Raw genomic sequence first — 57,671 nt, forward strand, 5'->3', positions numbered from 1 at the left:
AGCATCTAAGTGCGAAACTAGCCACGAGATGAGACTTCCTTATAGGGTCGTAGAAGATGACTACGTTGATAGGCCATAGGTGTAAAGGTTGAGAGACCAAAGCCAAGTGGTACTAATAGCCCGAAGCTTTCTCAAGCAGATAACACTGTTGTCTTCCTCTTTAATTTTTAGAAACAAAAAAGAAACGAAACTCTTTCAATATCTATGTCAGTTGGCCTGATGCTCCTAAAAGGAAGCAGACCAATAAAGATTTTTAGGTGCCTATATCGGCGGTGTCTACCTCTTCCCATTCCGAACAGAGCAGTCAAGCCCGCCAGAGCCGATGGTATTGCCGTAACAGGTGGGAGAGTAGGTCGGTGCCTTTTTTTACACGGAAGCCCTTGCTGGAAACAGTCAAGGGCTTCTTTCGTTTAGGTAACCCCCGTACTTCCCTGTACAATGCTATTGCATATCTTCCGTACCCCCGACCGGCCCTGCCCCACAGTGGTATGGTGCACCACTATTAGCCATCCCTCCAGTTTTATGTGGCATTTATCATCATGGTCATTTCATAAGCCACATGAAAGTAAACATTCGATATTTGGTGAATAGCCTACAATAGCTCGGTTAGCCTGCAACATTATTATTGGACAATCGTTTGCATTCCTGAAACTCTTTTTTACTTCAATTTACTATTGTATTATTGTTAAGTTAATTTAATGCATTATAAATCATACGCATGAAGGTATCTTTTTGGAGCACAAAAGCACAAGTCAGTTTACTGATGGGATTGGCTTCTCCTTTTATTTTTCAACCCACTCGAGTTGAGGCTAAAGTAAGTACGATCAATTATTACAATACAATAGGTCGCGATCAAGTTAATCGTATTATCGCGATTCAAAAAATTAATCCGACTACAGTTGAGATTGTATACGATAATGGCCAACGTCTGACTTTAGATTTCTACGGTAATCATATTTTTAGGATGTTTCAGGATGTTCATGGTGGTATTATTCGTGACCCCGAAGCTAAACCCGATGCAAAAATATTGGTAGAGCAACCTCGGAAAACTGTCGCTGAGCTCGAAGTAAAGGATGAGGGTAATAAGGTCAGCATCTCCACCAACGATATTCTTTTTTCAATGGATAAACAGACTTCACAGTTTAGTATCCTTAATCGTAAAACCAATAAGATTGTAGTTGAAAGCTTAAAGCCGGTCGTTTTTGAGGACAAACAAGTAAGCCTTGAATTAAAGGAAAATGCGGATGAGTACTTTTTTGGTGGTGGCGTTCAAAATGGGCGTTTTTCACATAAGGGAAAAGTAATTGCTATCGAAAATCAGAACAGCTGGACCGATGGCGGTGTTGCCTCTCCAACCCCTTATTACTGGTCAACCAAAGGGTATGGTTTTATGTGGCATACTTTTAAGAAGGGAAGTTACGCCTTTGGAGCCAAAACCGCTGGCACAGTCAAATTGGCCCACGATACGGATTATCTGGATGTCTTTTTTATGGTTGGTGACGGTATTGTGCCTTTGCTCAACGATTTCTACCAATTGACGGGTAACCCAATTCTTCTACCAAAATTTGGTTTGTACGAAGGACATCTTAATGCTTATAACCGCGATTTTTGGAAAGAAGATGAAAAGGGAATTCTTTTTGAAGATGGCAAACGCTATAAAGAAAGCCAAAAGGACAATGGCGGAATCAAAGAATCGCTGAATGGCGAGAAAAACAATTATCAATTTTCGGCTCGCGCAGTCATAGACCGTTATAAAGCCCATGACATGCCTTTGGGTTGGATTCTTCCCAATGATGGTTACGGTGCTGGATATGGTCAAACGGCATCTTTAGATGGAAATATCCAAAACCTGAAAGAGTTTGGCGATTATGCGCGTAAGAATGGTGTGGAAATCGGTTTATGGACACAGTCTGATCTCCATCCCAAAGACAGCATCAGTGCATTACTGCAACGTGATATAGTAAAAGAGGTACGGGATGCAGGTGTGAGAGTCCTAAAGACGGATGTGGCCTGGGTGGGCCCAGGATACTCCTTTGGTCTCAACGGGGTAGCTGATGTAGGGCATACCATGCCTTACTATGGCAACGACGCTCGTCCATTTATTATTTCATTGGATGGTTGGGCAGGTACGCAGCGCTATGCGGGTATCTGGTCGGGTGACCAAACTGGAGGTGTATGGGAGTATATTCGATTCCACATACCAACATATATCGGCTCGGGACTTTCGGGTCAGCCCAATATTACCTCTGATATGGACGGGATCTTTGGTGGTAAAAACTTCAAGGTCAATATCCGTGATTTTCAATGGAAGACTTGGACACCCATGGAACTCAATATGGATGGCTGGGGCTCGAACGAGAAATACCCACATGCTTTGGGCGAGCCGGCTACTTCGATCAATCGTCTATATTTGAAATTGAAATCTCAATTGGTTCCCTATAGCTATAGTGTGGCAAAACAAGCGGTAGATGGACTGCCCATCATTCGCGCGATGTTTTTAGAGCAAGCAAATGCTTATACGCTTGGAAAGGCAACGCAATACCAGTACCTATATGGTCCAAATTTCCTGGTGGCACCGATTTATCAGGAAACACATGTGGATGAGAAGGGAAATGATATTCGCAATGGTATTTACCTGCCGGATGGTGAATGGATTGATTATTTTACGGGTGAAAAATACCAGGGTGGCCGTATCATCAATAACTTTGATGTGCCTATTTGGAAGCTGCCTGTTTTCGTGAAAAATGGAGCCATTATTCCAGTGACAAACCCGAATAATAATGTGCTGGAAATCAAAAAGGATCAACGTATTTATGAGGTGTATCCTTATGGGAATTCCAATTTCCTGGAATATGATGATGATGGAAAAACCGAGGCTTATCGGTATGGTAAGGGAGTAACTACATCCCTAACTTCGCAGTTAAACAATAATAAAGTTGTTTTTACGATTGCTCCAACACAGGGCGAATTTGACGGATTTGAAAAAATGAAGTCTACCGAAATTCGTTTCAACGTTAGCAAAGCACCTAAGAAATTGACTGTAAAGGTCAATGGAAAAAATAATAAACTTAAAGAAGTGAACAGCTTAGACGCGTTCAATACTTCTGAAAACGTATATTTCTACGATGCACAGCCAAACCTGAATCAGTTTGCAACCAAGGGATCTGAATTTGAAAAAGTACCTTTGGTGAAAAATCCGATGTTGCTGGTACGACTAGCGAAACAGGATGTCTCATCGACTGCAATAGAAGTACAATTGGAGGGTTTCGAATATGCTCCTGTTGACAACTATCTGGCTCAGACCGGTGCTTTGACTTCGCCCAAAGCTGTTATCACAGATCAACATACACAAGCATATACCTTAACCCCAACCTGGGAAAAGGTTGCAAATGCTGATTATTATGAAATTGAATTCAATCATCTGATCTATTCGACCATCAAAGACAGTCAATTGCTATTCGAAGGATTGGCCGCGGAAACTGATTACCAGTTTAAAATTAGAGCTGTCAATAAATCTGGTGTTTCAGATTGGAGTACATTTGCAGCAAAGACAAAGGCAAATCCATTGGAATTTGCCATCGAAGGAATCAAAGCAGAGACTTCTGTGGATAACCAAGGCGGAAATGGTATCAATAAATTGTTCAATTATGATGAGGGGGATATGTGGCATACAAAATGGGGACAGGCAGCTGTTCCGTTTGATATGACCTTAGATCTAAAATCTGTTAATCAATTGGATAAGTTTGAGTATCTTCCAAGAACCGATGGCGGAAACGGCATCATTTTAAAAGGAAAAGTATTCTATAGCAACGATAAGGATACCTGGACGGAAGCTGGTAGTTTTGATTGGAAACGTGATGGCGAAATGAAACGTTTTGATTTTGGAACCCATCCGGTGGCCCGATTTATCAAAATTTCAGTTTCTGAAGCTGTTGGAGGTTTTGGTTCAGGAAGAGAATTATATGTGTTTAAAGTGCCAGGATCGTCAAGCTACCTACCAGGCGATATTAATAATGACCGATTGATCGATCATAATGATTTGACATCTTATATTAACTATACGGGATTGCGATTGGGTGATGGAGATTTTGAAGGTTATGTCAGCAATGGTGATGTCAATAAGAATAATTTGATTGACGCTTATGATATTTCCAATGTCGCTGTTGTTATCGAAGGTGGTGCAAAACCAGCAAAGGAAGAAAAAGTAGCTGGTAAACTAAAATTGGTTCCCTCAAAAACAAGCTTGAAGTCGGGAGACACCGTAGAGATCAGTATTAGCGGGGAGAATCTTAAAGCTGTCAATGCGCTTAGTTTTGCTCTTCCGTACAATCAGGGCGATTTTGAATATGTCGGTATTGAACCTGTACACCTGAAAGAGATGAACAATTATAGTAACGATCGTCTTCACACCAATGGAAGTAAAGCGCTGTATGCTACTTTTGTTAATCTTGGCAATAAAGAGACCTTGAATGGGTCTGAAGTTTTATTTAAGATTAAATTGAAAGCAAAACGCAATGTCAACTTCAATCTGAAAGCGATAGATGGTATTTTGGTTGATAAAAAGCTGAATTCCGTTACTTTCTAAAAATAATAAATAGCCTTAACAAAAAGGGGAGCCTCATAGGCTCCCCTTTTTGTTAATTGACGTCTAAGTGTATAAAATTAGTCCAATATCATACTGAGGTCCATCAGTAGGATTTCAGTATCTGCTGAGGTGACTTTCAGGTTAATTTCAGCGACATCCCAGATTCCAAAACCATCCCTGCTCTCCAATTCTTGTCCTTCGACGGTAACACTGCCTTTTATTACAAAAACATATACACCGTTTCCGGCCTTTTTGATCTGGTATTTTGTCTGGACGTCCTTGTCAAAATGCCCCATAGAAAACCAGGCATCCTGATGGATCCATACCCCCTCGTCTTCTGGATTGGGCGAAAGAATTTGTTGGAATTTATTCTGTCTTTGTGCGATATCTAATGTAATTTGATCGTAGCGCGGGCTCACATTCCGTTGATTAGGGTACACCCAAATCTGAAGAAACTTCACCACCTGATCGGTGTTTTTATTATATTCACTGTGTATGATGCCCGTTCCGGCACTCATGACCTGAATATCTCCTTTCCGGATAATGGCTTTGTTACCCATGCTGTCTTCGTGTTGCAAATCACCTTCCAAAGGAATACTGATGATTTCCATATTATCGTGCGGGTGTTTGCCAAAACCTCTTCCTTCAGCCACCATATCATCATTTAGTACCCGCAATACACCAAAGTGCATGCGTTCCGGGTCGTGATAATTGGCGAAGCTAAACGTATGATTGCTTTCTAACCAGCCATGATTTGCATGACCGCGTGTAGCTGCTTTATGGAGGACGCTATGGTTTTCCAATTTGTCTGAATTATAATTTACATCTTCGGCATCCAGCGTTTCAAGCGGTTCTATCTCGTCAATATCATTCTTCAAGATATCAGCTGAAGATACTGTTGATGCAAATATTCCGGAACCCAAAAGGCCTTTTTTTATAAAGTTCTGTTTGTTCATGATCTTATTATTTAGTATCCAAAATTAGCCTATTAGCCACCAATTTCTATTGATCTAGTTCAATAAAGAAAGGGTTTTAGCGGATTTTAGTTGTTTCTCTAAGAAGCTGTTGCTTGTGGTCTAGGCATTATTAAACGGAACGTAAGTCTGGAAAAAGACTGTAGACTTCATTTTTTAGAAGTCCACTTCCACCGCCATAATGTTTGATCAGACCAATCGGATAAGTGAGCCGTGAAAGGTGATCTGTTATTTCATGCTCTTCCTGAGGAGAGAGTCCCGAACTCAATAATAAAACATCTACAGGATTGTCTATCAGATGTTTCTTACAAGTACCCAAATCCTGTTGTATCGTTGCATTCCAGCTGGGTGTGCTTTCAATGATTCTCTTGAGCGTGAGGAGAATTTCTTCATTTTTACCCAATAGGAGAAAGTTTATGGTTTTCATGATGAATGCTATTTTTAAGTGTATGATTAGTATAATGATACACAAATTCGTTACACGCTAATGTTGATGAGTTGAAGCGCAACTTTTGTTTATCATTCGCTATCGTGATGCTTCCTTCTTAAGGATTTGCACGAATTACTGTATTAACAATGGCATTACCCTTTAAAATTTTTGAAATGGGGCATTCTTCGGCAATTTGTTGAAGTCGTTCTCGGGTATCCTCCGCTAAGATTTGTCCAAAAGCGATCTCGCGATCAAAATACGTAACCACCTGTCCTTTTTCAATCTTGAGATACATATTTGAACTGACAGAAATTTCTGGAATATCAAGTCCTTTTTTATCGATGTACATGCGTAGCGTAGCTAATGTACAAGATACAAGCGATGAAATCAGAAGGGTGTAGGGGTCAGGCCCAAGATCTCTTCCGCCAAGTTTTTCAGGTTCATCCGTAATAAATTCACCATTCCTCCAGTGGATGCTGGTCTTATATTTCTGCTCGGCAATATGACCGATGACAGGGTTTTCCAATATATATTTCATACGGATCATTCTTTTGTTTGTAATACAACAAAAATAAGCCTGAATTGATTCATTTTCATTGATGTAGTTCAATAAATATAGTCATTCTGTCTTATGATGTTTTTTTTTATAGCCGATCAAGCGGATGGATTTCAGCTGATGAATAAACATTGCCGTTTCAGAAAAAATAAGGATTGGAGTAAGTTGAATCACATAAATTTTCTTACTTTTAACAATCGAACACGCTCATTTTTTTAAGGATTTTAATTTAATATTTCGGTTATGATGAAGAGATTTTTACTTGTCGGACTTTTTGCTGGTATAACCCATTTTATGGCTTTCTCGCAATCGCACGAACTACGAGTGGGTATTACTTCCGGTGTGTCCAACTTTACGGGATCGGGAGCCGAAGCGAAGAGTATGTTGAATGGATCTACGCAGCAGGACTATTATACCAATAATCCTTATGGAAAAAAATATGGAATCAATATCGGTGGTGCTTTAAACTACCGGTATGTTTTTGCCAACAACCTGATATTAGGTTTGGAGGGCGCCTATGAACGATTGCAGACAAAGATTGATTTGGAAGGCAACGAGTTTATGAATGGAAGCCGTGGTCAAACCCGTCTCAATCAACAATTTATCAATTTTAATCCTTTTGTTGGCTATCGTGTCTTTTTTGAACCGATGACAATGGATATACAGCTGGGTATGGATATTGCCAAAACGTTAAGCATTAAAGAAAATGGTAGCATTGAAGATAAGCAGGGTAATAAAACAAGTTTTGATCGTGACCGCGGCAAGATTATAGATTTGGATCTACGCCCTCGATTGCAGTTTAATGTAAATTATGATCGTTATACCGTATTTGCTGGATATTCATGGGGACTGAAGGATTACAACAGCGGGATGCTTGGCGCTGATCCCGGTACCGCACGATTAAATGTATTCCGCTTGGGTTTACAATATCAGTTATTAACCCCACTATTTAAAAATGACTAAGGGTCGAATAGAAGCATTCAGTGATGGCGTTCTAGCCATCATTATAACGATTATGGTACTTGAATTAAAAGTACCTGAAGGGGTTACTTTTGCAAGCCTCAAGCCTTTATTGCCCAAAATCATCTCTTATATCGTAAGTTTTATGTATGTGGGACTCTATTGGAACAACCACCATCACCTCTTTCAAATCGTTCGCAAAGTAAACGGCAAAGTACTTTGGAGCAATCTCCATTTATTGTTTTGGCTATCCTTAATGCCGGTTACCACCAATTGGATAGGTGAATCCCATTTTGGTCGAGATCCGATTATTGCTTACGGTGTTGTGTTGATTATGTGTTCTATTGCCTACCATATCGTGGAGTATTTTGTGATCCAGATTGAGGGCGAAGATTCTGCATTGAAAAAAGCGGTCAAATCGAAAACAAAAGAAAATATTTCTACCGCACTGTATTTTCTGGGAATAGGTCTGTCTTTTATCAATCCGTATATCAGTTTAGTGCTATACGGAACGGTTGCTATCATGTGGATTATTCCCGACCGCCGTATTGAGAAAGAAATGCGGAATCAATAGTTTTGCTGATCCAGGACTTTCAGAATGAACTGCGCGCGATCAAATACGGTTGTTTTTGGAACCTCAATAGTTTCATAACCCAGTTTTGTATAGGTCTCTTTCATTATCTTGAAGGTATTTTCGGCCTCTTGCCAAGTTTGTTTCCGCTCGTTGTCATTCGCATAGATCTCTGCCCAAGGTGGTAAGATGAATACCTTTTTATGATAACGTTTCAATCTTGCTTGTCGCAGGCAATCTTCCCCGATTGCAAGACTTTCCATGGCAATATATGCTAATGTATCTGGAATCCCGCGGTCAAAAAACACATAGCGGGTTTGATCTTTACGCAACTGTTCCGAATAACCGCTGCAAGACGCCGCTAGCATGAGCTCGGCATAATGACGCTTATTCTTCCAGGGGAGGCCGTCGCCATTCATTTCCATTTGTTCTCGGATAATCCGCCGGGCATCCTCCGGTACAACACTAAATCCCAGTTGTTGTAATTCCTTTAATAGCGTTGTTTTACCGACACCAGGTCCTCCTGTCAGGACAATAAATTGAGCTGTTTGATCCATAATGTTTAAAAGGTAATAAGTTAGCAGATCATAAGTCCCAAGTTAGTCCAAACTTGGTTTCTCTGCCGAAAAAGGGCATTGCTGTTTTCAGAAAAGATCAGCTGTATTGCTTGGCAATTTTTTTTTCGGGTTCCACGTAGCACATATACAGGAAAAAAAGAAAAAAATATTCAAGGGGTTTCATCAGGACATAGGTCATATTTGATGCCCTAACAGAATTTATTTTGATCGAGATATTAAACCCATATTTATCATAGCAATATCTAACATAGCGGTGTAATACTGGCGATAGATCGCTTAATATTTCTTCGAATGCATTGGCAATTTGGAGTTGTCTATTGACGATAATGGTGTTACCATGTCTTTTGCCTAATCTCAATGGTTTTACAAGGGCGGGATCTCCTTTGGCTGCAACTGTACAGAGGTAATGTCCCTGATGATCCAAGATGGGAGGGTGCATTTTTTGTGAAAAAGCCCAAGTGGTTGTTTCTGTGAAAACTTTCACCATTGAATCCCGATCCTGCCCCAATAGGATGAGGATAATTGTTAGTAAAAGAAAGACCGGAACAAGTAAAATAAGCGCCCATGTGGGGTAATTTAGCTTTGCCGAAAGTAGGTTATTGATCTTGTTGAGCGTGGCGTTGGCATAGCTTCTTGTCGAGGCGTAACCCCGTTCTTCAACGATGATTTTACGGATTAATCCTACACCCATGATCAAGCAGCATATTGGTGTGAAAATAAAGTATAGGGTTCCCTCGTTGCCAACATACATATCCAATGTGGACGTATCGTGGTGACTGACCTGAACGAGTACAAACACACTGATCATACTGCCTATCATTAACATAATCAGCATTAGAACAAGAGGAATAGGGGGGATTTTCCGTCCTTTGAGCCAAATCGCTATTGCTGAAATATTAAATGTTAGGAAATAAAACAGAAGCGATAAAATGTGTTTTCCACCGAAGGGAATATAGCAATCACCATCTACAGGATCTACGGCTTGATTATATTGACTTGAGTGGAATAATAGCCCTACTCCGGTTATCATTAACGAAATCAGGTAACCGATGATGATCGCATACTCAACAATTGTTATTTTCCGCTGTTGTTTTTTGACAACAGAACGAAGCAGATATAAAATTCCGAAAAGCGTAAGAATAATAAGAAGAAAAATGAAGATCATAATGGGATGAGCAGTTATAATTCTAAGACGAATATCGTCAAATCATTTTGTTTAATTCAGATGCAAAGCAGTCTTTTTTTTGCAGTCTATGTGTATAGTGGCTTGAAACCAATATTATTGAAGTGTTTAATAGGTTGGAATTCAAGATTTCTTCAACAGTATATCGTTATAGGGCCGAATGTCTAGCAATTATCAGTGTTTAACCTTTGCCGAATAACCGGCTCCAAAAGCTCTTTTTTTTACTGCTTTGCGAACTATCTGTTGTGTCAAAATGTTTAGGGTCGGCATGGATTGTTTCTGTTTTGACATTTGGTAAGATCTCATTTTCAGGAATTCCATGACGATGTTCTATTTCCTGGATCTGTTTTAATGCCGTTGTCTGATATAAAAGTGGGCCTTCTTTGTCGCAGTTAAAGAGGTTGGAGTAACTTTTTGATTCATTCAGATCAAAAGGTTGTGGTTCGACAACTTCTGTTGCTTCCAAAAGACCAAGGTTACGATCTTTGGCATATTGCAGAGCATTGAGGAAAACAGCAATACGGTTATCAGAAAATAGCGTATCTAGTTCAGCCTTGATCGTTGGATTATTATGGTAGTCTACCAACAATTGCGCAACTTTTTCTGCTGGGATAAAGACACCCGAACAATAGTTTTCTACAAGCCTGTTTTCGATATTATTGGTCAGAAATTCATGTTGTACAAATTCATTCCACTGTTTGTAATAGCCGGATAAATGGTCATTTTTGGAGAAGGATAGGGCTCCACCGCGCACATAAAAGTATTTTTCGAAAAAACCTTGGACAACAGCAATGAAAAATCCATGGGTTTTGTCAAAATAATCATTTTTGTCGGTTTCCCGACCCGCATTTAAGGTGTCTTGGTACTTGGTTTTATAGAAGTCTTCTAGTTGGTGAACTGCAGAAACTTCCTCAATCTTTTCAGGATTTTTGAGCAAGTCAAAATACCAAGTTTCTATCTGCTGTTCTGAGATGGGGTGGTAACTAATATCATAACCCATAATGACTGTTTTTAATCGCTTATGTTGTAATTGCTAATATATTAAAAATTAACATTTTGTGCAATATGAATTGCTCGGCTATCGTGCTTTTTTCGCCTAAACAGACAGGTTGATGACAATTTTATACAGCGATATGGTGGGACAACATGTTTGCCTATTTCATGATAATTAATTACTTTGGTCACAAACAGAATTTATATATGAAGCACTTACTAGTTATTATTTTTATGTCGGCGAGCTTATTTTTTACAGCCTGTCAATCCCCAAGTCCAGAGACTTTTTTCGGAAAAGTTGTTTTAAACACAAATCTTGTAGCAGATTTTGCCCCTGAACGCTACGGCAAACAGCTCGAGCAGGAGACCGTAGAATTTGCAGATATGCCCTCCAGTAAGAAAGTAGGCGACGAAGCTCAAAAATCTGTCGGAATAAAAATTCAGGTGGTCGAAAAGGCTTTAAAGGATATTAAAGAACTGAATGTTTCTGATGCCGATGCAAAAGCATTGAAAGAGCAGTCTATTGCATTATTTGAAAAAGTGTTGCCTGTTTATAAAAACGAATATACCGCTTATGCAAAGTTATGTGACGGTAAAGGTTCGGCTGAAGAAAAGCAGGCTTTACTCCAGAAGATCGAAAAAAACGATATGCCTTCCATTAACAGTGTGTTTGACAACGTATATGCTTTAGGAAAAGCTTATGCCGAAAAACATAACTTGAACGTTAACTGGGGGAACTAAGCCGATGGAGGAAACAAGCTTATATAGAAATAAACGGAAAACAATTCAGCTGTTGTCAATTTCGGGAGCTCTATGTTTGTTGCTTTTGGTCGTTTTATTGTTCAGTATCGGTTTATTTGATGGAGTATTTAAGGCAAAGCCGACAGTTTTCTCTGCCGGAGCACTGCTGGTACTCTTAATTTTATTGTTTTCCAGCCTACTGAGTCTTCGGGATAAAACGGCGCAAATTGTTTTGAACGATCGCTATTTTCTTGGAAAGACAACACCAGTATCAAAAGCTTTTGGCCGAGGCGACTGGCAGGATGTTAAAAGCATTGATTTACAAAAAGTCGGTGGTGATACCCTGGTCGTTGTAACACTGGGTCATCCTTCTAAATATAAAGAGCGGCTTTCGTCGCTGTTATGGAAAATGGCTTATCAAGAATCCACCCAAGAATTGTGTATTATGTATTCGTCCTCAACGGTTGATTTGGAACCCTCCGAGCTGTATCAGCTTTTTGTTTCTTATTGGAAAAGGGTGAAAGTAATCGATGTCTAGCAAACAAATTAGGTCATTGCAGACTTTATAGCATCAATCTTCTGTTGAATAATCTCTTTTTCCAATGTTATTTTGGCGAGGTTTTTTGCTTTATTGAAGTTTGCGATGGCTTTGTTTTTATCTAGATCCTGATAAAGTTCCCCGAGGAGGACAAAATAAAAGTGGTTGTCTTCTAGTTGTAAGGTTTTTACTTCGGCCAATGCAGCTTTAGCGCCTTTTACTTTATATAGGGCAAATATTCTATTTAATGCAGCTGCGGGGGAATAATTGACGACTAATAAACGGTCATACCACTGCAGGATTTCGGTCCATTTTTCTGGACTGTCTTCCTTTATACAATGGCATTGCGCAATTTTCGCCTCCAGATGATAAGATGTGAGTTCGTCGCCCGATGCCGCATTCTTCAGAAAATAAAGCCCCTGATGGATGAGTTCTTGATTCCAGCGTTCCTCATCCTGTTGCTCATACAAAATGAAATCACCTTCATTGGTCAGCCTTGCCTCGAAGCGGGAAGAATGGAAACAAATCAGCGCAATGAGCGCATTGGTCTTGGGTGTATTGGTTTTTTCATAAGATGAAAGCATAAGCGCAAGGCGTAACGCTTCAATACAGAGCTCCTTTCGTAAAATTTGATTTTGGGTTTTAGAATAATACCCTTCATTAAATAAGAGGTAAATAATATGGAGTACATTATCGAGGCGTTTGATAATTTCTGTTTCGGAAGGCAGTTCGAGTTCGATTTTTTCTGAACGTAGTTTTTCCTTTGCTCTGAATAGGCGCTTATTGATGGTTTCTTTGTTGGAAAGAAATGCTTCGGCAATTTCTTCTATACCAAAACCACAGAGGATTCTAAGGGCAAGACCAATTTGTGCCTCACTGGCAATTGCTGGCGTGCAGATGGCAAACAGCATTTTTAATTGGCTGTCTTTAATATTTTCCTGCGAGAAACTAAACTCGTCAAAGCTCTCCGCTTCTGGCTCCCGCTGCCGTACTGCAGGGATGATTTTATCTGTAAATATTTTATTTCTTCTAAACTGGGCCAAGGTCTTTTGTTTTGCAACCGTGTACAGCCAAGCCGTAGGATTTGCAGGAACGCCTTTGGTCTGCCAGGATTCCGTGGCAACTAAGAACGTTTCGCTGACGATATCTTCCGCTATTTCGATGTACTGGAGGCCAAAACTCTTGCTGATGACAGCGACTATTTTGGTAAATTCTTGCTGGAAAAGCTGTTTTAGAAAATCTGGATCCATAAGTTTAAAATAGGATCGGCTATGTCAGTGTACAGCCGATCCTGTATATGATTAGTTGAGTAGTGCACGTATCTCTACACTTCCGTTAAATTCGAGAATAGGACAGCCATGGGCCAAGGTTGTGGCTTCGTCAAGATCCTCTGCTGCGACGACAATAAAACCGCCGAGTCTCTCCCGAATTTCCACAAAAGGTCCATCCGTAACGATACCGCCCGGCTTTAATACCTTTCCGGCAGGCTCAAGACGGGAGCCATGATCCTTCAGTTTACCTTGCGTATCGATGTCATGGATCCAGTCGAACCACCTTTTGTTCACAGCTTTTGCTTCTTCTTCTGTCAGTTGACTTTGCTCATTGGCCCCCTGACGAAATAATAAGATGAAATCTTTCATTTTTATGGTTTAATTTATCGTATAAATATACGTTTCGTTATTTATGAGGTTGGCTGTACTTTGTGCTGCCCAACTTTGTAGCTTCCTGCTTGTGTGCGGAAGGAAATATTGATCCTATTGTAGGAATTGATTGCTGTAATGGCCAAGGTCAGGTCAATAAGTTCTTCTTCCGAAAATATTGCAGTTGCTTTAGCATAAACCTCGTCCGATACATCGCCATGTGTAATTTTCGTCACGGCTTCGGCCCATTCCAGTGCAGCACGTTCACGTTCGCTATACAGCGGGGCTTCCCGCCAGGCATCCAATAAGAACAATCGTTGTGGTTGATCTCCGGTGGCCAGTAGATCTTTTGAATGCATATCCAGACAATAAGCACAGCCATTGATTTGTGATACACGGAAATAAATAAGATGCAAAAGCTCTTGTTCTATCGAGCACTTGCTCAGATATGCACCTATTCCAAACATCGATTTCATGGCGTTTTGCCCTTTTGCGAAAAAATTAATTCGTTGTTCCATTTTTTTATTGTTTTTAGTGTAACTGATTTACACCACAACAATGCTTGAAGTTAAAGAAATTGGACAGCTTGATCTGTAAATTTTATATTTAAATTGTAAGTGTCTGTATTATAGTTTTTTAATTTAAGTATTTCTCTAATAAAATTCTAATAATTTTCTAAAAGATCTCTAACGAATCATGGTAGCAGGAATGTGGACCTTTGCAGGCAAAGGAGGATAAAGAGATGAGTGTTTTTGAATTTACCATACGATTATTTGCTGCATTGCTTTTGGGCGCTGCCGTGGGCGTGGAGCGCCAATGGCGCCAGAAAAATGCGGGACTTCGGACGAATACCTTAGTTTCGTTGGGAGCAGCAGCTTTTGTGTTACTTTCCATAGAAATTGGCGGTGATGCTACCGGACGGATCGCTTCTTATGTGGTCAGTGGAATTGGTTTTCTTGGCGCTGGTGTAATTATGAAGGACGGTTTGAATGTGCATGGCCTGAACACGGCAGCGACAATTTGGTGTTCGGCGGCAGTAGGCGCACTCTCCGGGCTAGGTTTGTATGCCCAAGCATCTGTCGTTGCGCTGGCTATTATTTTTACACACCTGATCTTTCGTCCAATCGGACAAAAAATGGCCTTCTTGACTTTTAATAAATCGGCAGCATCCCAGACCGAATATCTACTGACCATAGGCTGTGGGATAGACATCGAAAATCATATTCGTGTTTTATTGATGCAGATGCTCAGCAGTAACGAAAAGCTATTGTTGTCTTCCCTTTCGAGTGACGATACCCTGACTACTAACACTGTTGTCATTAGGGCTATTGTTAGAGCCATCGGTCAGCAAGACAGTCTTATCGAACGGATGGCTAGCCGATTGACCATTGAAGAAAGAGTAACAAAAATAAGCTGGGAAATTATTGGTACCGAGTCGGATTTGTAATACAAGTCGGATTTGTAATACGAATTGGATCGGTAATAAGAATGGGGTTTACGGAAATTAACATGAAACGGGCTATAGGGTTATGATTAAAATGAACAATAAAACAACAAGGAATCCATTGCACAATATGATCAGTTCCAATGGAATGAATGTAGGGACTGTGACCAAATTGCAGGGGGTGGCCAGTCAGGATGAAAAACTTGCCTGCGCGATGTTAGAAACGAGCAGAGAAGGGATTACAGATGAAATGGCTGCGGAGCGTCAACAGAAATTTGGTTTAAATGAGGTGAAACATCAAAAGGCCCCAAAGTGGTATGTGCAGCTATTGAAATCTTTTGCTAACCCCTTTATATATATTCTGTTATTGATTGCCACTGTTTCCTTTATTATCGATGTTGGGCTTCCGGAGGTCGGAGAACGGGATTATAAAACAGTTGTTGTGGTGTCCATTATGATTTTGGTCAGTGCACTGCTTCGTTTTGTACAGGAGTATCGAAGTAATGCCGCCGCAGAAAAATTAAAAAGTATGGTGAAAACCACGGCGACAGTATTGCGGAAATTTAAAGGCAAAAGAGAGATTCCTATTGTTGAGCTGGTGCCGGGAGATGTTGTATACCTTTCCGCAGGGGATATGATTCCTGCAGATTGCCGTATTATTCAGAGTAAGGATCTTTTTGTGAGTGAAAGTATGCTGACCGGAGAGGCGCTTCCTGTAGAGAAGAATTATTTGCCGATCCGGGATGCAGGGAATAAATCACCTATTGAACTTTGTAATATTTGTTTTATGGGGACCAATGTCGTTAGTGGATCGGCGACAGCCCTGATTGTAACGACAGGAAGCTACACCTATTTTGGAAGTATCAGCAAATCGATTACGGGCGAACGTCCCGAAACAAGTTTTGATAAGGGGATAAATAAGGTGAGTTTCTTATTGATCCGTTTTATGCTGGTCATGGTTCCGCTGATCTTCTTGATCAATGGGTTGATGAAAGGGAACTGGACGGAAGCACTACTGTTTGCCATTGCTGTTGCTGTAGGTTTAACCCCCGAAATGCTGCCCATGATTGTCACCGCTAACCTGGCAAAGGGTGCTGTCAATATGAGCAAACGTAAAGTCATCGTCAAGCGGCTAAATTCCATCCAAAATATAGGTGCCATGGATATTCTGTGCACGGATAAAACAGGAACATTGACATTGGACAAGATCGTCATGGAAAAACATCTGAACGTCTACGGTGTCGAAGATGACGAGGTACTCAAATGGGCCTATCTCAATAGTTTTCATCAGACTGGCCTGAAGAATCTGATGGATAAGGCTGTGCTGGAACATGTCGAATTGCACGATTACTTGAAAGTGGAGGATCAATATTTGAAAATTGACGAGATTCCATTTGATTTTCAGCGGCGACGGATGTCTGTGGTCCTCAAACAGCATAATGGCAAACACCTATTGATCTGTAAAGGGGCCGTAGAGGAAATGCTTGAGTTATGTACACATGCTTTTGATCCGGGAGATGACCGTAGCCTGCATGTCGAAAATGACCGTACAGTACCGATGGACGATACGATGCGTAAAATTGTATTGAAAACATCAAGAAAGATGAACGAGGAGGGATTACGTGTTTTATTGGTTGCTATCCGAGAATTTGAAGGTAGTCACCCGTTGACCTATGCTGTTGCGGATGAAGCGAAATTGACGTTGACCGGATTTATTGGCTTTTTGGATCCGGCCAAACCATCGTCACAGCCTGCGATTGAAGCCTTGCAGAAATTGGGGATTGCGATTAAAGTACTGACTGGAGACAATGAGATTATTACACGCAAAATCTGTCTGGATGTCGGCATTCCGGTGGATCGGATCGTCAATGGAAATGAATTAGATAGCATCACGGACAGCGAGCTAAATCAATGTGTTGATCGGGTGTCGGTATTTGCGAAATTAAGTCCGCTCCAAAAAGTTCGTGTTGTGAAGGCATTAAGGGAAAAGGGGCATACGGTTGGGTTTATGGGCGATGGCATCAATGACGCAGCGGCACTTAGGGAGGCTGATGTCGGTATCAGCGTGGATACGGCTGTCGATATCACCAAGGAAAGCGCAGATATCATTCTGTTGGAAAAGGACCTTATGGTGCTGCGAAAAGGGGTTATTTACGGGCGTCGAACTTTTGGCAATATCATTAAATATATCAAGATGACGGCGAGCAGCAATTTCGGCAATATGTTCAGTATGCTTGGTGCTAGCGCTTTTCTTCCATTTCTTCCAATGCTGCCCGTGCATCTGCTTATTCAGAATCTACTCTATGATATATCGCAGGTAGCTATTCCCTGGGACAGTATGGATGAGGAATTTATTGTCGAGCCAAAGAAATGGGACGCTGGCAGTGTCTCTAAGTTTATGTTATTTATTGGTCCCATAAGCTCACTGTTTGATTTTGCCACTTTTGCAGTATTGTTTTTCGTGTTCAAGGCCAATACCGTATCGGATCAAACACTCTTTCAGACTGGTTGGTTTGTGGAGGGATTGCTTTCACAAACATTGATTATCCATATGATAAGGACCAAGAAAATACCCTTTATTCAAAGCTGGGCTGCAGCACCGGTTGTGACGTTGACGAGTTTGATGATGATTATCGGTGTTGTTTTGCCGTTTACACCATTTGCTGCTGCTTTAAAAATGGAGGCACTGCCCCTAACTTATTTTCCATGGCTTATCGGTATTTTGATCTGCTATTGTTTATTGACGCAGTGGGTGAAAAATTGGTTTATTCGGAAATTTCATACCTGGTTATAGTTGTAAATTATTGGAGTAAAATGCTGAAATTCATCAACAATAATGTTAATTTTAGGCAAAATACTCCAATGAAACTTATAACATATACCCTTGCTATCTTTGGATTGGGCCTAATGGCTTCCTGTGGATCGGGAACTCAGGACCGACAATCTACTGTTGATACTGCTGCGAATGAAAAATTTAAATCGTATGAGGACCGCTTTATTCTACAGCTTTGGAAGGAAAATCCGGAATGGGCTACCCAGGTCGGATTCCATCAGTATGATTCCTTGTTGACCATACCTGATGCTGATGCGCAAAAACTACGACTGGAGTTTTCGAAAAGACATTTGGACAGCCTTAAAAATTTTGATCTGAGTACGTTGAATCTTTCTCAGCAAACAGATTATCATCTGATTCAAAACTATCTTGAATCCAATATTTGGGCGATTGAAAAAGAGCGCGCGTATGAGTGGAACCCTTCTTCGTACAATGTTGGCGGGACGATCGCTTTTATGCTTGCCGAGAATTATGCGCCTTTATCGACCAGACTTAAAGCGATATATCATCGGTTGACGAAGATTCCGGCCTACTATGAGGCTGCGAAAGGACAGCTTAAAAATCCGGCCTCGGTCTTGACCGATTTGGCCATTCAGCAGAATTTGGGTGGTTTATCTGTTTTTGAAAACGATTTGCGTGATTCACTTAAAAAATCTGATCTGTCGGCTTCAGAAAAGGAAGCTATTCAGAAGGCCTCACAACAAGCTATTGCGGCGATCAATGGGTATGTTCAATTTTTAAAAGTGGCACCTAACCCTTCGCCACGAAGTTTTAGATTAGGCAAGGAACTTTACGACAAAAAATTTGACTTTGACATCCAATCTGGTTCAACAGCTGAACAGATTTACCAGGCTGCTCTCGCAAGGAAAAGCTACTTGCACGGTGAGATGTATAAAATTAGCAAAGAGCTGTGGCCTAAATATTTTGGAAAATCGTCCTTGCCGTCCGATAGTTTGCTTGTCATTCGAAAAATGATCGACACCCTGTCTGTCAACCATGTTAAAGCAGAAGAGTTTCAATCGGCTATCGAAGCACAGATACCGAAGCTGGTTGCGTTTGTCAAACAAAAAGATTTATTGTACATCGATGATAGCAAGCCGCTCGTGGTGCGTAAAGAGCCTGCTTACATGGCTGGTGTTGCGGGAGCTTCAATCAGTGCACCTGGTCCATATGATAAAGGCGGAAATACCTATTACAATGTGGGCAGTCTGACCGGTTGGACGAAAGAGGCAACGGAAAGTTACCTTCGGGAGTATAACCATTACATTTTACAGATACTCAATATCCACGAGGCTATTCCAGGCCATTATACCCAATTGGTGTATGCCAACCAATCGCCGAGTCTCATCAAGAGTATTTTAGGAAATGGTGCAATGATTGAGGGCTGGGCTGTCTATACCGAACAAATGATGCTCGAAAATGGTTACGGAGACAATGCCCCAGAAATGTGGTTAATGTGGTACAAATGGCATCTGCGTACTGTTTGCAATGCGATACTCGATTATAGCGTCCATGTGAAAAATATGAGTGAAAAAGACGCCATGCATTTGTTGGTTGATGAGGCGTTTCAACAACAGGCTGAAGCAGCCGGAAAATGGAAACGTGTGTCGGTGAGCAGCGTGCAGTTGACATCTTACTTTACGGGATATAAAGAAATTTATGATCTTAGGGAAGCTGTGAAGCAAAAAGAAGGAAAACAGTTTAATTTGAAGGCGTTCAATGAAAAATTCCTGAGCTTTGGCAATTCTCCGGTGAAGTATATCCGGGAAATGATGTTAAAATAAAAGTAAGAAATCCGATCAATGATAAAGCCACTCTCCTGAGTGGCTTTATTGTTTATCAAAGCTTATTGCTCGATGGCGACATCGGCGGTCACCTTGGCAAATTTGTTTCGATAATCTATTGGTGTAAGGCCAGTAATTTTTCGGAAAATATCCCGAAAGGCTTTTGTATCTGTATAACCTACATCATACATGACCTCAGAGACGTTTTTTCGTGATGCTTCGAAGAACTTTTTTGCAGCTTCGATGCGTACGCGTTGCAGGTATTCAACAGGCGTGTTGTTGGTTGCTTCTTTGAATCTCCGTTCAAATGTTCGCCGCCCAATATTGACATGATTGGCCAGTTCTTCGACTGTAATTTTCTCCTCGTACTTCTTCTCGATATAGTCTTGAGCTTGTTGGATATCCAGATCAGCATGATTACGTTGGCCTCTGAATATGGCGAATTGCGATTGATTATCCCGGCTGATATCCAGTGCAAAATATTTGGCTATGAGTACGGCTGTTTCCCTATCGGCATACTTTTCCACTAAATAGAGGATCAGATTCCATAAACTGCTCGCGCCACCACTGCTGTAGATATTTTCATGTTCAGTGATCACAGCACCATCTTCAATTTCAATGTGGGGGTATTTTTCCTTGAACTCTTCGATATGTGCCCAGTGTGTCGAACATTTTTTTCCATCTAAAAGACCAGTCTCAGCGAGCAGGAAAGCACCCACACATAGACTGGCAAGACTAGCCCCTTTGTGGTACAGTTTTGTGAAATAAGGGATCGCTTCGGCATTATCACGTATTCCTTTTTCTATGTTGCCAAAAATAGGCGGTATAATAAGCAGATCTGTTTTCTGAACGTCCTGTAGTAGTCGGTTTGTCTTGATGGTATACTCCCCGCTATTGGCCGGGACGTAAGTCGTTAAACCTACATATTCGACTTCAAAAATAGGCTGTTTTCCAAAGGCCGTTAGAAATTCATTGGCCGTATGAAAGGTTCTGAACGCAGGGGTAATACCTTCGATAGTACCGTATTCGGGAACAAAAACAGAGATTTGCATATCATTTTTGGTTTATGATATAAAGGTACAAATAGTTTTTGTCGTAATCTACCCCTAAAGTTGTCGTCTTTGCAACAGCCGCAATGTTGTGATCCTTTGCATCTTTGTTATATCAATATAAACAATAGAAAAACAATGAAAAGACAGACAAAAATTACAGTTGAAGCCGCGATTAACGCTCCTGTAGAAAAAGTATGGAAACTTTGGAACAATCCTGTGGATATCATGCAATGGAATACGGCAGATCCGAGCTGGCACTGCCCAAGTAGTGAAAATGACCTTCGTGTAGATGGAACTTTTAAAAATAGAATGGAGGCGAAAGACGGAAGCTTTGGGTTTGACTTCGAAGGAACCTACCATACGGTAAATCTATATCGGGAAATTGCTTATACCATGGCTGATGGAAGAACTGTAAATACGCTTTTTTCGGAAGTGGAAGGGAAAACCAGTGTGATTACAGTTTTTGATGCGGAACAGGAAAATGATCCTGAATTGCAAAAATCGGGTTGGCAGGCTATTCTGAATAACTTCGTAAACTACGTAGAATCTGCGAATTAATATTTCCTGACCTCAAGGTGAATCAGAACTGAAATTATACACTTACACAAACGACTTATACAATGAAAAAGAACAAAATTGCTTTTTGGATAGCAACGGTATTTATAGTTCTCTGGGAAGGACTAATGCCACTTGGAACACTATTATTTGCTCCTCAATATATCAATGCGGGCACAAAACCATTGGGATACCCCGACTATTTTGCCTATGCATTAATCGTCTGTAAGGTGTTGGGCGTTATTGCAATTGCTGTACCACAGGTTCCAGGTAAATTAAAAGAATGGGCTTATGCTGGACTGACATTTAACTTAATATTTGCTTTTATCAGTCATGCCTGTGTTGACAAAAATGCTGCATTTATGGCCATGCCTATTGTGATATTGGCAGTACTCGCTGTTTCTTACGTCTATCAGGGTAGAATAGCCCGCTTGAGCAGCAAAGATATGAGCAACACAGGAGCGTATCACCAGACCTCAGTTGTTTAAGACCTTATCAGATTGGATTGTCCTAAAATAATCGCTAATAGAAAAAGTAAAACAAAAAACCAGCAGTATTAATTTATTTATAAACGATATAGCTATGAAAACGAATCATGTTTCTTTACATCGAATTATTCAGGCGAGCCCTGAAAAAGTGTTCCGTGCTTTTGCAGACCCGATAGCACATGCCAGCTGGCTTCCTCCTTATGGTTTTCTGTGTACTGTACAACACATGGAATTTAAAGTCGGGGGAAGTTTCAAAATGACTTTCACCAATTTTAGTACAGGTCATAGTCATTCCTTCGGTGGTGAGTATCTAGAGATTGAACCAAATGGTTTTATCAAGTACGTGGACCGCTTTGATGACCCCAATTTACCAGGTGAAATGACTACGACTGTTTCTTTGCGTAAAGTGATCTGTGGCACTGAACTTCAGATTGAACAGACGGGAATTCCCGAGATTATTCCCGCGGAGATGTGTTATCTTGGGTGGCAAGAATCTTTGGAAAAAATGAAAAAGCTTGTGGAACCTGAAATACCGGACGCTTAATCAATTTAAATTATGCTAGTTGAGCAGATGGAACGCTTGCAAAGCGGAATATTCATTACATTCTCAGGAAACTGTAGGGCAGCACTTACCTTTTACCAGACTTGTTTCGGGGGCACTTTACATTTCGAGATGTTCGAAGAACCCCTTCAAGGCTATGGTGAAACTCCTGTGGTGAGTGCTGCTCTTATTTCCGAACGCATTGTCATCTATGGCTCCGATCTCGTACACAATGAAGGTCGGAAAGTGGGAAACTATGTAGCTGTATTTGTTCCCTGTCAGGACAATGCTGATCGCGAGGAATTAATCGGAAAACTTACATCCCAAAGGATCAAAAATAAATCTGGTGATACAGCACATAAATTTATTGAGGTAACTGATTTGTTCAATGTACGCTGGGTTTTGGGAATTTAGTTTCCTCTTTCAAATAGTTGCTTTTTTTATTAAAAAAAGCAACTTGTACTAAAATCAGTGTTATGATCTTTGTAGAAAATGAGTTTGCGCCATTAGTCCGGAGGTTTATGTGACAGATCCTATTTTTGCCTACTTAGGCGACAAAGTCTCAGCACTGGGTATGCAGGTTGAATACGTTGATTTTCAGGTTAGCCGTAGCTTTGGTGGGTCTTTTCGTTGTAGTACCCAGCCATTATTGCGGAGTTTCCAGTAGACTTCTTCATTCTTTCTGATCCCTATCCAGATTTTTTGGTCCTGCTGGAGACGCACTTTTTCCAATGGATAGTTAACTAGTAAAATACTGTTGCTTTGTCCATAGTCCTGTCTACAAAGAGTCTTTTATTTTCGTTTGTTTTTAACTTTTACTATATTGATGTAACATATCATTGTTTCGGTATACTAACATATTATTAACAGTTAAAATAAATTATGAATTTATCAATAGAGACCCTTAGTAAGACCTATTCTAATGGGGTAAAAGCTTTAGATGGCGTAAACTTAGAAATCAAGCCTGGGATGTTTGGTCTACTGGGGCCAAATGGTGCTGGCAAATCTTCTTTAATGCGGACGATTGCGACACTTCAGAAACCCGACAGTGGGCGTATTACTTTTGGTGATATTGATGTACTCAAAAATCAGCTCGATTTACGAAAAGTTTTGGGTTATTTACCACAGGAATTTGGTGTTTATCCCAATCTGTCGGCATCAGACCTGCTGCAATATTTTGCAAAATTGAAAGGAATTAAATCTAAAGCGGATCGGGATGCCATTATCAATCGTGTTCTTGAGGTAACCAATCTTTGGGACGTGCGCAATAAAAGCGTAAGTGGTTATTCGGGCGGTATGAAGCAACGTTTTGGTATAGCGCAATTGTTGCTGAATGATCCTAAGTTAATCATTGTTGATGAACCGACCGCAGGGCTTGACCCAGCGGAAAGACATCGTTTTTTAAATGTGCTACGCGAGATAGGTACCGATCATACCGTTATTTTTTCCACGCATATCGTGGATGATGTGCGTGAACTCTGCCATGAGTTGGCCATTCTGAATGGAGGAAAGATTCTTTTGAGGGGCACTCCTAAAGAATCCATCGATCAATTGGAAGGTAAAATCTGGGTACGTATCATCAGTCGGGACCAATTGGATGAGTATACACAAAAATATAACGTTATTTCAACCAATTACAATCAGGACAACACGCTCAATATTCGGGTGTACAGCGATGCGCGTCCTGATGAATCATTTGTGAACGCTCAAGGCCAATTGGAGGATGTCTATTTTGTAGCGCTAAAAAATGATCAACGCCATGTTTAGAGCCATTTTTAATTTTGAGTTTGCGCGTTGGTTTAAGAGTTCGGCCGTCTACATCTATATGGCACTCTTCTTTGCGCTTTCGTTGTTCATTATGCTGTCTTCACTCGGTATTTTTGACGGTATAACGGCAACGACTTCGTCCAATACCATGATGAATTCTCCTTGGGCAATTAACGGCATGGTCAACGGTATGTCGACTATTATCTATTTTTTGATACCGTCCATCGTTGGAGCCTGTGTCTACCGGGATTTTCAATATCAGGTGCATACGATACTTTTCAGTTACCCTTTCTCAAAAACAGACTATCTACTCGGTAAGTTCTTTGGATCGGTGGCTGTTGTATTGGTTATTGTATTTGCTTCAACCCTAGGGATTATCGTTGCACAATTTGTGCCGGGCATTAATCAATCTTTATTAGGGCCGATTCAGGTTTGGGCTTATTTACAAACCTATCTTGTGCAGGTTATCCCCAATCTCATTATTTTTAGTGCAATTATCTTTGTGCTGGTAACATTGACACGAAACGTATACGTTGGTTTTGTTGCGGTGCTGATTCTTATTATTCTTCAGGTGCTGGTTCAGAATCTGGCAAACAACATGGACAACCGTTTTGTAGGGGCATTGATCGATCCTTTTGGGGATAGTGCCATCTCGTATTATACACAATACTGGTCTCCTGAAGAGAAGAATATAAACAACCTGCCATTTACTGGAGCTGTTATTTATAACCGGTTAATATGGCTTGCGGTCGCAGCCCTGTTCATTGGCGGGTTTTATGTGTTGTTTTCTTTTTCACAACATTCGATTTCCTTTAAATCGTCGAAAAAAGGAGCCCGTTTAACCAAAAATAACTTTGATAGTGTCTTCAAAATCAATCTACCTAAAGTAAATTATGATTTTTCGACATTTCATTATTTAAGAACAATGTGGATGATGGCACGGTATGACTACCGATATATTGTCAAAAATCCGGTGTTTTTAATATTGACTTTGGTAGGGGTATTGTTCATTATCTTAATGGCAAGTACCATTGGTTCGATATTCGGAACGTCGACCTATCCCGTGACCTGGAAAATGCTGATGATCCCGGGGACTACATTTAAATTTTTCCTGCTGATCCTCACTTTTCTTTTTACGGGACTTCTTGTGCATCGTGGAAGTATTACTCGGATGGGGGGACTACTGGATACCACAGCTGTTCCCAACTGGGCTTTTATGGGATCGAAGGTTATCGCAATTCTTTTGATGCAATTAACCTTGCTGGCCGTTGTGATTGTTACCTGCATGGGCTTCCAGATATACTATCGTTATTATAATTTTGAAATCGGCCAATATGTGATGCACTTGATGGTATATGGTATGCTGTCAAATTTGGTCTGGCTGTTCATTTCACTGTTTGTCCATACACTTTTCAAAAATTACCTGGCTGGTTTTTTTGTGTTATTGACCTTATTTATTGGGTTACCCTTTTTATCCATGGTCGGAGTAGAACAGGAGATCTATCAGTTTAACCAGGGACCGGATCTTGATTACTCGGATATGGATGGATTTGGTTACGTTCTGCCGTTCTTAACGTATCGGGTTTATTGGCTACTTTTTGCGGTGTTCTTTGCTGTTATAGCCCTGCTATTGTGGCGGAGAGGTAGTTTTTCAGGAATTCGCGAGCGTTGGCGTATTTTTAAGGCGAACTTGGGGCCGGTAACCACGGCGATACTCATTTTTGCCTTTGTGGGCTTTATCGGCATCGGTGCTGCAATATATTACGAAAATCATGTTAAAAATCCCTATTATACCAGTTTAGATCATGAAAAACAGGCTGTGGAATGGGAGAAGAAATATAAAAAGTACCAATACAGGCCGCAGCCCCGTGTCGTGGATGTCAAGTTTAATTTAGATATTTTTCCCGATAAGCGTAGTTTTAAAGCGAATGCGGCCTATGTGCTAAAAAACAAGACCAATACGCCTATAGATTCCATTTTCGTCAATTATAATGATTACGATTATACCTTTTCTTTAAGTGTGCCGAATAAATTGATTTCGGCCGACGATAAATATAATTTCAATATTTATAAACTCGAGAAGGCGATGGCTCCGGGCGATTCTATTGTATTGAAATTTAGCACGGCTAGTCCGGCCAACACCTGGATAAATGAAAAGTCTCCTGTGAAGGGCAATGGCACTTTTATCAACAATATGCTTTTTCCGAATATAGGCTATCTTGACCGTGGCGAGCTGGTAGATAATGATATTCGAAAGAAATACGGACTGCCACACCGGGATAGAATGGCTCCACAGACTGACAAAAGGGCCCTTCAGAATAACTATATATCCAATGATGCCGATTGGATCCGTTTTGAAGCTACGGTTAGCACAGCCAAAAATCAGTTGGCTATTGCCCCAGGCTATCTTACAAAAGAATGGGAAAAAGATGGTCGTAAGTACTATGAGTATAAGATGGATTCGGAAATCCTGAACTTTTTTGCTTTTAATTCTGCCGAATATGAAGTCAAAAAAGATAAGTGGAACGGGGTTAATTTAGAGATCTATTACCATAAGGGGCATACCTATAACCTGGATCGCATGATGGCTTCCAGTAAAGCTTCTTTGGCTTACTATACGAAAGAATACAGTGCTTACCCGCATCGACAATTACGTATTATTGAATTTCCGCGCACTGCAGGAACTTTCGCACAGTCCTTTGCCAATACCATTCCTTTTTCGGAAGCGATCGGTTTTATTGCTGATGTCAACGAGAAGAAAGAAGATGCGGTCGATTATCCCTATGCGGTAACAGCCCATGAGATTGCACATCAGTGGTGGGCACATCAAGTGGTAGGAGCCAATGTGCAGGGGGCGACATTGATGTCCGAAAGTATGTCGGAATATTCATCGCTCAAGGTTTTGGAAAGAAGATATGGGAAAGGGCAGATGCGTAAGTTTCTCAAAGATGCGCTCGATGGCTATTTACAAGGGCGAAGTGCAGAAAAATTGGGTGAAAAGCCGTTGATGTATAATGAAAATCAAATGTATATTCATTACCAAAAGGGATCCTTGGTACTGTATGCCTTGAGCGATTATCTGGGCGAGGAGCTTTTTAACCGGACAGCTCAATCTTATTTACAACGTACAGCGTTTCAAAACCCACCGTATACAACGTCGTCGGAGTTTGTGGATAGTTTTAGACAGGCGACTCCAGATTCCTTACGTTACCTGATTAAAGATATGTTTGAAACGATCACCCTATATAACAACAAAATAGAAAAAGTAAGTTCTAAGAAACTTAAGAATGGTAAATATCAGGTTGATATCCAATTTGAAGTCTCTAAATACCGCGTAGATGGCAATGGGAAAAAGAGTTACAATGACGAAGGTGGACAGCCACTGTCCTTTAAGAAATCAGATCGCGTGACCCTGAAATCATTGCCATTGGCAGACTATATTGAAGTCGGCGTTTTCTCGGATAAGAAAAGCAAAGACGGTAATAAACGTCAGGAGCTTTATCTAAAAAAGCATAAAATCGATCGAATCAACAATACGATGACGCTAGTTGTTGATCAAAAACCCGAACAGGTAGGCATAGATCCGTATAATAAATTAATTGATATTGAATCGGACGATAATCGAAAGGAAATATAGGGAAACCCCGATAATAAAAAATCCCCATCATGTGATGGGGATTTTTTTTGTGCTCCCACCTGGGCTCGAACCAGGGACCAAAAGATTATGAGTCTTCTACTCTAACCGACTGAGCTATAGGAGCAGGTCGTTTGTTTTGTCAATTTAAACAGTTGTTGTGCCGTTTTGACGATGCAATTATCGATATTTGTATCGATATTTCAAAATAATTCAATGGAAAAAATTAAAAATATTGTTCTTGATTATGGGAATGTGATCTTTATGATCGACTTTGTAAAATTGAAAACTGCTTTTACTCAGTTAGGTATAGAAAATGTGGATGCCGTATTCGGACATCATGGTCAAAGTGCACTTTTTGATAATTTTGATAAAGGAAAAATTGATTCTACGCAATTCCGTGAGGGAATAAGAGCATTAACCCAAAATCCAGCCCTGACGGACGAACAGATTGATACGGCCTGGAACAGTTTACTGCTTGGTGTGCCACAAGGTAATCATGAGATTCTAGTGCAGTTGAAAGATCGATACCGAACTTTTTTGTTAAGTAACAATAATGCAATTCATTATGCCTATTGTATGAATGATATACATGAGAAATATGGTGTTGCCGACAATGAAGGTTTTTTTGAAAAGACCTACTATTCCCATTTAGTGGGAATGCGCAAACCAGATCCGGAGATTTTTGAGTTGGTCATGCAAGAACAACAATTGGATCCGGCGGAGACTTTATTTATTGATGATAGTCCACAACATCTGGCGACAGCGAAACAATTGGGTTGGCATACGGCGTTGTGTACTAAGGAGAAACCATTAAAAGTGTTGTTGGAAGAATTTGGATTGTTATAAAAAAGTAATTTTGTTTTTCCGTTTTAAAAAGAAATAGCTTACCTTTGTCCCACTTTAAATTTAAAAGCGGCGAAAGGAGGTATATATAACGCATGATTATCGTAAATGTAAAAGAAGGAGAATCTTTAGATAGAGCATTGAAACGTTTCAAAAAGAAATTCGAAAAAACTGGAGTTTTAAGAGAGTTGCGTTCACGTCAAGCTTACGAAAAGAGATCTGTAACTCGTCGCATTCAAGTGAAAAAAGCGATTTACAAACAATCTTTGAATCAAGATGTAGCTAACTAATTGATTCGCTGATAATTTTAAAATATAAAGGGAAAAGCATTGCTTTTCCCTTTTTTTTGTGCTTTTAAGTTTGTAATTTAAGCTATATAGCGAGGGAAAATATGTTGGAAAAGGAGTTTATTCGGTTTTTGCAGATTGAGAAAAGGTATTCAGAACACACGGTTATTGCCTATAAGCATGAGCTGGAGATGTTTCAGTCTTTTTTGGATCGTGAGGGGCTGACTGTGCAGGATATTGTATACCGTGATTTGCGTCATTATTTCGCGCAAATGGTAGAGTCCGGAAAAAATGCAAGTTCAGTCAACCGGAGTATGTCTTCAATGCGAACTTATTTTAAATTTTTGCAGCGTGAGGAGTGTCTCGACAAGAATCCCATGACGCTTATTAAAGCGTTAAAAACTGCAAAAAAATTACCGGTTGTTGTTGAAAAGGAAAAGCTGGTCCGTTTGTTGGATCAGATGGGACAGGAGCAGGATGGATTTGAATCCTGCCGCGATTATATGGTGATGGAATTGTTGTTCGGTACCGGAATTCGGTTGGCAGAATTGTTGAAAATTAAGGAGCAGGATATCGATTTTTTTAATAAAAATATTCTTATATTAGGTAAAAGGAACAAAGAACGCCTGGTTCCGATCAATAATCTTTTATTGAAAGAATTGAAAAACTATTTGCAACAAAAGGCGACGCAATTTGTTGATACGAATAACAGCTTACTAATCGTTACGAAAGAAGGAAAGCCAGCATATGCCAAGCTGATCTATACTATTGTACATCGGCAATTGACGCTGATTTCTACGCAAGGTAAAAGAAGTCCTCATATTTTGAGGCATACTTTCGCAACGGCCCTATTGGATAATGGGGCGGATTTAAATGCAATTAAGGAGCTGCTGGGGCACGCGGGGCTTGCGGCAACGCAAGTGTACACGCATAACTCAGCAGAACGACTGAAGTCTATTTATAAACAAGCTCATCCAAAAGCTTAAAAAAAGGAGGAAAAATGAACATTACTGTGCAATCCATTCGATTTACTGCTGATCAAAAGCTAATCGAGTTTATCAAAAAGAAAACAGGAAAATTGGAGCAGTTTTTGGATTCCATTATTGGTGGCGAATGCTACCTGCGATTGGAAAATGTCGATGATGAGGCAAATAAAATTTCAGAAATTAAATTAAATATCCCGGGAAGCCAGCTTTTTGCGAAAGGGCAAGCGAAAAGCTTTGAGGAGGCGACAGATATTGCTGTAGAATCCTTGCGTAGACAGATTAACAAACATAAAACAAAGACGAAAAATACAGTGATCAATGGGCGTAATGAAGTTCTTGCCGTAACGGAAGAAGAAGAGGAAGAAGAATACGATTAATAACGATCAAAACATAGGAATACATACAGGAGGTCAGTAGCAACTGGCCTCCTTTTTTTGTTGTTATAGGTCAGAAAGAACCTTGGTTCGATTCATAAATTGACGCAGGGAAAATCATGAAGTTATATCTGCATCCATTGTGGAAAGGCTTATTTATATTAAATCAAAATAATCTTCTATTTTACTTGGATTGATTATAAATAATATTTATTTTTGATCGATTTAAATGATAAGGGAAATAGAAATGTCAAAATTGGTTTGTCCGTTAGCACATGTTGAGGAAGTTTTTTCAACCATAGCAGGTACAGTTTATCAATGTAGCCGCAAAAATTGTTTCTGGTTGGAATATAATAATGAAACAACGTCTTTCTCGGTATCGGATTTTTTGAAATTTAAGAAACGTATCGATGGGATTGATGTTGAGCATATGCTTCATGATACAACACGCTCATCCGATTTTGAAATCATTATGCCTTTTCGTACAGAAAGATGTTTCATCTTAACTGTAGCGGATGTGCTCCAGTTGCGCGAATTATTAGATGGCGCTAAATTTATGATGGAATTGAATAGTGTTGTCAGAACTTGTTTGCAGGTTTCGCCATTTGCGGTTTTCGCTTAGGCAGTATATATAAACGAATTTAAAAAGCGGTGTACGTCTATGATGTACACCGCTTTTTGTTTTGTGGTGACCTTATTTAATTTTAATTTAAATAAGTCTCAATGGACTACCTTTTGTTTTTTCGTTGGCATTCCTGATTTTAAGTCCTTTCTGCCACTTATTGTTTTATTTGATGGCTTATTGAAAGTATCAATAGTGTGTATTTGTAATTGTATTGATTCTAAACAAGTTGCGGTTTGTTTGTCTAATTTAGACTGAATTTGTATTACATATTCTTGATACACATTTTGAATATCTGCTGTATCTTTGTGATGTAGTCAGGTGATCATGTGTTTCACTTGTTCATGTTTTAGAAATTAAACTTAAGGTAAATATGAAAGATTTATTGAAATTAAAATCTTCTTTGAAAGAAGAGATCGAAAATATATTGAATGCACAGATTAAAGTTGAAGCTCATTCTTCAGCATTATATTTGGCAATGTCTTCGTGGTGTGATGATCAGGGTTTGGAAAATGCTTCCGAGTTTTTTGCGAAACAATCCAATGAAGAGCGCGAGCACATGTTGAAGCTTTTCAATTATATTAACAACCGCGGTGGTCGTGCAATTTCTCCGGAAGTTACGGGTATCCCTCAAGATTTTGAATCATTCCGTGGTGTATTTGAGCAGACATTGGAACAAGAGATGTTTGTTACTGAACAATTCAATAATATTGCGGATAGATGTGCGAAAGAAAAAGACTACGTAACTTTTAACTTTGTTCAATGGTTCTTGGAAGAGCAAGTGGAGGAGGAGTTTGTTGCAAGACGCATCCTTGAATTATTCGATGTAATCGGTGAAGAGGGTACTGGCCGTTGGGAAATTGATAAGCACCTCGTTAAGGTTACCTTTGCGGGTGAATAATAATTTTTTCAAAAAAAATAAAAAACGAGCTGTCGGAACAGCTCGTTTTTTTTATATACAAAACACAACTTTTTACGTTAATAGCTTAAGAATTCTTATATTGAATTGTATTATTGCAAAGTCTATTGGATGGAACTAAAGGACGGGAATATTATCCGGTTAGTACTTTTTTTAGCTATAACGAACTTGTTTTTTTTACCCAAAACCACTTTAGGGCAGGTGTCAAAAAAAGAGGTTTATGGCATTGTTGTCGATACAGCTGGAAGGCCCCTAAATGGTGTAAGTGTTCACCTGACGAGTTCCCGCGATACCTTGTTCTCATCAACTTCCGCAACAGGTTATTTTCATTTTAATCGTGTACTGGGCAATGATATTCGGATTAGCTGTAGCCAGCTGGGCCTTAGTATCTTGGAACGTAGTTATCCGTTGTACAATAGCACGACAGCTAAATTGGATGTTGGAAAATTGACCATGTTTCCCCATGTATCCCTTTTAAAAGAAGTTGTTGTACTAAAATATAAACCCATTGTCTATAAGCAGGATACTGTTCAATTTAATCTGGATGCTTTTCAATTTGATCGCCGTGCACTCTTAGAAGAGGCTCTTAAGGCACTACCCAATATTCAGGTCTCGCGGGATGGTTCTGTCTACGCCTTCGGTAAGCCCATATCCTCTGTTAAGGTGGATGGTAAAAAATTCTTTGGTGGCGATGTGCTCACCGCCACACGCAATCTTCCTGCAGATTTTGTGAAAAGCGTTCAAGTTATTGATTTTTATGGTGACGAGGCGACGGCAAAAGGAATTAAAAGTGCTGAATCCGAAAAAGTTCTGAATATTGTACTCAAAGATGATAAGAAGAAAATAACGTTTGGTCAAGCTACACTTGGCGGTGGTTCGGTAGATCGTTATTTGGGAAGTGCTGGACTGAATCGTTTCAATGACGGTAAAGAGTACTCTGTTATCGCGTCGGTCAATAATACCAATACCAACCTTTTTTCTTTCGGTTCGCCCAATGGCGGGGAGCGGGAGCGGGAAATGGGTGAGCTAGCGGATTTTGCGGACCCGACAGACGGCGTCAATAAAATCGGCTCTGTAGGTGGTAGTTTCTCTAGTCCGCTTTCTAAAACGGTAACAGCAAGCGGAAAATATAGCTTTACGCAACGTAATAATTATATCCAGGGAAATTCCTTATTACAATCGATATATGGGTATGGCAAAGCCGCGAATAATCTGATTAGTAATTTTGAAGATTACAAAATAAAATCAATCGATCGTATCCATAAAATGGACTGGGATTTTGATATGAAGCTGTCGCCCAAAGATCAGCTTAAAATATCGCCCAAACTATCTTGGACCAATTCGACCAGCAATACGTTAAAAGATAGAAGGATCCAAAATAATCGGTTAAGTAGTACGGGGAACTACGGCGCGGCCAATAGTACAGAAAGCCCTGCTGCGGCTTTAGATCTTTTTTACGTGCGAAGTTTTACTAAACCGGGGCGGAAAGTACTTTATACTTTGCATACGGATTTTAATTCCTTGGATAAAGATGAGGAAGTGCGCGATTTTAATAGAGCGATCGACAGCAGCTCGAACGTGCCAAAAATAACGGAAACTTACCTGAATCAAATGGTCCGTTCCAGCAATGAGAATAAAAATATCCAAAGTCGCTTGTCGTTGGTGGAGCCCGTTGATTTAGGTGGTACCTTGGAGATCAATTACGATTTCGATTATACCAAAATTGATGCCCGTCGCTCTACTTTTGACAATAACAATAATTTTAACAACGGGCCCATACTGGTGGATTCACTTAGTTTGAAGTACGACTATTCTTTCGCAAGCAATAAAGTCGGCATGATTTACCGCCAAGACTTAAGCGAAAAAGTAAAGGTAAACTTCGGTTTTGCAGTTCAGCCGTCCGAATTAACGGGAAGTTCAACAGATAAACTGATAAAAACCTCCTATTCAAATGTTAATCTCGTGCCCTCTGCTGGATTGAAATGGAAGTTTACCAAAGAAGAGGATCTTTCTATGGACTATTATGGACGTAATAACCAACCTAGTTTCTATCAGATACAGCCGGTGGTGGACAATACCAACACACAGAATATTGTGGTCGGAAATAAGGATTTGAAATCTGAATTTGCACATAGTATTGTTTCAAAGTATCGCAAATCCATCACGCGAAGGGGACAATATCTGGAAGCCAGTCTGGCTTTTAACTTAGTAAATGATAAGATTGTAGCCAACCGGACAATTGAACCTAATTCAACGATACAGAAAACGACTTATCGCAATACAGAAGGGTACTATGATATTAAGAGCTATTATTTGTTTACAGCTTCTTTATTGTCGGATAATTTGCAGATGAGCTTAAATGGCAATGCAGATTATTACAACAATATTTCGTACGTCAATGATAAAAAGAGCTTTGGTGGACACTTTTTGTTTACACAAGCCCTTCAATTCCGCTATACCTGGAGTGATATTTTTGAAGCGGAATTAAATGGCAACTATTCGTTGAACAGGGCCACATTTGACTGGCCTGTACAAGATAATATCACGGCGCATTCCGGAATCGTTGGTTTGGGATCTAAAGCTTATTTGGGCAAACATTTTACCATGGGACTTGAACTTTCTCAAAAATTTAATGCGGGTTATTCGAGCTCATGGAACAATATTAATCCAACGATAATCAACGCCTATATGGAATATACTTTTGGAAGGAATAACTTGGGTATGTTAAGATTTCAGGGATTCGATCTAATGAATCAGAATACTGGAATTTCACGTGCCGTGGTGGGAAATGATATTTTAGACGTTCGAAACAATCGTTTGGCTCGTTATTTTATGCTTTCGCTCAATATAAGATTACAGAAATATCCCAAAAAATCATGATGAAAGCTGTCATTATTACTGAACCGGGTGGACCGGAAGTTTTGAAAGTCCGCGATGTGGAAATGCCTCAGATCGGTGAACTGGAAGTTTTGGTCGAAGTAAAGGCTGCAGGTGTAAATAGACCTGATGTTTTTCAGCGTAAAGGGAACTATCCGGCACCTGCTGGGGTGGATGCGCGGATACCTGGATTAGAAATAGCAGGGGGTATTGTCGCAAAGGGAGCCGGGGTCGCTGACTGGAACATTGGTGATCGTGTATGTGCACTCGTAGCGGGTGGAGGTTATGCAAACTATGCTAACGTCTATCAGGGACATTGTTTGCCTATTCCCGATCATTTAGATTTTGCGGAAGCAGCCTCGCTGCCTGAGACCGTATTTACAGTATGGGACAATGTCTTTCGAAGAGGGAATTTGCAGACCGGCGATCATTTTTTGGTACACGGTGGTGCTGGTGGGATTGGCAGTACGGCAATTCAGTTAGCGGCCTTGTTCGGTGCAGCAGTATATACGACAGTCAGCTCATCTGAAAAGGCTAGCTTTTGTAAATCATTGGGAGCAACCAAAACAATAAATTATAAAACGGAGGATTTTCTGGAGGCGCTGAAGCCTTTGGGGGTTGATGTTATTTTAGACAGTATTGGTGGTTCATATTTTGAGAAAAATATCAACCTATTGAACCCCGATGGTCGTTTAGTATATATTAATGCGATGGAAAGCGCAATAGTCGAGTTAAACTTGCTCAAATTAATGCAGAAACGGATTGTTTTAACGGGAAGTACATTACGGGCGAGAGATCGTGAATTTAAACAAGTGTTACGGGATGATATCTGGTCTCAGGTATGGCCGAAACTTAGCGCTGGCGATTTCAAACCGACCTTATACCGGGTACTTCCTTTTGCGGAGGCTGCTGAAGCCCATCGATTGATGGAAGATTCAAGCTTATTGGGTAAAATCGTCTTAAGTTTTTGATCGTTGAAAGCTGAGCGGCGTGGTGCCGGTTACATTTTTGAAGTATTTATGGAAACTTGAAAAGTTTTGAAAACCTGATTCAAAGCAGATCTGCTTCACCGTCTGTTTGTTTTCTATTAATAAATTGCAAGCGGTTTTCACCCGCATTTCGATCAGAAATTGAAAGAGCGTTTTTCCGATCTGTGATTTGAAATAACGGCAGAAGGAATTTGGGGTCATTCCCGTGAGAGAGGCAAGTTCCTGGAGGCGTATCTGGTCGCGATAATTTTCACCGATATATTGCATGGCAATTTGCATACGGTTGGCATCCTGATCTTGCAGCTGGATGGTAAAAGTGGGGCTCGTTAACAGATCATGTTGTTCTTCGGCCGAAATATACTGTAATATTTCTAATAAATGAATAATACGTGCGGTACCTGTTGCTGCCAAGATAGCGTCAATTAATTGTGCAGTTTTTAGTCGGCTGCTCTCCAATAATGAAATGCCTCTTTTGGAGACGCGAATAAGGTCTTTGATGGATTTATTTTCAGGTAAATTAATAAAATCATTTCCCCAAAAGTTCTCTTTAAAATGAAGCACACGAATATCTGCGCTTTCTGCTTCTTCCTCTTGAAGATAAATTTCGTCAAATAACCAATAATGAGGTAGGTTTGAACCAACAAGGGTGATATCGCCCGATTCAAAGCGCCGTACACTATCGCCAATAAATTGGGTGCCTGAGCCTTTGGCGAAATAAATTAATTCCAGTTCTTCGTGGTAATGCCAAAGATTATGGTACTGAGGTGTATTGTCTTTACGCGCGTTGAACGAATGCTCAAGATTGCTATTTAAATGAAGCAGTTGTGCTTTCATAATTATGAAATATATGCAGTAAAGTTACATAATTCAGTTTAGCTATGGTAATATAGCTTAATAATTTGATAATATACTTGAATATTGTCTAGCATTTTTAAGCTTATTTTACATTAAATAACTACTTATAACCATTTGAAAAATATGACGAATAAAAAGAGTTACGCATTTGCCTTGATTTTGGTGACATCCTTGTTCTTTTTCTGGGGATTTATTCATAACCTAGATCCAATCTTAATTCCGCATTTGAGGAATGCATTTAGCTTATCCCATTTCCAGGCTTCCTTAGTCGATTCGGCTGTATTTATTGCATACTTTGTGATGGCGATTCCTGCGGGAATTATCATGAAAAGATATGGCTATAAAGCTGGTATCCTGATTGGATTGATCTTTTTTGCCATTGGCTGTTTTCTTTTTGTACCGGCGGCCAATACGATAAGTTATGTTTTCTTTTTGGGGGCATTGTTCGTTGTAGCTTGTGGTCTTACCATTCTGGAAACCGCTGCAAATCCGTATGTAGCGATTTTGGGTGATCCCGCTTCTTCGGCGCAACGGCTTAATTTTGCGCAGTCCTTTAATGGACTAGCAGCCTTTGTTGCTCCGATTTTTGGTGGAAAATTTATTTTATCACATGAACCCAAATCACAGGCGGAACTTGCGCAAATGGCTGAACAGGCAAAGATTGCGTATATTCAGTCGGAAACAGCTGCTGTAAAATTGCCTTATGTAGTATTGGGAATATTGATTTTATTGATCGCTGCCTTGTTTTTCTTTACCAAATTACCTGATATCAAAGATGCCGAGGAAGAGAGTAGAGCTGGTTTCTTTCACGCATTACGTCATAAAAATGTGCGTTGGGCCGTGGTGGCTCAGTTTTTCTATGTTGGAGCGCAAGTCTGTATTTTAAGCTTCCTGGTATTGTATGCAACAGAAGCTGCCGGCATATCGGGTAAGGATGGTGCCGATTATGCTGGGTTTGCGGGATTGGCTTTTATGTTGGGCCGGTTTATCGGTACGTTTTTTATGCGTTTTGTATCGGCATCTAAACTCCTGATCATCTATTCCGCTATAGCGATCGTTCTATCGCTATTTGTTATCTTCGGATCAGGTATTCAGACCTTGTATGCGTTGATCGGTATTGCATTCTTTATGTCTATTATGTTTCCGACAATATTCGCGTTTGGTGTACAAGGTATCGGTGCCGATACCAAATCTGCTTCCAGCTTGATCGTCATGTCTATTGTTGGTGGTGCTTTGTTACCTCCAATTTTGGGCTTTATCTCGGATAAAACAGGACATTTCCAGTATGGCTATTTTGTGCCATTGGTTTGTTTTATTATTGTCTTGTTGTTTGCTTTCCAAAATAGAAATGTCAGTATTGCGGAAACCGAAAATCTTAAATCACATTAATTAGTTAGTAATGAAAAGATATGTCATGGCTTTAGATCTTGTGGACGATCCACAATTGATCAAGGAATATGAGGATTACCACCGTGAGGTGTGGCCGGAAATAAAACGTTCGATTCTGGATGCAGGTATTCTGCAGATGGAGATCTATCGTTTTGAAAATAGATTGTTTATGAACATGGAGGTGGGTGAAGACTTTTCATTTGAGAAAAAATCGGCTATGGATGCTGCCAATGAAAAAGTACAGGAATGGGAACAGCTGATGTGGAAATACCAGGCGGCCATTCCGGGGGCAAAGCCAGGTGAGAAATGGGTAATGATGACCAAAATATTTGAATTAGTATAATTATGGCTATACAGCGCTATTTACAGATCCATCCAATGGATAATGTCCTTGTTGCATTACAGGACTTGGCTGCGGGAACAACGATTGTTTTTGAAGGTAAGGAATTTACGTTAAAGCAGGCTGTTGCTGCCAAACATAAATTTACCATCCAGCCAATGGAACAAGATGCCGAAATACTGATGTACGGTGTTCTGGTTGGGAAATTGAACACACCCTTAACGGAAGGGGAACTCATTACCACTGAAAACTTGCGCCATGCGTCTGAAGATTTTAAAATGGGCAATCGCAAGACAGCCTGGACAAAACCTGATGTTTCTGCATTTAAAGATAAAACGTTCAATGGATTCCACCGTTCAAATGGGACTGTTGGAACGGCCAATTACTGGTTGGTTATTCCATTGGTTTTTTGCGAAAATAGAAATGTTTTGACCCTGAAGGCTGCTTTTGAAGAAAAGTTGGGCTATAAAGTAAAAGCCAATAATTACGTGTCTGAGGTAGAAGATCTCATTAGCTTATATAAGTCTGGTGCTGATGTAAATGCGATTCTTAATCAGGATCTACTGGCTAATTCGACTTCCAGTGAGCAGGAACGCCTGTTCAAAAATGTCGATGGAATCAAGTTTTTAAACCATGAAATGGGCTGCGGCGGAACCCGCATGGATTCGGATGCCTTATGTGGTCTTTTGGCTGGTTATATCACCCATCCGAATGTGGCGGGGGCAACGGTATTGAGTTTAGGATGTCAGCATGCGCAGGCTTCCATTCTGAAGGCTGAAATTGAAAAGCGGAACCCGGGTTTTGATCGCCCGCTGTATATTTTCGAACAACAGAAAGAAGGAACTGAAAAGGAGCTTATGCAAAAGGCTATTAAGGCAACTTTTGCGGGAATGATGCAAGCGGATAAAAATGAGCGCAAACCAGCTACATTGGACAAATTGTGTATAGGTCTGGAATGTGGTGGTTCGGACGGATTTTCGGGCATCTCGGCCAATCCGGCGCTCGGTTTTGTTTCAGATATTTTAGTGACTTTAGGCGGATCGGTGATTCTGGCGGAGTTTCCTGAATTATGTGGTGTGGAACAGGAGTTGAGTGACCGTTGTATCGATGAGCCAACAGCGGAGCGTTTTATGTCGCTGATGCGTACTTACAACGCAAAAGCTGAAGCTGATGGTTCGGGTTTCTACATGAATCCTTCTCCAGGGAATATTCGTGATGGCTTAATTACTGACGCGATCAAATCTGCTGGGGCTGCCAAAAAAGGAGGAACCTCACCTGTTGCGGCAGTGATTGATTATCCTGAATTAGCGAATGGTCCTGGATTGAATCTATTGTGTACTCCTGGTAACGATGTGGAAAGTACAACTGCAGAAGTGGCAGCAGGTGCCAATATCGTCTTGTTTACGACGGGCTTGGGTACACCTACAGGTAACCCGATTACACCGGTTGTGAAACTTTCCACAAATACCAAGACTTTTGAGAAAATGCCTGATATCCTGGATTTGAACTGTGGTACCATTATCGAAGGTACAGAGACTATTGAGGAAGCCGCACACCGTATTTTGGATTATGTAATAGAAGTTGCTTCTGGTGAAGTGAAACCGAAGGCGGTGTTGTTGGGGCAAGACGATTTCATACCATGGCGTAGAGGTGTTTCTTTGTAGTTGGGTATAACGAGTTTATTGAATATCCATGACAACTAATCATTTACATATGAAACTTAAACATGTAATCTGTGGTTTAGCCTTGCTGATGGGATCAGTATCCGCGAGCTATAGCCAGCAACATTATCAACCGAGTCCCGAAAATCTGAAAAATAGGGAATGGTTTGAACAATCTCGGTTTGGTGTTTTTATCCATTGGGGGGTATATAGTGTGCTGGGGGATGGTGAATGGGTCATGAACAACCAGAATATCAGTTTGGATGAATATGCATTGCTGCCTAAATTTTTCAATCCAATTTCCTTTAATGCGAAAGAATGGGCGAAGTTATTTAAACAGGCAGGGGCAAAGTATATCACCTTTACGACCAGACATCATGATGGATTTTCGATGTGGAACAGCCAGGTTTCGGACTATAATGTGGTGAAGAAATCTCCCTTCAAACGCGATATTGTGAAAGAGTTGGTGGAAGCTTGCCGTGCCGAAGGGATAAAAGTGATGTTCTACTATTCGCTTTTAGACTGGCACCGGGATGATTATCTACCTGTTGGTAAAACGGGTGGTGGCATTGCGGGGCGCGATTCAACAAAAGGGGATTGGAATCATTATGTCCAGTTTATGAAAAGCCAATTAACGGAGCTGTTGAGCAACTACGGTGAGATCGATGGGATCTGGTTTGATGGTCATTGGGACAAGCCCAATGAAGATTGGCATTTCAAAGAAATCTATGAATTGATTCATACGTTACAGCCACAATGCTTGGTAGGTAATAACCACCATCTGGCGCCATTTGAAGGTGAAGATTTTCAGATGTTCGAACGTGATTTACCCGGGGAGAATACTACTGGGTTCGGCACGAAAGCGCATGATGTTGGGAAACTACCGAAGGAAGTATGTGGAACAATTGCAGGATCGTGGGGATTTGAGCTGAAAGATCGGACACGAAAATCCTTTCAGGAAGTGCTGAAATACCTGGTCAAGGCAGCTGGTCATGGTTCCAATTTATTGCTCAATGTTGGTCCGATGCCAAACGGTGAGATTCAGGACTATCAACAGGAGCGCTTGAAAGAACTTGGAAAATGGCTATCGGTGTATGGTGAAACAATCTATGGAACAGCGGGTGGGGCGGTGTCACCAACAGACGATTATGCGTTGACAAAAAAAGGAAACCAAGTGTATCTACATGTGTTTAAAACGGATAAAAAGGAATTGTTGATTAATAACCTTCCTTATCAGGTGAAAAAAGTAAGCACATTTATCGGAAAGAAAGAGATTAAGTTTAGTCATAAGAACAATAGTCTACGCTTGGATTTGCCAACATCGACAGATGAAGCAGATTTGGTATTGACATTAACAATTAAATAACAATGGGAAAATTAGAACAAAAAGTAGCTGTAATTACCGGTGGTGGTAGTGGGATAGGCCGTGCGATCAGTCTGCAATTTGCTGCAGAAGGAGCAAAAGTTCATATTCTGGATTTGAATGAAGATGGCGGTAAGGCTGTAGTTGATGAGATCTTGGCTTTGGGTGGTCAGGCTGCATTTAATCGTTGTAATGTAACTGATCAACAAGAAATTACTGCTATAGCACAAAATATCGGAAAAATTGATATTTTAGTAAATAATGCTGGTATCGCTCATGTTGGTAATTTGGAAAATTGTCAATCAGAAGATTTTGAGCGTGTTTTTAATGTGAATGTTAAGGGAGCTTATAATGCATTGCATGCTATTGTGCCGATGATGAAGGCGCAGGGTTCGGGAGCAATCCTTAATCTAGCATCCATAGCTGCATGGGTTGGTATCACGGATCGTTTTGCGTATTCGATGAGCAAGGGGGCTATTTACGCGATGTCAATGTCTGTAGCACGGGATTACATGGCCTACGGTATTCGTTGCAATAGCATTTCGCCTGCACGTGTACATACGCCATTTGTCGATGGATTTATTGCGAAGAATTATCCTGGAAAAGAGGAAGAAATGTTTGAAAAACTATCAGCAAGCCAACCAATAGGCCGCATGGCGCAACCGGAGGAAATTGCCAAATTAGCACTTTTCCTGTGTAGTGACGATGCTGGATTTATTACTGGAAATGACTACCCTATTGATGGTGGTTTTATTAAATTGAATAATTAAAAAGCTAAAAATAAAATATCTATTATCTCAATACTATAAAAATGAAATTAATACGTTTTGGAGCTCAAGGCAAGGAGAAAATCGGTGTTCAGATCGATGGTGTAAATTACGATGTAAGCGCATTTGGTGGTGATTACAATGAACAATTCTTTGCAGAGAATGGTGTAGCCCGTTTAGAAGAATTTGTGAAGGCAAATGAAGGTAAGTTGATTGAAGTTCCTCAAGGCGAACGTATCGGAGCACCTTTTGCCCGCCCATCCAAAATTGTTTGTATTGGATTGAACTATTTAGACCATGCCAAGGAAACAAATGCACCAATTCCTGCTGAACCGATCATCTTTATGAAATCGACCACTTCGTTGGTAGGTCCATACGATAATGTGATGATTCCGAAAGATTCTGTAAAAACAGATTGGGAGGTGGAATTCTGTATCGTGATCGGTAAAAAAGCTTCTTATGTTGAAGAGCATGAGGCCTTAGATTATGTAGTTGGTTATGTGTTGCATAATGATGTTTCCGAACGTGAGTATCAGCTGGAACGTGGCGGTACTTGGGATAAAGGAAAAGGATGTGATACGTTTGCGCCCATGGGACCTTTCATGGCGACAAAAGAGGAAATCAAAGATATCAACAATGTACGTCTATGGTTAAAGGTAAACGGAAAGACGTACCAAGATGGTAATACCAAGGATTTAATCTTTTCGGTGGCGCATGTGGTATCCTATGTGTCTAAATTTATGACTTTGTTGCCAGGAGACGTGATATCAACAGGTACTCCGGCAGGGGTAGGCTTAGGATTTAACCCACCGATTTATTTGAAGCCTGGCGATGTGATCGAGTTAGGAGCTGATGGTCTTGGAGAGTCCCGTCAGACTATGGTAGCGTATTCAAAAAATTAATTGCTCATCAGGTTTTCTTTTCATTATGCGTATAGATACCCATCAGCATTTCTGGAAATTCGATCCAATTAGAGATAGTTGGATTACCGAAGAAATGCAAATCATCAGACGTGATTTCACCCCTTTGGATATTCAATTTGTGCTTGAACGAAATGGATTTGGAGGGAGTGTTGCTGTTCAGGCGGATCAATCCAACGAAGAGACTGCTTATTTGGTTCAGCTGGCTAGTGATTATCCTTTTATTAAAGGCGTAGTGGGCTGGATTGATCTTCAAGCAGCGGATATTCGACAACAGTTGGATGGCTATCAATCAGCTACGGTCATCAAAGGATTTCGTCATATTGTTGAAGGAGAAGCTGACCCTGATTTTCTCATTCGCCCTGCGGTATTAAACGGGCTGAAGGCCTTAGCAGATTATGGTTATACGTATGATCTGCTCATCCGTCCACGACATTATGCGGCAACGTTGGATTGTGTGCAGCAAAATCCAAATCTTCAATTTGTATTGGATCATATTGCCAAACCGCCGATCAAGTCGAAAGCATTTGATGAGTGGGCGGCGTTTATCGATGCGCTATCTGCCTTTCCGAATGTCGTATGTAAAGTTTCGGGACTTGCAACAGAGGCCGATTGGGAAGGATGGAAACTTGATGATTTTAAGCAATATCTGGAGCATATCTTTGCACGTTTTGGAAAGGAGCGAATTATGTACGGGTCAGATTGGCCGGTATGTCTATTGGCGGCATCCTACGAAGAAAGCATTGCCATCGTTGAAGATAAATTAGGTCAATTTACAGCTGCAGAGAAGAACGCATTTTGGGCAGAAAACGCTATACGCGTATATAATCTATAAAAGGAAAAACTTCAGCATGTTATGAAAGGGAAAAATAACATGCTGGAGTTTTTTTATTGGCCATGAAGCTGGATAAATGGGCTTAATGACGTCAATATAAATTAATCAATAACCAGAGAACGAATTCATTGTTGCGAAATGTTAAGCACAATCAATGAAACAAACCATTCAATAAAAGTATTATGGATCTTCATTTAAGAGATAAAGTTGTTATTGTTACCGGCGGAGCAAAAGGAATCGGGCGGGCTGTAGTCCACGCGTTGGCTAAAGAACAGGCTATTCCTGTCATTGTTGGCCGTAAAGAAGCCGATAATGAAAAAGTCAAGGAAGAAATAAAGCAATTTGGTGTGGATGCACTCTGTATTGAAGCAGAGTTGTCTAAGCCCGAAGATTGTGAAAGAGCCGTTCAAAAGACATTGGAAGTGTATGGGCGGATCGATGGTCTGGTGAATAATGCCGGACAAAATGATGGTGTTGGATTGGCATCGGGCAACTATGAAAAATTTGTTGCTTCGCTGCATAAGAATTTAATTCACTACTATCTGATGGCACATCACGCTTTGGATGCGTTGAAAGCATCTAAGGGCAGTATCGTGAATATTTCGTCCAAAACTGGTGAAACAGGGCAGGGCAATACCTCGGCTTATGCGGCATCCAATGGTGGACGTAATGCACTTACGCGCGAGTGGGCCGTAGAATTGTTGCCTTACTCGATTCGTGTAAATGCCATTATCGTGGCAGAATGTGCAACTCCCCAATACGACACCTGGATTCAAACCTTATCAAATCCGGAAGAGACATTGAAAAAAATTACGGACCGCATTCCATTGGAGCATCGCATGACCACAGCAGAGGAAATCGCCGATACAACAGTCTTTTTGCTGTCTGATAAGTCCAGTCATACAACCGGCCAATTGATTCATGTGGACGGTGGCTATGTGCATTTGGATCGGTCGATTATCGCTGAATCGTAGCGGAAAAGCGATTGGGTTTTGGAAATTAAACTTGGGTGTTTTTTTCAATGACAACGCCGGTTCATTTCCAAAATCCATGATCTTTTTTTGATAATATCCCTCAATCAATGAAAATAACACCCATTGAACTCAGGCAGTAGGGGTATAATGAATTTTCTATACGGCGGAGATGTGGGGGATGTTATATGAAATGCAGTTAGCTAAAACAAAAAAAGCTTGTTCAATGAACAAGCTTTTTTTGTGGTGCCACCTGGGTTCGAACCAGGGACACAAGGATTTTCAGTCCTTTGCTCTACCAGCTGAGCTATGGCACCAGTTGACCTTTTATTTAAATCTGTGATCATCAGATTGAAGCGTGGTGCCACCTGGGTTCGAACCAGGGACACAAGGATTTTCAGTCCTTTGCTCTACCAGCTGAGCTATGGCACCGCTTTTTTGCTACGGGTTTGTTCCCCTATTGCGATGCAAATATAGTCCGATAATTTGAATTCTAAAACTTTTATGCCGATTATTTTCGTACTTTTTTCGAACGTGTTGATTTTGATCGAGATAAAATTACAAGAAACTAACATATTGGAAAAGGAATAAGCTGTATCTTTGCGTTTCAATAATTAGAGATGAGTAAAAGAGGAAGAGTTTTAGTTGCAATGAGTGGAGGGGTAGATAGCTCCGTTGCTTCTGTCATGCTCCACGAACAAGGATATGAGGTTATCGGTATCACGATGAAGACATGGGATTATGCATCCGCAGGTGGCTCGTCGAAAGAAACCGGATGTTGTAGCCTTGATAGTATCAATGACGCTCGTACATTAGCCGTAAACTATGGTTTCCCTCATTATATATTAGATATACGTGATGAGTTTGGAGATTTTGTGATTGACAATTTTGTAGAAGAATATATTGCTGGGCGCACGCCTAACCCATGCGTGTTGTGTAATACCCACATTAAGTGGGAGGCTTTGATGAAACGCGCTGACAAATTGGATTGTGAGTTTATCGCTACCGGGCACTATGCTAATATTCGTATGCACGACAATGGTCGCTATGTGATATCAAAAGGTAAGGATGAAAACAAAGATCAATCGTACGTTTTATGGGGCGTGTCACAAGAAAATCTTGCCCGGACACAGTTTCCGTTGGGATCTTTCACGAAAAAGGAGATTCGTCAGATGGCTTTGGATATGGGACAGAAGGAATTGGCCAATAAGTCGGAGAGTTATGAAATCTGTTTCGTTCCTGACAACGACTACCGTGCGTTTTTGAGACATAAGGTGCCAACGTTGGATCAACAAATTGGTCCCGGTAACTTTATTCTTTCCGATGGTACTGTCGTCGGTAAACATATTGGTTACCCTTATTTCACCATCGGTCAGCGTAAAGGATTAGGTATTGCCTTGGGGAAACCGATGTTTGTGATTGAGATCCTTCCGGAAAGTAATACGGTCGTATTGGGTGAAGAACATGAACTTGAAAAGTCACATGCTTACGTTCGTAATGTGAACTTTGTGAAATATGCCGGTCTTGATCAACCGATGGAAGCAATTTCAAAGGTACGTTATAAAGATTCTGGTGCTTTGTCGACCATATCCCAAGAAGGCGATAAAGTGCGTATTGACTTTGTGCACAATGTAAAAGGTATTGCCCCTGGACAATCGGCCGTGTTCTATGAAGGAAATGATCTACTCGGTGGTGGTTTCTTAATGAAATAAATAGAAGCTGAACTGAGATCTAGGATAAGAATTTTAATCCCTATACTGTCGATGCAGTATAGGGATTTTTATTTGGTTTAAAATACGCTTATTTGGACTTCAAACTAGAAGATATTCGCTTTCCCTCTTTGTAAAATTGAGAAATCTTAATTTGTTTTTACTAATAATTTTAGTAATTTTAACTTATGAATTCATCGGAATATTTCAAGGGCAGAGGGGCACAGATCAATCCCAATAACAAATTTTTTTCTAACCAATACGTGCAGGAACATGTGGAAGGGCTGGATGAGGAATTTTTGGGGACCGAGAAAACTCAATTTATTCCGACACATCCAAAATCCATTATATCCAAATCAAATAGCCCGGATTTACGTTTTGAAAGATCCATTAATCCCTACCAGGGCTGTGAGCATGGGTGTATTTATTGTTATGCGCGTAATTCGCATGAATACTGGGGCTTTAGTGCTGGGTTGGATTTTGAGCGTAAGATCTTGGTAAAACACAATGCGGCTCAGCTTCTCGAACAGGAGTTTAGAAAATCGAGCTACCAACCCGATTTGATTATGCTTTCAGGCAATACAGACTGTTATCAACCGATTGAACGGAAGCTGGGTATCACACGCTCGCTATTAGAATTGATGGTCAAATACCAGCATCCGGTCTCCATCATCAGCAAAAATGTACTGATGCGGCGGGATTTTGATCTTTTGCGCGAGCTCGCAGCGCACAATCTGGTTTCCGTTGCCGTAACTATCAATTCGCTGCGCGAGGAAGTACGTCAGAAAATGGAACCTCGGACTGCTACAGCATCTGCCCGGTTGAAACTGATCGAGGGATTGGCTGGGATAGGTGTTCCCGTTATGCTGATGATAGCGCCCATCGTTCCGGGTATCAACAGTGATGAGATTTCAGATCTGATTCGTTCGGGAGCAGATGCGGGAGCCATTACGGCCTCCTATACCATCGTTCGGCTCAATGGACAGATCGGTGGTATCTTTAAAGATTGGCTCTATCAGAACTATCCTGATCGTGCTGAAAAGGTATTACATTGGATCGAAGCCTGTCATGTTGGAAAAATTAACGATACCGATTTTGGACGGAGGATAAAGGGGGATGGCCATATGGCCGAGAGTTTACAGCATTTATTTAAGCTTTCTGTCAAGAAATATATGAATAATGGGACGCTTCCATCCTTAAGAAGGGATCTTTTCCGCTTACCCGATGCGGGAACGCAGTTGGGCTTATTTTAGTTATTGTTGTCAAATGGTAGCATTAAATTAAGCCATTTGTGTAATTTTAAACATGGAAATTAGAACAGAACGGCTCAAGCTTAGATCCGTAGAGAAAATAGATTTGGAAAAGATCCATTCCCTATTAATGTATCCTGAATCTGCATTATTTAATCCGAGTGGATTTCCGGATGGAATAGCCCATACAGAGCAAATGGTGGAAGCTTGGTCGGCGCAATTCAATGAATTGAATGCCAGAAAGGATTATACCTTTTATATAGAAACCCTTGAAGGGAAAGAGTTTATTGGTCTAATTAATATCAGTGTTGTCAAGCTGCGCTATCGAAATGCAGAAGTATGGTTTAAGCTTGTTCCGACAATGTGGAATAAGGGCTATGCAACAGAGGCATTGAACCGAATCTTGACATTTGGTTTCAGGGAACTTAATTTTCATAGAATTGAGGGTGGTTGTGCTGTTGGAAATATCGCTTCCGCTAAAGTAATGGAGAAAGTCGGCATGGTCAAAGAGGCGCGCAGACGGAAAATTTTGCCGTTAAAAGATGGTTGGAGCGACAATTATGAATTTGCTATTCTCGAGGAGGAATACCTGCATTAAATTTTAGTAAAAAAGCCTGATTCATGCAATGAATCAGGCTTTTTTATGGACAAGATCAAGGTTCTGTGAACTAAGATTTCTTTCTTTTGATCAATACATAACTCACATAGAGTAATATAAGCCAAGCAGGGATCAATTCTACCGGAAGTTTCATTCCTGTTATCCACATGATGCCAAGTACAGCGATCAAAAAGATCAGACAGATATAGTTACTTAGGGGATATAGAAAGGATGGAAACTTTGTCCGTAAGTGGGCATCGAGTTTATTTTTTCTGAAATACAAGTGTGTAATGGATATCATCACCCAGTTGATAATCAGTGAAGAAACCACCAGCGACATCAGGATCTCTAAGGCATTTTTAGGTGCTACATAGTTGATAAATACACAGATCGCCGCGAATAGTGCCGAGACTAAAATTGCGTTAATAGGCGCATGATTCTTGTTTAGTTTTGATAAAAAACGGGGTGCATTTCCCTGTTCTGCCAGTCCATATAACATTCTGCTATTGCTGTACACGCTGCTATTATAAACAGATAATGCAGCGGTAAGGACAATAAGATTTAGCGCATTTGCAATAATTTTTGTGAAATAAAAGGTCTTTCCAAAGATCGTAAATTCAAACCCATTGAGTTTGTCAAACACCAGCACAAAGGGACTTGTATCGGCGGTGATATTTGTCCACGGTGTCAAAGAGAAAAGAATAATCAATGCACCTACGTAAAAGATTAAGATCCGATAGATAACCTGGTTGGTCGCTTTGGGGATGTTCTTTTCGGGATGCTCGGCTTCGGCAGCAGTGATGCCCACCAACTCTAGACCACCGAAAGAAAACATGATCAATGCTATGGCGGAAAGAAGGCCTTCAAAACTTCCATCCGCTGTTTGGCTGAACCAACCTTTTGGGAAGAAACCACCATGTGAAGTCAGGTTGCTGAGACTTGCCTGCTCACCTCCAGTACCGCTTACCAATAAGTATGCACCAAAAACAATCATGGCAATGATTGCAACAACCTTGATAATGGAAAACCAAAATTCCGTCTCGCCATAAATTTTTACTGAGGCAAGATTAAGGGCGTTGATTGCAAAGAAGAAAAATAAACTTGATGCCCATAAAGGTATTTCGGGCCACCAAAATTGTACATAAACGCCTATCGCTGTGAGTTCGGCCATGCTGACTAAGATATACAGGACCCAATAGTTCCAGCCCGAAGCATAACCCGCAAAAGAACCCCAGTATTTATTGGCGAAGTAGCTAAAACTTCCTGAAACAGGTTCCTCAACAACCATCTCACCCAACTGGCGCATAATAAAAAAAGCAATAATTCCGGCGAAAGCATAGCCGAGGATAACGGCCGGCCCAGCCAATGTGGCAGCCTTCCCGATACCTAGAAATAAGCCCGTTCCGATTGCACCACCTAGGGCAATTAATTGAATATGTCTGTTTTGAAGTCCTCTTTTTAACTCCTCCTTATTGTTCTGTTTCTCCATGTGTATGGTTAATACGGTTACTAGTCTGTTTTAATCTGATCCTCAGATACGGAAAAACCCATGAGGCTATTTGCTCCCGTCAAGGATCGTTTGAGCAAAATCAATGACACCAGAAGAATTACCTGTTTATCGTAAAGCTTCCCAGCGAACGATTTGCCCTAAGCGCATAAAGTTAATAAAACACTTAGGTATTTGTGCACATTCTGTTGTGGTTTTAATGTATTTCGTTGTTTTTTTATAAACAATAGCGGGGGGGCTGTTTGGCTCAGAAATAGAAAGCGCCGTAATTTGGAAATACGGCGCTTTATGAATTAGTAGCTAGTGTGATTTTTGGCCACCCTAACTAATAACGAAATCTTATTTGTAAATGCTACTCAAAAAGATAAATTAATTTGCTTTTTGTGTTTTTTCTACGCCGCAGTCGCATCCGCAGCCTTTCGAGCAGCTCGACTTGCCCTTTAGTGATTTTCGGACATTTTTAACGACATACCATACAGCCGCCAAAACGAGCATTCCTACGATGAGATATTGTACTGTTAAATTATCCATAGCTTTTTATTTTAAAAGTTGATAAGCAATCAAGGCACTGAAATAGGCCAAGCCTGTCATAAAACCAAGCTGTATCAAAGTCCATTTCCACGAGCCTGTTTCCCTCTTTACTGCTGCAATTGTACTCATACATTGCATCGCAAAAGCATAGAACAGTAATAAGGATACACCAGAAGCTAAATTGTAAGCTGGTAAACCGGTATTCCTGTTAATCTCGCTTTTCATTTTGCCCAATACCGTTGTTTTTGATGCTTCGTCTTCGATATCCACTTCGTCACCAAGGCTATAAACAGTGGCCATTGTGCCTACAAAAACTTCACGGGCAGCAAACGAAGAAATAAGACCTATGCCCATCTTCCAGTCATAGCCCAAGGGTTCAACAACAGGTTCAATAGCCATGCCAAGATAGCCAAGAAAAGAGTGTTCCAGGCGATAAGATGAAACTTCATGCTCCAAATCGCCATCGGACAGGTTGGGGTTATTTTTTGTTACATATTCTTCTGCCCGGCTAAATTTATCGTTCGGACCAAAACTACCCAATGCCCATAGGATAACGGAAATGGCCAAAATGATTTTACCTGCACCAAAGACAAAGCTTGACGCTTTTTCCCATACATTTAAGGCTACATTTTTCCAATCAGGCGTTTTGTAAGTGGGCAGTTCGAAGATTAAAAATGACTTATGTTTTGATTTGATGACTTTGGTCAGTACAATCGCGGATAGCAAGGCTGCAATTATTCCAAGTAGGTACATCACAAACAATACAATACCTTGTATTTGAAAGCCTCCAAATTTCGTGTCCGGTATCACCAGTCCGATCAGAACGATATAAATAGGGAGACGTGCTGAGCAGGTCATGAAAGGTGTTACCAGAATAGTGACCAGTCTTTCTTTGCTATTTTCGATATTACGTGCAGACATGACTGCAGGTACAGCGCAGGCTACTCCCGAAATCAATGGAATCACTGATTTTCCATTCAGACCAAAAGGACGAAGCCAGCGGTCCATCAAGAAAACTACGCGGCTCATATAGCCCGTTTCCTCCATGATCGAGATAAAGATGTATAAAATAACGATCTGCGGAATGAAAATTACAATTCCACCAATGCCTTTGATAATACCATTGCTGAGTAAGTCGGTCAATGGCCCTGCTGGCAATGCAGTTTGTGTATAAGCCGCGAGATCACCAAATAGGCCGTCGATGAAATCCATGGCTGGTCCGGACCAGGTGTAAATTGCCTGGAAGATTAAAAAGAGGATTCCAAAAAAGATGACATAGCCAAAGACGGGGTGAAGCAAGATGCTATCAATCGAATTGGTTTTGTTTTTATTAAAGGATTCATCCTTTGCATAGATTTCAGCAAGGCTGCTATCCAGGGATTTACTACGCAAAATGGCTTCGTCTTTTTGTAGTCTCTCGGCGCGTAGTTGATGTTTTTCACGGATTTGTTGAATCGCCTGATTTTTTTCTTTCGATAAAAAGGATACCTCGCCTTTGGCCAGGTATTGCCAGGTATGGTATTCCGTATCTAATGGAAAAAGACGTTTGGTTTCTTCTAATGCGGCATCAGCTTCCTTGGGTAGGCGGAATTTGCTAATATACATGGGCGGAACAGCATCAAAGTTTTTGATGAGCTGATCGACACCTTGTCCCGTACGTGCATTGGTTTCGTATACTTTTGTATTTAATAGCTGCTCAAGCTTTTGAACATCTATTGAAATTCCTTTTTCTTTAGCTTCATCGATCATATTGATGACAAAGATGGCCGGCAGACCGAGTTCCCGAGCTTGCTGATAAAGAATAATGGACCGCTTTAGGTTCGTAGGTTCAGCGACGACAACGACAAGATTTGGTCTAAAACTACTTTCTTTATTGACTAAAGTGTTGAAAACAACTTCTTCATCCAATGAACTTGGGAACAGGGTATATGTTCCCGGTAAATCAATAATACGATAAACTTTGTTATTGGCTTTTACTTGCCCCTCACGTTTTTCGACCGTAATACCGGGATAGTTTCCTACTTTCTGATTTAATTTTGTAATCCGGTTAAATAGAGATGTTTTACCCACATTTGGATTACCCAAAAGTGCAATAATCGGGTTATTCATTATTTCTGATCAATAAGGATGACTTTAGCTTCTGATTTGCGGATAGCAATTAAGGCGTTATTAGCACTAATATTTAGACAAATGGGGCCATCCAAAGGCGCGATATGCTTCACTTCTACCTCAGTACCGGGTATAAACCCCAATTCGAAAAATTTAGCTGGAATTTCGTGCGAATCAAAATCTATAATTACCGCTTTTTCCCCTTTTTTTAGCTTATCTAAGCTAGTTCTATTACGCATCTGCCTGTTTTTTTGAATTCTCCAAATATACAGAATTTCTACCATTTAGAATGATTCTAATGTCATAGTTATGTATTTAGTAAAAAACAGCTATCTTTACTATTCAGAACGATTAATTATCAACCAGAATGAAGATTGAGGACGAAATCAAAGTAAGTAAATTCAGCAATGAATGGCATCGTTGTACGGTAAATATTCTATATACGTACAATTGGATTAACAATGAGCTTGAACAGCGAGCTGCCAAAGAAGGGATCACTTTGAAACAGTTTAATGTCTTGCGCATATTGAGGGGCCAATATCCTAAGCCTGCAACAAACAATCTGATTAAATCAAGAATGTTGAGTACTACCCCGGATATCTCGCGTATGATTGATCGCATGGTTTCCAAAGAATTGGTTTCACGTTGTCAATCGGGGGGGGATAAAAGAGCTGTGGATTTGGTTATCACCGAGAAGGGCTTGGAGATTCTTAAAAATCTAGATGACGAAATGCTGATGAAGGATCTTTTACCCAATCGAATTAGCGAAGAAGAGGCAATGACGTTAAGTGCGCTGTTGGATAAACTTCGCGGCTAAAGAAATTAATGCGCATGGTCATGATGTTCATGATCATGCGGTTGTTGGTGTTGATCGTGCCCATGGTCATGTTCTCCGACAAATAAGAAACTTCCCAGTGCAATAGCAACACCTGCTATCACAGCAATCATTTTCTTTTTATTGAATTTATGATGGTCAATGGAGCCCGATTCAAAAAGTATCGTCGTCGATATGTGCAAGAAGATACCAATAACCACGGCCATGATTTTATCAAAATATTGCTGGATATTGCCTACTTCACCAGCACTGATGGCTTTGCTCAGTAAAAAGCCAAAAGGGGTCATTGCCGCAAATAACGCCAGTGTAATGAGGATGGTATTTTTCTTTAAATGTGTGCTTATTAGAATACTGCCCAATGCAAATGCCGCCGGAATGTGGTGGATGGATATACCTAATGCAAGTTCAGTCTGATGTGTTGCTGCAAGTGGCATTCCTTCAAGGAAAGCATGGAGACATAGACTGAACATAATACCGATGGGAAAACGATGGCTGTGATGGCCGTGATCATTGTCGGTATGGATATGGCCATGCTCGATCCCTTGGGAGAACTGCTCCAGGAAAAGTTGAAAAAGAAAACCGGCAAGGACGTAGATACCTAATACTTCAGGGGAAGTATTGTTGGATTGATAGACATGCGGAATCAGGTGAAGTACAGTAATAGAGAATAAATACGCTCCACTGAAAGAAAGGATGAGTTTAAGGAAACTGGTTCCTTTCTTTTGTACAAAAAATACAGCGATTCCACTTGCAAATGCAGGTATGAATAAAATTAAAATCAATAAAATTGAATTCATTATATCTGTTCAGTTTTAAAAAAGCTAGGCACAAAACGTTTGAATAAGTAGCCTGTTGCCAATCCAACCAGAATACCTAAGGCTGAACCACACAGGACATCAAACGGGTAATGGACTCCAACATAAATTTGAGAGACTGAAATTAGGGTTGCCCAGGTAATACAAAGCCAAAGCGCATGTTTCCATCGTCTCCGGAAAAGTACAATCCAGAAAAAAGCCAGGGAAAAATGATTGGCCGCATGAGAAGAGGTGAAGCTGAAGCCCGAGCCACATCGCACACGGATGTTGACATTTTCTTTAAACTCCACGTCGTTACACGGTCTGATCCTTTTTACAGTCTTTTTGATCAAATGAGAGGATATACCATCGGAAATTCCGAAGGTAACCAAGGTCATGGCAACAATTAGGATCCCTGTTTTTCCATAGGTCTTAATGAAAAATATGATCAGAAATAAATACAAGGGTGCCCATGTGTATGGATTGCGTAATATCGGCAATAACCAATCAAACACGGGGTTACTCAAGCCTTGATTAATGGCTAGAAAAATCTCTTGATCGATGTGTACTAATTGTTGAATCATAAATGTTGCTGATGACAATGAAATTCCCAAACTTTAAAAACTCACTTTTCAAAAGTAAAAATAATTTCATTGCAAACGGTTGTTTCTTTTAAAAACAACTTTGTTGCAACAAATATACGTTAAATATTCATTAATTATAATTTTAATTCGATATTTTATTGCCATTGTGCTAAATTTACACGTTAATCAATTCAAAAGAAATGACTTTAATTAAATCAATATCAGGAATACGAGGTACGATCGGGGGGCGTGCTGGAGAGGCGCTTACCCCAATAGATATCGTTAAGTTTACAGCTGCTTATGGCAAAATAATTGTTAAGCAGAGTGGTATCAAAAAAATTGTTGTTGGAAGAGATGCGCGTGTTTCTGGTGAGATGGTAAGTAATTTGGTGATTGGAACCCTGCAAAGCATCGGTGTTGATGTGATTGACCTGGGTCTTTCAACAACGCCAACGGTAGAGATTGCCGTACCGATGGAAAAAGCAGCGGGTGGTATTATTTTGACTGCTTCACACAACCCAGGGCAATGGAATGCACTAAAGTTATTGAATGCAAAGGGCGAATTCATTTCAGATGCCGAAGGGCAAGAGGTGTTGGCACTTGGTGAATCTTTAGACTTTGATTTTTCCGAAGTGGAAGAACTGGGACAAGTTCATAAAGATTATTCTTACTTACAGAAACATGTAGACGCTGTGTTGGCGTTGGAATATGTGGATAAAGAAGCCATCAAAGCGGCTAATTTTAAAGTTGCTTTGGATGCCGTTAACAGTACTGGTGGTACATTTATACCAGCGTTGTTGGATGCGCTTGGCGTGCAGACAATCTATAAAATCCATTGTGAGCCGAATGGTCAATTTCCGCATAATCCAGAACCATTGAAAGAGAATTTGACGGATCTATCGGCTGCGGTTATTGAACACAAAGCTGATTTAGGGATTGCCGTAGATCCGGATGTAGATCGATTGGTCTTTATGATGGAGGATGGCGAGCTATTTGGTGAAGAATATACCCTAGTTGCCGTAGCGGACTATTTATTGCAGCATAAAAAAGGAAATACCGTTTCCAATTTATCTTCTACACGCGCACTACGTGATGTGACTAAAGCACATGGTGGCGAGTACTATGCGGCGGCTGTGGGCGAAGTCAACGTGGTTACAAAGATGAAAGAAGTCGATGCTGTCATCGGCGGAGAAGGAAATGGTGGTGTTATTTATCCAGCATCTCACTATGGTCGTGATGCGCTGGTGGGCGTAGCCATCTTCTTGACACATTTGGCTAAGCTTGGTAAAAAAGCCTCCGTATACCGTGCTTCTTTACCGCAATACTTTATGTCAAAAAACAAGATCACGCTGACTCCGGAATTGGACATTGACAACCTATTGGCCAAAATGGAGGAAAAATATAAGCATGAAGACCATTCGACAATCGATGGCTTGAAAATAGACTTTGAAAATGAATGGGTGCATTTGCGTAAATCGAATACCGAACCGATTATTCGGATTTACTCGGAGGGACCTACGCCTGAAGCTGCTGAGCAGATCGCGCAGCGGATTATCAGCGAAATTGAAGAAATAATTAAATAAAAACAAAAAGCTGCATACGCAGCTTTTTGTTTTAAGACTGATCGCAGCGAAAGCGTATTGTCTGAGCGATTACGAAGTTTTATAATGTATGATTAGAAAGATCATTTTAGGTACGTATTGTTTTCTTAGTTTAATCTTATTTGTTTTTCCGACAAATGCCCAGCAGCCTATGGACGAAATCAATGAGCTGTTAGATCGTTGGCACAAAACCTCGGGCGAGGTAAAGTATGGCCCGTTTTTGAATGTTATTGCTTCAGATGGCGTTATTTTGGGTACCGATCATGATGAAAGATGGGATAAAGCACATGCAGAGAAGTTCTCCGGTCAATATTTCAATCCAAAAAATGCCTGGACCTACACCTATGATAAGCGGCATATCAGCTTTAATGCAGATAGTACAACAGCTTGGTTTGATGAATCTTTTAAGATCAATACCAAGTCTTTTCGTGGCGTGGGGGTATTAAGTAAGCTGGACAATGAATGGAAGCTTCGTCAATATAGCATGTCCATGTCGGCTCCCTATGCGGATGTAAAAGCGGCCGTAGGCGGAAAGGCAGGTCAGAAAATTCACAGTAATCTCTTGTTGGTTATGGTGCTGTTTTTCTTTATGGCCATGTTATTTGTGCTGAGTCAACGCTTAAAAATCTCTTACCCCATCCTGTTGGTTATTGGCGGACTGGTGATTTCGCTGATTCCGGGCGCGCCTGTTATTAGTGTTGATCCCGATATCGTATTTATGGTGTTTTTGCCACCTTTGCTTTTCGAAGCAGCCTGGTATACCAATTGGGGGAATTTTCTAAAATGGCGACGGTCTATTTTCATCATGGGCTTTGGTTTAGTCTTTTTCACATCATTGGCCATTGCCTACTTTTCGGTCAGTATTATTCCTGGGTTTACCTTAGCGCTGGGCTTTTTACTGGGTGGGATTATCTCTCCCCCAGATGCCGTGGCCGCGAGTTCTGTCCTGAAGGGGGTAAGTATTCCTAAACGGGGAATTGCAATATTGGAAGGAGAAAGCTTGGTCAATGATGCGGCCTCATTAACTGTCTTTAGATTTGCCTCCATCGCGATTCTTACTGGTCAGTTCGTAATGAGCAATGCGACGACACAGTTTTTGATGTTATCGGTCATGGGCGTTGTCGTTGGTTTGGTCATCGGTCACATCCTCTATATCTTCTTACGTTATGTCGCTAAATCGTCCAGTATTTCAACACCCATTACCCTCATCGCGCCTTATTTAATGTATATTGTTGCAGAGCATTTTGAGTGGTCGGGGGTCTTGGCGGTGGTTAGTGGTGGATTGTTTCTTTCCTTCCGGGCAGG

The 57,671-nt window shown here is 40.6% G+C and carries 53 protein-coding genes, 3 tRNA genes and 2 rRNA genes (1 of these 58 running past the window's edge); 38 read left to right on the top strand and 20 right to left on the bottom strand.

Features of this window, described 5'->3' with window-relative positions:
- From AAW12_RS02865 to AAW12_RS02875, 3 genes are all read left to right on the top strand, one after another.
- A 23S ribosomal RNA gene (locus AAW12_RS02865) occupies positions 1–136 on the top strand; the annotation flags it as partial.
- A 117-nt stretch (positions 137–253) separates the two neighbouring features.
- A 5S ribosomal RNA gene (gene rrf / locus AAW12_RS02870) occupies positions 254–365 on the top strand.
- 353 nt (positions 366–718) lie between these two features.
- The gene (locus tag AAW12_RS02875; protein ID WP_046672111.1) at positions 719–4,585 is read left to right on the top strand and encodes a TIM-barrel domain-containing protein; all 3,867 of its coding nucleotides are present in this window, start codon (positions 719–721) and stop codon (positions 4,583–4,585) included.
- Between the two features lie 77 nt (positions 4,586–4,662).
- Here AAW12_RS02875 and AAW12_RS02880 read toward each other — a convergent pair whose 3' ends face one another.
- From AAW12_RS02880 to AAW12_RS02890, 3 genes are all read right to left on the bottom strand, one after another.
- On the bottom strand, positions 4,663–5,541 hold the full coding sequence (locus AAW12_RS02880) for a pirin family protein (RefSeq protein WP_046672112.1): 879 nt from the start codon (positions 5,539–5,541) through the stop codon (positions 4,663–4,665).
- Between the two features lie 130 nt (positions 5,542–5,671).
- Positions 5,672–5,986 carry a hypothetical protein gene (locus tag AAW12_RS02885; RefSeq protein WP_046672113.1) on the bottom strand — a complete coding sequence of 105 codons (315 nt, stop codon included), beginning with the start codon at positions 5,984–5,986 and terminating at the stop codon, positions 5,672–5,674.
- Between the two features lie 118 nt (positions 5,987–6,104).
- Positions 6,105–6,527: an OsmC family protein gene (locus tag AAW12_RS02890; protein WP_197083963.1), complete on the bottom strand. Its 423-nt coding sequence runs from the start codon at positions 6,525–6,527 to the stop codon at positions 6,105–6,107.
- A gap of 261 nt (positions 6,528–6,788) precedes the next feature.
- Between AAW12_RS02890 and AAW12_RS02895 the strand changes: the two genes are divergently transcribed.
- Positions 6,789–7,508 (top strand): outer membrane beta-barrel protein, encoded by a 720-nt coding sequence (locus tag AAW12_RS02895; protein WP_146753117.1) that lies wholly within the window; start codon positions 6,789–6,791, stop codon positions 7,506–7,508.
- Positions 7,501–8,079 carry a TMEM175 family protein gene (locus AAW12_RS02900; protein ID WP_046672115.1) on the top strand — a complete coding sequence of 193 codons (579 nt, stop codon included), beginning with the start codon at positions 7,501–7,503 and terminating at the stop codon, positions 8,077–8,079. The genes AAW12_RS02895 and AAW12_RS02900 overlap by 8 nt, the downstream gene beginning before the upstream one ends.
- Here AAW12_RS02900 and AAW12_RS02905 read toward each other — a convergent pair.
- The 3 genes from AAW12_RS02905 to AAW12_RS02915 all read right to left on the bottom strand — a co-directional run bounded on the left by AAW12_RS02905 (position 8,073) and on the right by AAW12_RS02915 (position 10,837).
- Complete coding sequence (locus AAW12_RS02905) at positions 8,073–8,633, bottom strand: AAA family ATPase (protein WP_046672116.1); 561 nt, start codon at positions 8,631–8,633, stop codon at positions 8,073–8,075. The two genes, AAW12_RS02900 and AAW12_RS02905, sit on opposite strands and share 7 nt — an antisense overlap.
- A 97-nt stretch (positions 8,634–8,730) precedes the next feature.
- Complete coding sequence (locus tag AAW12_RS02910) at positions 8,731–9,819, bottom strand: DUF6688 family protein (protein WP_053003510.1); 1,089 nt, start codon at positions 9,817–9,819, stop codon at positions 8,731–8,733.
- A 199-nt stretch (positions 9,820–10,018) separates the two neighbouring features.
- A complete protein-coding gene (locus AAW12_RS02915) occupies positions 10,019–10,837 on the bottom strand; it encodes a hypothetical protein (RefSeq protein ID WP_046672118.1) in 819 nt (272 codons plus the stop codon).
- A gap of 200 nt (positions 10,838–11,037) precedes the next feature.
- Here AAW12_RS02915 and AAW12_RS02920 point away from each other — a divergent pair, with 200 nt between their 5' ends.
- Together AAW12_RS02920 and AAW12_RS02925 are read left to right on the top strand one after the other, a co-directional pair.
- On the top strand, positions 11,038–11,571 hold the full coding sequence (locus tag AAW12_RS02920) for a hypothetical protein (RefSeq protein WP_156167523.1): 534 nt from the start codon (positions 11,038–11,040) through the stop codon (positions 11,569–11,571).
- A gap of 4 nt (positions 11,572–11,575) precedes the next feature.
- Complete coding sequence (locus AAW12_RS02925) at positions 11,576–12,109, top strand: STM3941 family protein (protein ID WP_046672120.1); 534 nt, start codon at positions 11,576–11,578, stop codon at positions 12,107–12,109.
- Positions 12,110–12,117: 8 nt separating this feature from the next.
- Here the strand turns inward: AAW12_RS02925 and AAW12_RS02930 are convergent, their stop codons facing one another.
- Genes AAW12_RS02930 through AAW12_RS02940 form a run of 3 tightly spaced genes read right to left on the bottom strand, consistent with a single transcriptional unit; the run spans position 12,118 to position 14,267 of the window.
- The gene (locus AAW12_RS02930) at positions 12,118–13,359 is read right to left on the bottom strand and encodes an RNA polymerase sigma factor (protein WP_046672121.1); all 1,242 of its coding nucleotides are present in this window, start codon (positions 13,357–13,359) and stop codon (positions 12,118–12,120) included.
- Between the two features lie 51 nt (positions 13,360–13,410).
- The gene (locus AAW12_RS02935) at positions 13,411–13,749 is read right to left on the bottom strand and encodes a YciI family protein (RefSeq protein ID WP_046672122.1); all 339 of its coding nucleotides are present in this window, start codon (positions 13,747–13,749) and stop codon (positions 13,411–13,413) included.
- 41 nt (positions 13,750–13,790) lie between these two features.
- On the bottom strand, positions 13,791–14,267 hold the full coding sequence (locus AAW12_RS02940) for a carboxymuconolactone decarboxylase family protein (RefSeq protein ID WP_046672123.1): 477 nt from the start codon (positions 14,265–14,267) through the stop codon (positions 13,791–13,793).
- 224 nt (positions 14,268–14,491) lie between these two features.
- Between AAW12_RS02940 and AAW12_RS02945 the strand changes: the two genes are divergently transcribed.
- The 3 genes from AAW12_RS02945 (at position 14,492) to AAW12_RS02955 (ending at position 19,810) form a co-directional block, all read left to right on the top strand.
- Positions 14,492–15,196 carry an MgtC/SapB family protein gene (locus AAW12_RS02945; protein WP_046672124.1) on the top strand — a complete coding sequence of 235 codons (705 nt, stop codon included), beginning with the start codon at positions 14,492–14,494 and terminating at the stop codon, positions 15,194–15,196.
- 91 nt (positions 15,197–15,287) lie between these two features.
- Positions 15,288–17,987, top strand: coding sequence for a magnesium-translocating P-type ATPase (gene mgtA / locus AAW12_RS02950; RefSeq protein ID WP_156167525.1), 2,700 nt, complete (start codon positions 15,288–15,290; stop codon positions 17,985–17,987).
- Between the two features lie 68 nt (positions 17,988–18,055).
- Positions 18,056–19,810: a DUF885 domain-containing protein gene (locus AAW12_RS02955; protein WP_046672172.1), complete on the top strand. Its 1,755-nt coding sequence runs from the start codon at positions 18,056–18,058 to the stop codon at positions 19,808–19,810.
- Between the two features lie 62 nt (positions 19,811–19,872).
- Here the strand turns inward: AAW12_RS02955 and AAW12_RS02960 are convergent, their stop codons facing one another.
- Positions 19,873–20,862, bottom strand: coding sequence for a GlxA family transcriptional regulator (locus tag AAW12_RS02960; RefSeq protein ID WP_046672125.1), 990 nt, complete (start codon positions 20,860–20,862; stop codon positions 19,873–19,875).
- Positions 20,863–20,997: 135 nt separating this feature from the next.
- On the opposite strand from AAW12_RS02960, the gene AAW12_RS02965 reads away from it, so the two are divergent.
- The 6 genes from AAW12_RS02965 (at position 20,998) to AAW12_RS02990 (ending at position 27,850) form a co-directional block, all read left to right on the top strand.
- Positions 20,998–21,420: an SRPBCC family protein gene (locus AAW12_RS02965; protein ID WP_046672126.1), complete on the top strand. Its 423-nt coding sequence runs from the start codon at positions 20,998–21,000 to the stop codon at positions 21,418–21,420.
- Between the two features lie 62 nt (positions 21,421–21,482).
- Positions 21,483–21,905: a DoxX family protein gene (locus AAW12_RS02970; protein WP_046672127.1), complete on the top strand. Its 423-nt coding sequence runs from the start codon at positions 21,483–21,485 to the stop codon at positions 21,903–21,905.
- A 94-nt stretch (positions 21,906–21,999) separates the two neighbouring features.
- The gene (locus AAW12_RS02975; RefSeq protein WP_046672128.1) at positions 22,000–22,449 is read left to right on the top strand and encodes an SRPBCC family protein; all 450 of its coding nucleotides are present in this window, start codon (positions 22,000–22,002) and stop codon (positions 22,447–22,449) included.
- Between the two features lie 12 nt (positions 22,450–22,461).
- Complete coding sequence (locus AAW12_RS02980) at positions 22,462–22,860, top strand: glyoxalase (RefSeq protein ID WP_046672129.1); 399 nt, start codon at positions 22,462–22,464, stop codon at positions 22,858–22,860.
- Between the two features lie 468 nt (positions 22,861–23,328).
- Complete coding sequence (locus tag AAW12_RS02985; RefSeq protein WP_046672130.1) at positions 23,329–24,213, top strand: ABC transporter ATP-binding protein; 885 nt, start codon at positions 23,329–23,331, stop codon at positions 24,211–24,213.
- Positions 24,206–27,850: a M1 family aminopeptidase gene (locus tag AAW12_RS02990; protein ID WP_046672131.1), complete on the top strand. Its 3,645-nt coding sequence runs from the start codon at positions 24,206–24,208 to the stop codon at positions 27,848–27,850. The genes AAW12_RS02985 and AAW12_RS02990 overlap by 8 nt, the downstream gene beginning before the upstream one ends.
- 50 nt (positions 27,851–27,900) lie before the next feature.
- On the opposite strand, the gene AAW12_RS02995 is transcribed toward AAW12_RS02990, so the two are convergent.
- Positions 27,901–27,974, bottom strand: a tRNA-Ile gene (locus tag AAW12_RS02995).
- A gap of 89 nt (positions 27,975–28,063) precedes the next feature.
- Here AAW12_RS02995 and AAW12_RS03000 point away from each other — a divergent pair.
- The 8 genes from AAW12_RS03000 to AAW12_RS03035 all read left to right on the top strand — a co-directional run bounded on the left by AAW12_RS03000 (position 28,064) and on the right by AAW12_RS03035 (position 35,729).
- Complete coding sequence (locus AAW12_RS03000; protein WP_197083964.1) at positions 28,064–28,696, top strand: HAD family hydrolase; 633 nt, start codon at positions 28,064–28,066, stop codon at positions 28,694–28,696.
- 92 nt (positions 28,697–28,788) lie between these two features.
- The gene (rpsU, locus tag AAW12_RS03005; RefSeq protein ID WP_046672133.1) at positions 28,789–28,983 is read left to right on the top strand and encodes a 30S ribosomal protein S21; all 195 of its coding nucleotides are present in this window, start codon (positions 28,789–28,791) and stop codon (positions 28,981–28,983) included.
- Positions 28,984–29,084: 101 nt separating this feature from the next.
- Positions 29,085–29,966 (top strand): tyrosine-type recombinase/integrase, encoded by an 882-nt coding sequence (locus AAW12_RS03010; RefSeq protein ID WP_046672134.1) that lies wholly within the window; start codon positions 29,085–29,087, stop codon positions 29,964–29,966.
- Positions 29,967–29,980: 14 nt separating this feature from the next.
- On the top strand, positions 29,981–30,343 hold the full coding sequence (gene hpf / locus AAW12_RS03015) for a ribosome hibernation-promoting factor, HPF/YfiA family (RefSeq protein WP_046672135.1): 363 nt from the start codon (positions 29,981–29,983) through the stop codon (positions 30,341–30,343).
- Between the two features lie 244 nt (positions 30,344–30,587).
- Entirely contained in the window at positions 30,588–30,962 is a 375-nt protein-coding gene (locus tag AAW12_RS03020) for a DUF6686 family protein (protein WP_046672136.1), read from the top strand.
- 373 nt (positions 30,963–31,335) lie between these two features.
- Positions 31,336–31,863, top strand: a complete 528-nt coding sequence (locus AAW12_RS03025; RefSeq protein WP_046672137.1) for a ferritin — start codon at positions 31,336–31,338, stop codon at positions 31,861–31,863.
- A gap of 219 nt (positions 31,864–32,082) precedes the next feature.
- The gene (locus AAW12_RS03030) at positions 32,083–34,761 is read left to right on the top strand and encodes a TonB-dependent receptor (RefSeq protein ID WP_231585191.1); all 2,679 of its coding nucleotides are present in this window, start codon (positions 32,083–32,085) and stop codon (positions 34,759–34,761) included.
- Positions 34,758–35,729: an NAD(P)H-quinone oxidoreductase gene (locus tag AAW12_RS03035; RefSeq protein WP_316933104.1), complete on the top strand. Its 972-nt coding sequence runs from the start codon at positions 34,758–34,760 to the stop codon at positions 35,727–35,729. Before AAW12_RS03030 ends, AAW12_RS03035 begins: the two co-directional genes overlap by 4 nt.
- Here the strand turns inward: AAW12_RS03035 and AAW12_RS03040 are convergent.
- Complete coding sequence (locus AAW12_RS03040; RefSeq protein WP_046672139.1) at positions 35,718–36,581, bottom strand: AraC family transcriptional regulator; 864 nt, start codon at positions 36,579–36,581, stop codon at positions 35,718–35,720. The two genes, AAW12_RS03035 and AAW12_RS03040, sit on opposite strands and share 12 nt — an antisense overlap.
- A 144-nt stretch (positions 36,582–36,725) precedes the next feature.
- Between AAW12_RS03040 and fucP the strand changes: the two genes are divergently transcribed.
- The 8 genes from fucP (at position 36,726) to AAW12_RS03080 (ending at position 44,851) form a co-directional block, all read left to right on the top strand.
- On the top strand, positions 36,726–37,991 hold the full coding sequence (gene fucP, locus AAW12_RS03045; RefSeq protein WP_046672140.1) for an L-fucose:H+ symporter permease: 1,266 nt from the start codon (positions 36,726–36,728) through the stop codon (positions 37,989–37,991).
- Positions 37,992–38,001: 10 nt separating this feature from the next.
- Positions 38,002–38,334, top strand: coding sequence for an L-rhamnose mutarotase (locus AAW12_RS03050; RefSeq protein WP_046672141.1), 333 nt, complete (start codon positions 38,002–38,004; stop codon positions 38,332–38,334).
- Between the two features lie 2 nt (positions 38,335–38,336).
- On the top strand, positions 38,337–39,995 hold the full coding sequence (locus AAW12_RS03055; protein ID WP_046672142.1) for a UxaA family hydrolase: 1,659 nt from the start codon (positions 38,337–38,339) through the stop codon (positions 39,993–39,995).
- A gap of 49 nt (positions 39,996–40,044) precedes the next feature.
- Positions 40,045–41,358, top strand: a complete 1,314-nt coding sequence (locus AAW12_RS03060) for an alpha-L-fucosidase (protein ID WP_046672174.1) — start codon at positions 40,045–40,047, stop codon at positions 41,356–41,358.
- Positions 41,359–41,360: 2 nt separating this feature from the next.
- Positions 41,361–42,125, top strand: coding sequence for an SDR family NAD(P)-dependent oxidoreductase (locus AAW12_RS03065; RefSeq protein WP_046672143.1), 765 nt, complete (start codon positions 41,361–41,363; stop codon positions 42,123–42,125).
- 41 nt (positions 42,126–42,166) lie between these two features.
- A complete protein-coding gene (locus AAW12_RS03070; RefSeq protein ID WP_046672144.1) occupies positions 42,167–43,024 on the top strand; it encodes a fumarylacetoacetate hydrolase family protein in 858 nt (285 codons plus the stop codon).
- A gap of 25 nt (positions 43,025–43,049) precedes the next feature.
- Positions 43,050–43,877: an amidohydrolase family protein gene (locus tag AAW12_RS03075; RefSeq protein WP_046672145.1), complete on the top strand. Its 828-nt coding sequence runs from the start codon at positions 43,050–43,052 to the stop codon at positions 43,875–43,877.
- 182 nt (positions 43,878–44,059) lie between these two features.
- The gene (locus tag AAW12_RS03080; RefSeq protein ID WP_046672146.1) at positions 44,060–44,851 is read left to right on the top strand and encodes an SDR family oxidoreductase; all 792 of its coding nucleotides are present in this window, start codon (positions 44,060–44,062) and stop codon (positions 44,849–44,851) included.
- Between the two features lie 241 nt (positions 44,852–45,092).
- Here AAW12_RS03080 and AAW12_RS03085 read toward each other — a convergent pair.
- Together AAW12_RS03085 and AAW12_RS03090 are read right to left on the bottom strand one after the other, a co-directional pair.
- Positions 45,093–45,165 (bottom strand) — tRNA-Phe (locus tag AAW12_RS03085).
- Between the two features lie 42 nt (positions 45,166–45,207).
- Positions 45,208–45,280 (bottom strand) — tRNA-Phe (locus AAW12_RS03090).
- A 188-nt stretch (positions 45,281–45,468) separates the two neighbouring features.
- Between AAW12_RS03090 and mnmA the strand changes: the two genes are divergently transcribed.
- The 3 genes from mnmA to AAW12_RS03105 all read left to right on the top strand — a co-directional run bounded on the left by mnmA (position 45,469) and on the right by AAW12_RS03105 (position 48,405).
- Entirely contained in the window at positions 45,469–46,560 is a 1,092-nt protein-coding gene (gene mnmA / locus AAW12_RS03095; RefSeq protein ID WP_046672147.1) for a tRNA 2-thiouridine(34) synthase MnmA, read from the top strand.
- Positions 46,561–46,745: 185 nt separating this feature from the next.
- Entirely contained in the window at positions 46,746–47,810 is a 1,065-nt protein-coding gene (locus AAW12_RS03100; protein WP_046672148.1) for a PA0069 family radical SAM protein, read from the top strand.
- Positions 47,811–47,862: 52 nt separating this feature from the next.
- Complete coding sequence (locus AAW12_RS03105; protein ID WP_046672149.1) at positions 47,863–48,405, top strand: GNAT family N-acetyltransferase; 543 nt, start codon at positions 47,863–47,865, stop codon at positions 48,403–48,405.
- Between the two features lie 70 nt (positions 48,406–48,475).
- Here AAW12_RS03105 and AAW12_RS03110 read toward each other — a convergent pair whose 3' ends face one another.
- From AAW12_RS03110 to AAW12_RS03120, 4 genes are all read right to left on the bottom strand, one after another.
- Positions 48,476–49,894 (bottom strand): amino acid permease, encoded by a 1,419-nt coding sequence (locus AAW12_RS03110; RefSeq protein WP_046672150.1) that lies wholly within the window; start codon positions 49,892–49,894, stop codon positions 48,476–48,478.
- 387 nt (positions 49,895–50,281) lie between these two features.
- Positions 50,282–50,443: a FeoB-associated Cys-rich membrane protein gene (locus AAW12_RS25995; protein ID WP_083295845.1), complete on the bottom strand. Its 162-nt coding sequence runs from the start codon at positions 50,441–50,443 to the stop codon at positions 50,282–50,284.
- Positions 50,444–50,449: 6 nt separating this feature from the next.
- Positions 50,450–52,552: a ferrous iron transport protein B gene (feoB, locus tag AAW12_RS03115; RefSeq protein WP_046672151.1), complete on the bottom strand. Its 2,103-nt coding sequence runs from the start codon at positions 52,550–52,552 to the stop codon at positions 50,450–50,452.
- Complete coding sequence (locus AAW12_RS03120) at positions 52,552–52,791, bottom strand: ferrous iron transport protein A (protein WP_046672175.1); 240 nt, start codon at positions 52,789–52,791, stop codon at positions 52,552–52,554. The genes feoB and AAW12_RS03120 overlap by 1 nt, the downstream gene beginning before the upstream one ends.
- A 128-nt stretch (positions 52,792–52,919) precedes the next feature.
- Here AAW12_RS03120 and AAW12_RS03125 point away from each other — a divergent pair, with 128 nt between their 5' ends.
- Positions 52,920–53,369, top strand: a complete 450-nt coding sequence (locus AAW12_RS03125) for a MarR family winged helix-turn-helix transcriptional regulator (protein WP_046672152.1) — start codon at positions 52,920–52,922, stop codon at positions 53,367–53,369.
- A 5-nt stretch (positions 53,370–53,374) separates the two neighbouring features.
- On the opposite strand, the gene AAW12_RS03130 is transcribed toward AAW12_RS03125, so the two are convergent.
- Both AAW12_RS03130 and AAW12_RS03135 read right to left on the bottom strand, forming a co-directional pair.
- Positions 53,375–54,184 carry a ZIP family metal transporter gene (locus AAW12_RS03130; RefSeq protein WP_046672153.1) on the bottom strand — a complete coding sequence of 270 codons (810 nt, stop codon included), beginning with the start codon at positions 54,182–54,184 and terminating at the stop codon, positions 53,375–53,377.
- Positions 54,184–54,765, bottom strand: coding sequence for a phosphatase PAP2 family protein (locus AAW12_RS03135; protein ID WP_046672154.1), 582 nt, complete (start codon positions 54,763–54,765; stop codon positions 54,184–54,186). Before AAW12_RS03135 ends, AAW12_RS03130 begins: the two co-directional genes overlap by 1 nt.
- Positions 54,766–54,965: 200 nt before the next feature.
- Between AAW12_RS03135 and glmM the strand changes: the two genes are divergently transcribed.
- A complete protein-coding gene (gene glmM / locus AAW12_RS03140) occupies positions 54,966–56,348 on the top strand; it encodes a phosphoglucosamine mutase (RefSeq protein ID WP_046672155.1) in 1,383 nt (460 codons plus the stop codon).
- Positions 56,349–56,436: 88 nt separating this feature from the next.
- A protein-coding gene (locus AAW12_RS03145; RefSeq protein ID WP_084823062.1) for a Na+/H+ antiporter crosses the window boundary here: on the top strand, positions 56,437–57,671 show its 5' portion. It continues 841 nt past the right edge of the window; only the first 1,235 of its 2,076 coding nucleotides appear in the window; its start codon is at positions 56,437–56,439; its stop codon lies beyond the right edge, outside the window.

Origin of the sequence: Sphingobacterium sp. Ag1, assembly GCF_000988325.1 — a bacterium.
GTDB lineage: Bacteria > Bacteroidota > Bacteroidia > Sphingobacteriales > Sphingobacteriaceae > Sphingobacterium.

Excerpts from the sequence above, each read along its gene's own strand:
- AAW12_RS02900 (WP_046672115.1), top strand. The coding sequence starts at position 7,501 with ATGACTAAGGGTCGAATAGAAGCATTCAGTGATGGCGTTCTAGCCATC.
- AAW12_RS03075 (WP_046672145.1), top strand. The coding sequence starts at position 43,050 with ATGCGTATAGATACCCATCAGCATTTCTGGAAATTCGATCCAATTAGA.
- AAW12_RS02880 (WP_046672112.1), bottom strand. The coding sequence starts at position 5,541 with ATGAACAAACAGAACTTTATAAAAAAAGGCCTTTTGGGTTCCGGAATA.
- AAW12_RS02990 (WP_046672131.1), top strand. The coding sequence starts at position 24,206 with ATGTTTAGAGCCATTTTTAATTTTGAGTTTGCGCGTTGGTTTAAGAGT.
- glmM (WP_046672155.1), top strand. The coding sequence starts at position 54,966 with ATGACTTTAATTAAATCAATATCAGGAATACGAGGTACGATCGGGGGG.
- AAW12_RS02925 (WP_046672120.1), top strand. The coding sequence starts at position 11,576 with ATGGAGGAAACAAGCTTATATAGAAATAAACGGAAAACAATTCAGCTG.
- AAW12_RS02890 (WP_197083963.1), bottom strand. The coding sequence starts at position 6,527 with ATGAAATATATATTGGAAAACCCTGTCATCGGTCATATTGCCGAGCAG.
- AAW12_RS03135 (WP_046672154.1), bottom strand. The coding sequence starts at position 54,765 with ATGATTCAACAATTAGTACACATCGATCAAGAGATTTTTCTAGCCATT.
- AAW12_RS02915 (WP_046672118.1), bottom strand. The coding sequence starts at position 10,837 with ATGGGTTATGATATTAGTTACCACCCCATCTCAGAACAGCAGATAGAA.
- AAW12_RS03120 (WP_046672175.1), bottom strand. The coding sequence starts at position 52,791 with ATGCGTAATAGAACTAGCTTAGATAAGCTAAAAAAAGGGGAAAAAGCG.
- AAW12_RS03050 (WP_046672141.1), top strand. The coding sequence starts at position 38,002 with ATGAAAAGATATGTCATGGCTTTAGATCTTGTGGACGATCCACAATTG.
- AAW12_RS02935 (WP_046672122.1), bottom strand. The coding sequence starts at position 13,749 with ATGAAAGATTTCATCTTATTATTTCGTCAGGGGGCCAATGAGCAAAGT.
- AAW12_RS02885 (WP_046672113.1), bottom strand. The coding sequence starts at position 5,986 with ATGAAAACCATAAACTTTCTCCTATTGGGTAAAAATGAAGAAATTCTC.
- AAW12_RS03065 (WP_046672143.1), top strand. The coding sequence starts at position 41,361 with ATGGGAAAATTAGAACAAAAAGTAGCTGTAATTACCGGTGGTGGTAGT.
- AAW12_RS02930 (WP_046672121.1), bottom strand. The coding sequence starts at position 13,359 with ATGGATCCAGATTTTCTAAAACAGCTTTTCCAGCAAGAATTTACCAAA.
- AAW12_RS03080 (WP_046672146.1), top strand. The coding sequence starts at position 44,060 with ATGGATCTTCATTTAAGAGATAAAGTTGTTATTGTTACCGGCGGAGCA.
- feoB (WP_046672151.1), bottom strand. The coding sequence starts at position 52,552 with ATGAATAACCCGATTATTGCACTTTTGGGTAATCCAAATGTGGGTAAA.
- AAW12_RS03125 (WP_046672152.1), top strand. The coding sequence starts at position 52,920 with ATGAAGATTGAGGACGAAATCAAAGTAAGTAAATTCAGCAATGAATGG.
- AAW12_RS02960 (WP_046672125.1), bottom strand. The coding sequence starts at position 20,862 with ATGCAAATCTCTGTTTTTGTTCCCGAATACGGTACTATCGAAGGTATT.
- AAW12_RS03035 (WP_316933104.1), top strand. The coding sequence starts at position 34,758 with ATGATGAAAGCTGTCATTATTACTGAACCGGGTGGACCGGAAGTTTTG.
- AAW12_RS03020 (WP_046672136.1), top strand. The coding sequence starts at position 30,588 with ATGTCAAAATTGGTTTGTCCGTTAGCACATGTTGAGGAAGTTTTTTCA.
- AAW12_RS25995 (WP_083295845.1), bottom strand. The coding sequence starts at position 50,443 with ATGGATAATTTAACAGTACAATATCTCATCGTAGGAATGCTCGTTTTG.
- AAW12_RS03130 (WP_046672153.1), bottom strand. The coding sequence starts at position 54,184 with ATGAATTCAATTTTATTGATTTTAATTTTATTCATACCTGCATTTGCA.
- AAW12_RS02920 (WP_156167523.1), top strand. The coding sequence starts at position 11,038 with ATGAAGCACTTACTAGTTATTATTTTTATGTCGGCGAGCTTATTTTTT.
- mnmA (WP_046672147.1), top strand. The coding sequence starts at position 45,469 with ATGAGTAAAAGAGGAAGAGTTTTAGTTGCAATGAGTGGAGGGGTAGAT.
- AAW12_RS02975 (WP_046672128.1), top strand. The coding sequence starts at position 22,000 with ATGAAAACGAATCATGTTTCTTTACATCGAATTATTCAGGCGAGCCCT.
- AAW12_RS02905 (WP_046672116.1), bottom strand. The coding sequence starts at position 8,633 with ATGGATCAAACAGCTCAATTTATTGTCCTGACAGGAGGACCTGGTGTC.
- mgtA (WP_156167525.1), top strand. The coding sequence starts at position 15,288 with ATGAACAATAAAACAACAAGGAATCCATTGCACAATATGATCAGTTCC.
- AAW12_RS03040 (WP_046672139.1), bottom strand. The coding sequence starts at position 36,581 with ATGAAAGCACAACTGCTTCATTTAAATAGCAATCTTGAGCATTCGTTC.
- hpf (WP_046672135.1), top strand. The coding sequence starts at position 29,981 with ATGAACATTACTGTGCAATCCATTCGATTTACTGCTGATCAAAAGCTA.
- AAW12_RS03105 (WP_046672149.1), top strand. The coding sequence starts at position 47,863 with ATGGAAATTAGAACAGAACGGCTCAAGCTTAGATCCGTAGAGAAAATA.
- AAW12_RS03010 (WP_046672134.1), top strand. The coding sequence starts at position 29,085 with ATGTTGGAAAAGGAGTTTATTCGGTTTTTGCAGATTGAGAAAAGGTAT.
- AAW12_RS03110 (WP_046672150.1), bottom strand. The coding sequence starts at position 49,894 with ATGGAGAAACAGAACAATAAGGAGGAGTTAAAAAGAGGACTTCAAAAC.
- AAW12_RS02970 (WP_046672127.1), top strand. The coding sequence starts at position 21,483 with ATGAAAAAGAACAAAATTGCTTTTTGGATAGCAACGGTATTTATAGTT.
- AAW12_RS03060 (WP_046672174.1), top strand. The coding sequence starts at position 40,045 with ATGAAACTTAAACATGTAATCTGTGGTTTAGCCTTGCTGATGGGATCA.
- rpsU (WP_046672133.1), top strand. The coding sequence starts at position 28,789 with ATGATTATCGTAAATGTAAAAGAAGGAGAATCTTTAGATAGAGCATTG.
- AAW12_RS03000 (WP_197083964.1), top strand. The coding sequence starts at position 28,064 with ATGGAAAAAATTAAAAATATTGTTCTTGATTATGGGAATGTGATCTTT.
- AAW12_RS02875 (WP_046672111.1), top strand. The coding sequence starts at position 719 with ATGAAGGTATCTTTTTGGAGCACAAAAGCACAAGTCAGTTTACTGATG.
- AAW12_RS03025 (WP_046672137.1), top strand. The coding sequence starts at position 31,336 with ATGAAAGATTTATTGAAATTAAAATCTTCTTTGAAAGAAGAGATCGAA.
- AAW12_RS02910 (WP_053003510.1), bottom strand. The coding sequence starts at position 9,819 with ATGATCTTCATTTTTCTTCTTATTATTCTTACGCTTTTCGGAATTTTA.
- AAW12_RS02895 (WP_146753117.1), top strand. The coding sequence starts at position 6,789 with ATGATGAAGAGATTTTTACTTGTCGGACTTTTTGCTGGTATAACCCAT.
- AAW12_RS02940 (WP_046672123.1), bottom strand. The coding sequence starts at position 14,267 with ATGGAACAACGAATTAATTTTTTCGCAAAAGGGCAAAACGCCATGAAA.
- AAW12_RS02955 (WP_046672172.1), top strand. The coding sequence starts at position 18,056 with ATGAAACTTATAACATATACCCTTGCTATCTTTGGATTGGGCCTAATG.
- AAW12_RS02980 (WP_046672129.1), top strand. The coding sequence starts at position 22,462 with ATGCTAGTTGAGCAGATGGAACGCTTGCAAAGCGGAATATTCATTACA.
- AAW12_RS02985 (WP_046672130.1), top strand. The coding sequence starts at position 23,329 with ATGAATTTATCAATAGAGACCCTTAGTAAGACCTATTCTAATGGGGTA.
- AAW12_RS02945 (WP_046672124.1), top strand. The coding sequence starts at position 14,492 with ATGAGTGTTTTTGAATTTACCATACGATTATTTGCTGCATTGCTTTTG.
- AAW12_RS03070 (WP_046672144.1), top strand. The coding sequence starts at position 42,167 with ATGAAATTAATACGTTTTGGAGCTCAAGGCAAGGAGAAAATCGGTGTT.
- AAW12_RS02965 (WP_046672126.1), top strand. The coding sequence starts at position 20,998 with ATGAAAAGACAGACAAAAATTACAGTTGAAGCCGCGATTAACGCTCCT.
- fucP (WP_046672140.1), top strand. The coding sequence starts at position 36,726 with ATGACGAATAAAAAGAGTTACGCATTTGCCTTGATTTTGGTGACATCC.
- AAW12_RS03100 (WP_046672148.1), top strand. The coding sequence starts at position 46,746 with ATGAATTCATCGGAATATTTCAAGGGCAGAGGGGCACAGATCAATCCC.
- AAW12_RS03055 (WP_046672142.1), top strand. The coding sequence starts at position 38,337 with ATGGCTATACAGCGCTATTTACAGATCCATCCAATGGATAATGTCCTT.